This is a genomic window from Neorhizobium sp. JUb45, assembly GCF_004343585.1.
In the GTDB taxonomy this organism is placed as follows: domain Bacteria; phylum Pseudomonadota; class Alphaproteobacteria; order Rhizobiales; family Rhizobiaceae; genus Neorhizobium.
This window is the reverse complement of sequence record NZ_SLYW01000001.1, coordinates 853,174-909,563: the sequence shown is the minus strand read 5'-3', so window position 1 is coordinate 909,563 and position 56,390 is coordinate 853,174. Positions and strand designations below refer to the sequence as shown.

Here is a 56,390-nt window from a genome sequence, read left to right as displayed (position 1 = left end):
AAAAATCAGCAAAGACAGATGGATAACGGCGCCTTCAAGGAACGCTCACGGTAGATCGTGTGGGTTACGCAGATCTGGGAAAGTCGTCGAAGAGGGTACAGAGCTAACGGGCCGCAGGCTGCGGCCCGTTAGCCGGAAAATCAGTTCTGGTCGATCGAAAGCGTCATCGTCACCGAGATCGAATAGGTGTTCTCGCCGGCGGCGACAGCAACGCCATCGGATTCGGCCTTCATCATCGCCATCCGCGGTGCAGGTGATGGCGGCATGAAACGATCGCCCCCCTCGCTGATATCGACCACCTTGCCAACCTTCACGCCGGCGGCTTCGGCAAGCGTACGGGCTTTCTCCATCGCCTCGGCCACAGCCTTTTTGCGTGCCTCGGTGCGAGCAGCCGACGGGTCATCATTGGTAAAAGTGATCTGGCCGCCCTGATTGACGCCAAGCTTTACCGACTGATCGATAATGCCGCCGAGCGCCTTCAGGTCGCGAATCTTGACGGTGACACCGTTCTGCACCTCGTAACCGATGATTTTTGGCGGATCGACGCGGCCGTTTTTCGGTTCGTTCTGCTGGTATTGCGGATAGATGGAAAAATTGCTGGTCTGCAGATCCTTGTCGGCGATACCCGCCGTTTTCAGCGCCGCCAGAACCTGATTCATGGCGCTGTTATTGTCGGCGAGTGCCTTTTCAGCGGTCTCGGCATTGCGCGCCACGGTGAGGTTGATGATCGCCATATCCGGAGCGATCGAAGCCTCGCCGGTGCCGGAAACACGGATGACCGGCTCGCGCGCTGGCCGCTCCTGCGCAGAAACGGAACTGGTGGCGAACGGCACGACAAACAATGTCGCGGCGGCGAACGCGAGGGAGAGACGGCGGCCTGTCGTTGAGGACATCGGGGCATCAGAAGGGTTGGCAAGTGCGCGCATAAAAACGGTCCTTTCCGGATAAGAAGTCATTGCCTGCAACTCAGTGACGATCGATTGTGAACCTATTGCGGCGATGGCTTGTGACGTGTGCGGAATTAAGTTAGAGCGATTGCCGCGGAAGGCGAACCATTGCGCCACCGCGAGCCGTCCTGACGGCTGGGCCTGTAGCTCAATGGTTAGAGCCGGCGGCTCATAACCGCTTGGTTGGGGGTTCGAGTCCCTCCGGGCCTACCAATTTCCAAAAAAATGCCGCTCTTCGCCAGTCAGGGAGACGGAAACGAAGAGCGGCTGCATTCCATCAACGGGCGACGGAGATGGAATTCTTGAAGACCATCCGGCCGATTGTTATCGGCGCACGACCGGGCAGCCACGCTCATTGGCGAAGACGATCCGGTCACGGCCGCCGCGGTCAAATCCCTCGACCACAACGACACGGCGTGAGGTATCGACAACCCGGGCGCGGCGCAGGCCCATGCGGCTTGCCTTTTCCTCGGCCAGCCACGAATCACAACGATCACGACGCGGAGGCGGGCCACCACGCCAGTCGCGCGGCGGAGGACCATCGCGCCAGTCACGCGGCGGCGGGCCGCGGTCGCGATCATGATACTGAACATAGACACCGTAATCCGGGCCTGCGGCGGCGGCACCCGTCAAGGTCGCGCCAAGCGAAGTCAAGGCGACCATGGCTGCAAGACCAGCCTTCACAAGAACATGGGTCACGTTTCTCTCCAAAAATTGAAAGGATCCGGTTATCCGGAGACGGTCTCAGATTATGAGCCGGGACCTGAACAGGTTCCGAAGGCAACGTTCATCTGGTGTTCAGGATAAAACTTAGGTCATGCCGACAGATGCAGCACCACATCGCGGCGATGCGGACGCTCGCGGTGTTCAAACAGATAAATGCCCTGCCATGTGCCAAGCGCAAGCCGGCCGCCAGAGACCGGGATACCGATCGATATCACCGTCAATGCCGCCTTGATATGGGCCGGCATATCATCCGCTCCCTCTGCCGTGTGGCGCATCCAGCGCATGGTGGGATCGCTGGACGGCGGCGCTATCCGATGGAAAAATTCCTTGAGGTCGTGCTGAACATCGGGATCGGCATTTTCCTGGATGAGCAGCGAGCAGGATGTGTGGCGAACGAAGACCGTCAACAGGCCAACGTCCACTCCACTGCTTGCGACAAAAGCTTCAACGTCACGGGTGAATTCGTAAAGCCCCTGCCCGCGTGTGGAAATGCTGATCGTCGTCTGTGGCATCCGTGCTCGTCTCCTGTTGTGGCTCCCAAATAGGCGAGCGCTGCCATCCGGGAAAGGATGAACGATGATTTGCTGTCGCCAATGTTACACGCTGGAGGAATCGCACAAAACCCGGCCGCAGAAACCTGCCGGCAGATGGCATTTCCAGAAGCGTCGGTGTATGTCGGGTGCCTTAATCTCCGGTTGCTGAACATGATCCTGTCGCCCCTGCGCTTTGCCTCCCTATTCACCCTCGGCCTGCTGACATCGGCGAGCCTTGTTGTCGGCGACGATGGCACAGTTTCGCATACACCGGCAAAACCGCTGCAGATTGCGGTCGCCAAGCCTGCGATTGCCCCGCAAGCGTCTTCGGCACCGCTCAAAGGCCCTTCGCTCGTCGAACCTCAATTGCATGTTGCCCGTTCCGGCGATCCCAAACGGCCGCGCATCGCACTGACTTTTGATGCCTGCATGGGAAAAACGGACGACCGCATCCTATCTGTTCTGGTGTCCGAACGGATACCGGCGACCATGTTCGTCACCGCCCGCTGGCTCAAGACAAACCCTCAGGCGCTGGCGATACTGAAACAACATCCCGACCTGTTCGAGATCGAAAACCACGGTCAGAATCATGTTCCGGCCGTCGATATGCCAGCCTCGATTTACGGCATTGCGGCAGCCGGTTCGAGTGATGCGGTGGATCAGGAAATCGCCGGCGGCGCCGATGCCATACGAGCGGCCGGCCTAACGCAACCACAATGGTTTCGAGGCGCCACCGCCAAATACGACATATCCGCCATCCGTCAGATACGCGGCATGGGCTACAGGATCGCCGGCTACTCGCTGAATGGCGACGGCGGCTCGCTGCTGGGCGCCGCCATGGCTGAGAAGAAGATCGCTGCGGCCAGGGATGGCGATGTGGTGATCGCTCATATCAACCAGCCGACACACGCCGCCGGTGAAGGCGTGGCGCGGGCAATCCTCACCTTGAAGACGCGCGGTGTCGAGTTCGTGCGCCTGCAGGATGTCGATACCAGCGGCGATCATCAATCGACGCGATAGCAGCGCGGCTCAAAACGGTGACGGAAGGCGACGCTTTTTCCATTCGTTTTTTGGAATGGCCGCCCCGACATCATAGGCAAACGAAACAACCTTCATCGCATCCTTGTCGACCTCGCAGCGAAAGCTCACGTCGTACCATTGCGAGCGCGTGCTGAAAGCCGTTTGCACGTCGATAACATTGCCCGTCCTGAGGTGCGGTTTCGGCAAACGGCTTGCGAGATAACGCGGAGCACCGTGTGCCAGCTGCGCACCCAGTTCCGAGTTACAAAGCTCTCCAGCGCGTTCGCCGCGTGACATGGTTCCCAAAGCGATCGTTGCCATCGGATTGTCGGTGACGCTTGTTGAAAAAAGCTTTTTCGCCTTCCGCAATTGAGGCTTGGCGTCGCTGACAGCAGCCTCGGCACCTCCCGAAACCCCACCACCTGCCTTGTCCGTGTCGTTGGGCTTGGCTGGCGCCATATCGGCCTTCACAGCGTCATCAACCACGCTCGCCAGCTTGGGCATTCCCTCCGTCTCGGATGCGGGAAGACCAAGGCCCACATCGGGCAATGCGATATCCTCCGGCACCGGCGGACCGGCAGTTTTTTCCGTCGCCTCTACGTCCGCCTTCTGCTCCGTATCAGGCGGCGACGGAGATGGCTTTTGCTCGGCGAGATCAGGCACACCGCCACTTTTCGTGTCGGACGCGACATCCGCCTCGGCCTGCTCCGATGTCGTATCCTCCGTTGCGGCCTCTTCCTTCGCAGCGGAGCCTTCGACTGATTGTTTCGGCCCTGAATCCTTTTCGCCGAATTGAAAGACCGGTCGAAAATTATCCAGCGGCGGACTGGCTTCCGGCGCCTGTGATGTATCGGCGGCTTCCTGCGGCGGCGCGGGTTGCTCTTCGGCTTTCTGCTGCGGCTCTTCGGCCGCTGGCGGCGGCGGTGGTGGTGGTGGTGGTGGCTCTCCCTGCTCCGCTGGCTTTTCGGGCGGAGGCGCTGCCGCCTTTTCCTGCTCCGGTGCCGGCGGCGTTTCGGCGGGCTTGGGCGCTTCCGCCTCTTGCTCTTCCGGCGGCGGTACGATCTCGACGCTTACCGTCTCCTCGGCTTCCGGTCTGGGCAGATCGAGCGGCAGGCCGACCAGTATGACAAAGGCGATTGCGGCGTGGACGAGGAAGGAGGCGAATATGCCCCAGCCCCACATGCCTTGCCGCTTCTGCTGATTTTCCGTCATGTCACCGATGTAGGATGGAAACCTGGCCCGATCGAGTCCCGGTCTGATCAAAAGCCGATGAGTGTGGCAGTTTTCCAGCAAAGAACGAAAAACGGACGAAGCCGCAATAACTTATACGGATAGGATTTCCAGCAGACACGCGGCAGCTTGATAACAAACCGACCATACGGTATGTTTTCAGAATGTCAAAAGCTCACAGACGCGAAAAACAGCCGGATGCGGTACGCCGCTCCCTTCTCGATCAGGCGGCCCGCCATGCCGCCGAAGACGGTCTCGCCGCGATCACGCTGCAATCCGTCGCCGATGCCGCGCACGTCACCAAGGGTGGCCTGCTGCATCATTTCCCCAACAAGCAGGCTCTGATCGAGGCCGTTTTCGAAGATCTGCTCGGCACGCTCGATGAGGAGATCGATCGCTTGATGGCAGCCGATCCCATCTCCCATGGAAGCTTCACCCGCGCCTATATCGATGCGTTTTTCCAGGTGGCGCGTCAGGGCGACAATGGCCCATGGGCGGCACTTTCCATTTCCTGCATGACCGATACGAAACTGCGCACTCTCTGGTCGAAATGGATGCGGGAACGGCTGGTACGTCATGCGGCAACCGATGACGATCAGAAGCTTGCTCTCGCACGTTACGCCGCCGACGGCATCTGGCTGGCCAATCTGACGGAAATATCCGGTCTCCCGTCGGGCGAGCTCGACAAATTGCATTTTCAACTCAAGACGATGACGGTATCGCCGTGAACCCCGCCCTTCTGACCTACGGATCGCTCGCAGTCGCCATAGCACTGGAGGTGGTTGGCACGACATTGCTGCAGCAAAGCCAGCAATTTACCCGCCTTTTGCCGACGCTCGGCATGGCGCTGTGCTACGGCGCCGCCTTCTATCTCCTGTCGATCGCGCTGCGGACAATTCCAGTCGGCATTGCCTATGGCATCTGGAGCGGGCTTGGCATCGTGCTGGTATCTGCCGTCGGTGTTTTTCTGTTCAAACAGACGCTGGATCTTGCAGCCATCATCGGCCTCGGCCTGATCATCGGCGGCGTCGTGGTCGTCAATGTGTTTTCAAACAGCGTTTCGCATTGATTGCGGGAAATCCCGGCTGGGCGTATGATCCGTTGCATGTGAACCCGGAGGGCCCAATGGCAGCCGTCTCTCTTGCAGAAGCCCAGGAAAAACTGGGAGAGTTGATCGACCGCGTCAGCAATGGCGAAACCGTCGAGATCTTGCGCGATGGCGAAACCGTTGCAAGATTGAGCCCGCCTGAGCGCGTAGTTGAACCGGCGCGCAAAAAGGAACCGATAGATTTCGAGCGGCTTGAAGCGCTTTGGAAAGACATGCCGAAGCAAACCGAAGATGCAGGCACCTTCGTGCGCCGAATGCGCGACGAAGATCGCTATTGACGCCCTATCTGGACACCTCCGTCATCGTAGCGCTGCTCACCGGCGAAACATCGGCGGCGAGGATAAGATTGTGGATGACCAACCGCACCTCCTCGACCATCATGATCAGCGATTGGTCGCTGACAGAAGTATCATCCGCCTTGTCACTGAAACAGCGCACAGGACAGATAACGGCGCAGGCAAGCGATGCTGCACGCAAACAGTTTCAAATATTCCTTGAAAGCTCATTCGAGATTCTGCCGGTTTCAGGGCAACACTTTTACAAAGCAGCTCGATATTGCGATCGACATGATCTCGGCCTGCGCGCCGGCGACGCCCTGCATCTGGCAATCGCCGTCGAAGCACATGCTGAACTGATCACTCTCGACAAACGCTTCGCCGCCGCCGCCCAGACATTTGGCGCCCGCTACACACTTCTCTGACCACCCCACGATTAGCCAAAGAAAAACCCGGCAACCTTTCGGCAGCCGGGTCTTTTGATGTTTTCGTTTAGTCAGCAGATCAGCTGTCGAGGAACGAGCGCAGCTTGCGCGAGCGGCTCGGGTGCTTCAGCTTGCGCAGCGCCTTGGCCTCGATCTGACGGATACGTTCGCGGGTAACCGAGAACTGCTGGCCGACTTCTTCGAGCGTATGGTCGGTGTTCATGCCGATGCCGAAACGCATGCGCAGAACGCGTTCTTCGCGCGGTGTCAGCGATGCCAGAACGCGGGTCGTCGTTTCGCGCAGGTTCGCCTGAATGGCGGCGTCGATCGGCAGAAGCGCGTTCTTGTCCTCGATGAAGTCACCCAGATGGCTATCCTCTTCGTCACCCACGGGGGTTTCGAGCGAGATCGGCTCCTTGGCGATCTTCAGGACCTTGCGGACCTTTTCGAGCGGCATGGCCAGCTTTTCGGCCAGCTCTTCCGGGGTCGGTTCGCGGCCGATCTCGTGCAGCATCTGGCGCGAGGTACGAACGATCTTGTTGATCGTTTCGATCATGTGCACCGGAATACGGATCGTGCGGGCCTGGTCGGCGATCGAACGGGTGATCGCCTGACGGATCCACCATGTCGCATAGGTCGAGAACTTGTAACCACGACGGTATTCGAACTTGTCGACCGCCTTCATCAGGCCGATATTGCCTTCCTGAATGAGGTCGAGGAACTGCAGGCCGCGGTTCGTGTACTTCTTGGCGATGGAGATGACGAGACGAAGGTTCGCTTCGACCATTTCCTTCTTGGCGATACGCGCTTCGCGCTCGCCCTTCTGCACCATCGACACGATGCGGCGGAATTCCGAGATCGAGATACCGGTTTCCGTCGCGAGATTCTGGATCTCCTGACGGATGTCACGGATCGTGTTGTTCTCAGCCTTCGCGAATTCCTTCCAGCCACGTGCCACAAGGTTGGCGATCGACTTCATCCAGTGCGGATCAAGCTCGGCACCCTGATACTGTTCCAGGAACGAGTCGCGCTTGACGCCGTAGGATTCGGCCAGACGCAGAAGACGACCTTCGTTCTGCATCAGGCGCTTCGAAATGTCGTAGAGCTGCTCGACAAGGCTGTCGACGCGGTTCTGGTTCAGCGACAGCGACTTGACGGCCGTGATCAGCTGATCCTTGAGTTCCTTGTAACGACGCTCCTGACCGCTCGAAAGCGTACCGGTGCAGGAAAGGCGTGCCTCAACCTGCTGGTCCTGCAGCTTGCGCAGCTTCTTGTAGGTGTCAGCGATGACGTCGAGGGTTTCCATGACCTGCGGGCGCAGTTCGGCTTCCATGGCGGCAAGGGACAGGCTCGACTCGTCGTCGTCCTCTTCCTCTTCTTCGCCCGGCATGTCGCCGCCGACATTGGTCACGTCGTCGTCATTGGCCGGATAACGCGCTTTGCGGGTCTTTTCCTTCTCTTCGGCAGCCTTGCGGTCGGCCTCGATCTTTTCCGGGCTCTGGAACTGCGGAGCAGCCTTGGCTTCGGGACCGGAATAGGTCGTTTCGAGGTCGATGATCTCGCGCAGCAGCGTCGTGCCTTCGTTGAGTTCATCGCGCCAGATGATCAGCGCCTGGAACGTCAACGGGCTCTCACAGAGACCGGAAATCATCGTCTCGCGGCCGGCTTCGATCCGCTTTGCGATGGCGATTTCGCCTTCGCGCGACAGAAGCTCTACCGAACCCATTTCGCGCAAATACATGCGCACCGGATCGTCCGTACGGTCGGTCGGCTCTTTTTTCTTCGCGGTCGCAACGGCAGTGCCGGCGGACGGAGCCAGTTCGCCGCCTTCGCTTTCGGCTTCATCGTCACCGTCGTCGTCCGCTTCCGCCTTCTCTTCGGCTTCCTCGTCCTCGACAACGTTGATGCCCATATCCGAGAGCATCGCCATGACGTCTTCGATCTGCTCGGACGTCACCTCCTCGGAGGGAAGCACCGAGTTGAGTTCGTCCATGGTCACATAGCCCCGCTTTTTCGCGGCCTTGATCATTTTCTTGACCGCGTCATCGGAAAGATCGAGAAGCGGACCATCCGTAGCGCCTTCGCGTTCGGTTTCTGCTTCTTCGTTTTCTTTGACTTTAGTTGCCATTTAATTCGTCGCTTTCCCTGGACGCCATTCCGTCGCGGTTTACGGGTAATGCCTGTTACGGGTGATTTGCCACCCGCCACCGCGAATCGCAATCACTCACCTAACCGACTGACCTTTAATTCGTGCTTAACCACGCCGTCGGCGTTCGCCAAAAAGGATCGAGCTGCCATCGGAGCCCCGCTTATGGTTCCTTGGCCTGTCCGATCCATCAACCTAATTCTGCCTGAGACGGTGATTCCCACAAATTTCCTTCCCGTCAAGCTCTTACAGGTAAATACCCACTGAAATCGGGCCTAAACCATAAAAAGTTGAGAGCGTTGGGTACGCGGGCTCAAGTCCCCCATCACTACGTCCGGCTGATATGTAGGCAGGCGATCATTAAAGACAAGCCTCCCCACCACACAAAACAACCAGCGCTTTTATTCACCCGTGGCCGACAGCCGCACCTTTGATACGACCTGACATGACACCAAAACCGTCGATGATGGCTTCCTGGTTCTCAAGGCGCAGAATTTCGTTGTGAACTTCCGACAATGCCCGCAGGAGCGCGTCACCACGTTCCGGCTCGTCACCGGGGGTTTCCGCAATCTCGCGCTCCAGCTCGATCTTCTGCCAGCGCAACTCCTTGTTGCGCAGATAAAGGGCCAGCGTCTGCATATAGGCCTGCAGTGCATCCTGCATGTCGGCCTCTTCAGTCGCCGTCCACAGGCGCGCATTGCGCACCTGCACGGTCATCGATTTCAGAAGATCGGCAAAACCGTTCTCTTCCAGCTGTTCACGCACATGCGCCGGCGTCGCCCGCGTACCGGCCTTGGTGATGATAGCAAGCACACAGGCCCAGAAACGCTGCAGGTCGCGGTTTTCGAACTCGACCGTCGAAACATCATCATACTGATCCAGCAAAAGCAGCGGATGATTGACGACGGTCAGCGCCAGAACAACTTCCCGCAAGGCCGGCAATTCCAGATGGCCGCGCACCATACCCGATTTTGCCAGCCGGTCGGAAACAGCCATGCTGCCACGAAACTCGCCGCGCCCCTGCTGCTGGCCGCCGCGAAAATTCTGGCGACCACCACCATTACCGCCCCTGCCCGGCTCGAAACCGCCACGACGTTCCGATCCACGAAACAGGGCGTTCAACTGCTCGCGCATGTGCTGCTGATAATAACGACGCACGTTTTCATCGGCGATCACAGACACGATCTGCTTCAGCTTCGCCTCCAATTCCGCCCGCCGCTCCGGCGTATCGAAAGTGGCGCCCACCGATTCGCGCTGCCAGATCATGGTGGCGAGCGGTTTTGCATCGGCCAGCACGCGGTCGAACGGCGCGCGTCCATCCTGCTTCACCAGATCGTCCGGATCCTTGCCATCCGGCAGCATGGCAAACCGCACCGAGCGGCCCGGTTTGATATGCGGCAGCGCCAGATCGGCGGCGCGGTTGGCGGCACGAATACCGGCCCCGTCACCATCGAAGCAGAGGATCGGCTGCGGCGTCATCCGCCACATCAATTCGAGCTGGCTTTCGGTCAGTGCCGTGCCCAGCGGCGCCACAGCATTTTCGACGCCGACCTGATGCAGCGCGATGACGTCCATATAGCCTTCGACGGCAATCACATCGCCTGGCTCGCCACGTCCCGCCTGACGGCCGGCCATCTGCGCAGACTGGCGCGCACGGGCCTGATTATAAAGCACATTGCCCTTGTGAAAGAGCTCGGTCTCCGGCGAGTTCATGTATTTTGCCGGCGCATCCGGCGCCATGGCGCGGCCACCGAAGGCAATCACCTTTTCCCGCACAGACAGGATCGGGAACATGATGCGATCGCGGAAATAATCGTAGGAAACCGAAATGCCTTCACCGTGGCGCACAAGGCCGCAGGCCTCGATCTGGTCTTTCGGCACGCCCTTGTTGGCGAGATGCTCCTTCAGGGCATTGCGGCTATCGGCGGCAAACCCCAAACGAAACGTCTCGATCGTTTTCGCCGTCAGGCCACGGTCGCGCAGATAGGCACGCGCTTTCGCACCGATCGGCGCATGCAGCTGCTCCTGAAAGAACAGCGTCGCCATTTCCATGACGTCCTGCAGACTGGTGCGCTGCTGTTCGCGCTTCTGCGCCTGCGGGTCCGGTGCCGGCATGGAAATGCCGGCCATGTCGGCCACCTGCTGCACGGCCTCGGGAAAGTTGAGACCTTCAAGCTCGGTCATGAAGCGGAAATGATCGCCGGAAACGCCGCAACCGAAGCAGTGATAACGGCCCTTGCGGTCCTCGCAGTGAAAGCTCGGGCTTTTTTCGCCATGAAACGGGCAGCAGGCCCAATAGTCGCCGCGCGACACATTGGTCTTCTTGCGATCCCACGTCACACGTCGTCCGATCACCGAAGAGATCGGCACGCGGTCACGGATTTCATCGAGAAAGGTATCGGAAAAGCGCATTGTCACCTCGGAGCCAGCTTCCATATAAGCGGCAGCACGGCGGAACGCTATTCTATAGCATGAGTCTGGGCAGACAGTGCCCGCTATTCACAGGCCCGATCTTTATTCCGATAGCCGAAGATCAGGCAAATTTGCGGCAACACCCGCCCGACGAAAATTATCTTTTTGTAATTTGAAAAACATCTCGCACGAGATCAATCTCCATTTCAGGTCAGGAAGCATCAGTGGCTCCGCAAAGCGCTGACGATGCACCGCGCAACCGGGTGCAAACTTCCTTCGCTCTTCGGGTGGACACGTTGTTATCAAGACGACGTTGCCGCCTACCTCGTCGGCGGCCAGTCCGCAGCCGGCCGGCGGGACGCATGAAGAGCAAAAAGGCCGGGATCCATGATCGGATCCCGGCCTTTTTCTTTATTATTCGAAGGCGTCGTCTCGTTTAGCCGAGCTGTGCCTTGATCGTGCCCGACGCCTTGCCGAAATCGATCTGGCCGGCATAACCCTCGCGCAAAGCCGCCATCACCTTGCCCATGTCCTTGATGCCGGCAGCACCGATTTCGGCGATGATGCCGGCGATGATTTCCGAAACCTTCTCGTCGGACAGCTGTTCCGGCATGAAGGTCTTGATGACGGCGATTTCCTCGCGCTCCTGCGTGGCAAGTTCGCCGCGGCCGGCATCGTCGTAGATCTTGGCGGATTCTTCGCGCTGCTTGACCAGCTTCTGCAGGATCTGCAGGATTTCGTCCTCGCTCGTCTCGTCCTTGCCCACGCCGCGATTGGCGATGTCACGATCCTTGATGGCGGCCTGGATCAGACGCACCGTCGAAAGACGACGCGTGTCCTTGGCCTTCATCGCTTCCTTCATGGCAGTGGAAAGCGTTTCGCGGATCATGATCTCACTCCTTAACGGCCGTTTTCGGCCTATTATAATAATGTAACGCGTACATAGACGACACGAACCGCCCATTCAATGAAATGATACAGGAATAAATGGCGGATCGGGCACTGCGGTCAGTTGACCGCAAGGCGCGGCTTCGATATTTTCCCGCACCTAGCACATAATTGAACGAAGGTTTTCGCGCGACCCATTCGCGTGCCTTCTCCTGCGACCACATTGATGGCCCTGCACTCTGCTAGAAAACTCTGGCGGACACGGGCGGAGACGAACCGAATGACCGCGACAGCCCCCTCTACCGCGCCCTGGACGACCAGCAAACCCACCGCTCTCCTCGTGCTTGCCGACGGCACCGTGATCGAGGGCACCGGCATCGGCGCCACCGGCAAGGTAACGGCGGAAGTCTGCTTCAACACGGCGCTGACCGGTTACGAGGAAATCCTCACCGACCCGTCCTATCTCGGCCAGATCGTCACCTTCACCTTCCCGCATATCGGCAATGTCGGCACCAATGAGGAAGACATCGAAGATCTGACGCCGGCAGCACGTCGCGGCGCCGTCGGCACCATCTTCAAGGCCGACATCACCGAGCCGTCGAACTACCGCGCCGCCAAACATCTCGACGCATGGCTGAAGGCTCGCGGCGTCATCGGCCTGTCGGGCATCGACACCCGCGCGCTCACCGCCTGGATCCGCGAGAACGGCGCACCCAATGCCGTCATCGCCCATGACCCGAACGGCGTCTTCGACATCGAAGCACTGAAGGCCGAAGCCAAGGCCTGGGGCGGCCTCGTCGGTCTCGACCTTGCCAAGGAAGCAACCTCGGGCCAGTCGTCGCAATGGACGCAGAAGCCCTGGGTTTGGAACGAAGAGTTCTCCGATCTCGACCCGGCAGACGCCAAGTACCACGTCGTCTGCGTCGATTACGGCGTCAAGCGCAACATCCTGCGCCTGTTTGCCGGCCTCGATTGCAAGGTCACGGTCGTTCCGGCCGACACGTCGAGCGAAACCATTCTGGGCCTCAACCCGGATGGCGTCTTCCTGTCCAACGGCCCGGGCGACCCGGCTGCGACAGGTGAATACGCCGTTCCGGTCATTCAGGACATCGTCAAGTCCGGCCTGCCGACCTTTGGCATCTGCCTCGGCCACCAGATGCTGGGCCTCGCGCTCGGCGCCACCACCGAAAAGATGCACCAGGGTCATCACGGCGGCAACCATCCGGTCAAGGATCACACCACCGGCAAGGTCGAGATCGTTTCGATGAACCACGGCTTTGCCGTTTCGTCGAAGTCTCTGCCGGAAGGCGTTGAAGAGACTCATATTTCCCTGTTCGACGGCTCGAACTGCGGCCTGCGTCTGGCCGGTAAGCCGGTCTTCTCCGTGCAGCACCATCCGGAAGCCTCGCCCGGCCCGCAGGACAGCCACTACCTCTTCCGCCGCTTCATCAACATGGTGCGCGAGAACAAGGGCGAAGCGGCACTCGCCGAGCGCTGAGGCAAGCCGACGGCATCCGAAAAATACGCTTGACCTCAACCATTGTTGAGGTTGCACAAATACCCCTGCTCAACAAAAGCGGGGGTATTTTCGTATGGACGAGATTGAAAAGCGGGTTATCCGCGTCAACAGGTTTTCGGTTCCAACAGACAGCCGCGACGCCTTCATGGCGTTCCTGAAGCGAACGCACGACATCATTCGTGCCCAGCCGGGCGTGATCGAAGAGATGATCATCGAGCGTCAGGTGACGGTCGATCATTTCAGCATGCTGGCGATCATCCAGTTCGAGAATGAAAACGTGCTGCAGCCGATCATCGCCGCCATTGCCGAGGCGGACCGCAATGACGGCATAGACCGGCAGGACGTGTCCCGCCGGCTCGGCATCGAAGCCGATACCGGCTTCTACCGTTACGCCCAGCCGGCGTGACGGTTCCACCATAGAGTCATACAGCAACCGTCGGCTTGTTGCGCACCAGCAGCCAGAAACGGCCGCACAGGAAGGCGGCAGCGGCAGCAAGCCCGAGCACGAAACCCAACCAGACGCCTTCCCCGCGCAGACCGAGCGGGAAAGCAAACACCCAGGCGCAGACAAAGCCGATCGGCCAATAGGCAACCAGCGCAAGGATCATCGGGATCGTCGTATCCTTGAGACCACGCAGAATGCCAGCGCCGACCGCCTGCAGGCCATCAACGAGCTGAAAGACGCCGGCGAGCATGATCAGCGGCGCTGCCAGACCCAGCACGGCTTCGGCATCCGGTTGCTTGATGTCGAGAAACAGTCCCCCGAAGAAACGCGGCAACCCCATGAAGAGGATGCTGCCGATGGCGGTGAACACCACACCGATGACCAGAGCCGCCACGGCTGCGCGGCGTACACCGATCGTATCGCGGCGACCATGCGCCAGCCCGACCCGGACAGTCGCGACCTGCGCCAGCCCAAGCGGGATCATGAAGGCGATCGAAGCCAGCTGAAGCGCGATGCCGTGGGCTGCCAGTTCCAGCTTGCCGATCATCCCCATCAACAGGGCCGCTGCCCCAAACAGGCTGGTTTCGGCCAGAATGGTGAAGCTGATCGGCAGGCCGAGCACGAAAACTTCCCTGATCATGCCCCAGTCAGGCCGCCAGAAACGCACGAAAATCTCGTAGGCGCGGGTATCGGGCAGGAATTGTATATAGGCGACGATGATGACGAAGCCGGTCAGGTTGGCACAAACGGCGGCAATCGCTGCGCCATGCAGACCAAGCTGCGGCGCCCCGAAATGACCAAAGATCAGCAGATAGGCTGCGATCAGGTTGATCGCGAACATGCCGAGCGTGACAAACAGAACCATCCCGCCCTTTTCGAGACCGGTCACGAAAGAGCGAAGCGCGAAGAAGCCGAGCGCCGGAAAGATGCCCCACATCGCGATGCGCAGATAACTCTGGGCCGTGGCGGCAACGTCAGGCTCCTGCCCCAGCTTCAGCAACAGCGGCTCGGAAAACCAGAGGATGGGGGAGACAAGCACGCAATAGGCCAGAACGACCCAGAGCCCCATGCGCACCGAACGGCGCACCCCGGTCGTGTCGCCATGGCCGAGGGCCTGCGCCACCATCGGCACGATGGCGCTGGTAAAACCGCTGCCGAAGATGAAGGTGATGAAATAGAGCTGCGTGGCAATGACCACGGAGGCAAGCTCCGTCGTCCCGAGCCAGCCAACCAGGATCACGTCGGTCGTATGGATCGCAACCTGCGCCAACTGCGCGCCGACCAGCGGCACACCGAGCACCAGCGTGGCGCGCATATGCGTGAGCCAGGAATTGTCGACCCCTTTTTCAAGGACCGTTTCAGGGCGCGCCACTGCGACTGACATTTTTGAACCTCCCAAAGGAAAAACGCCGCCTCCAAGTCTGGAGAGCGGCGATGTGCACCCGCCATAGACCAGCGGGCGCAGCACGGCAACCCTGAGCTACAATCGAGCAGGTTTTTTGAAGCGTGCTTCAATTATGGTGATCAATCGCGCGGCAGCGGCGCAACACACCTCGACAAGCGCCCAAGTTTCGTTTCACAAAACGCGAAACAGAACGGGGTGGGGAAAATGCTGGAACTGATTATCAAGGGCGCAGTGATCGGTTTTGGCGCCACCGCATTGATGGATATCTGGGCTTTTGCCCTGCACCTGCTTTTTGCCGAAGCAAAACCCAACTGGGCACCCGGTGGCCGCTGGTTTTACCATCTTGGAAGCGGCAGGATTTTTCACGAGGATATCGGCAAAGCTCAGCCATACGCGCATGAAAAAGCGCTTGGATGGACAGGTCACTACGCCGTCGGCATTCTCTACGGCATCATTCTGGCAGGCCTTGCCGGCCCACAATGGCTTGCCACCCCGACCTTCATTCCCGCCTGGATACTCGGCATCGTCACGATCGGCGCCGGCTGGTTCCTGATGCAACCCGGCATGGGTCTTGGATGGGCCGCATCGAAAACGGCCAATCCGAGAAAGTCCGGCTGATGAATTTTGCCGCCAACACAGTGTTTGCAATCGGGCTTTACGGCACCGCGCTTCTGCTGGCCTGAAACTCAGACCTCGCCGGAAAACGTATCGCAGCTTTTGATATTGCCGCTGTCAAAACCCTGGCGAAACCATTTCATCCGCTGCGCCGACGTTCCATGATTAAAGCTGTCGGGAACGACATAACCCTGACTGCGCTTCTGCAGCGTATCGTCGCCGATCTGCTGGGCCGCATTCAGAGCCTCTTCCAGATCGCCGCGTTCCAGAACACCCTGCTGCTCGGTATATTTGCCCCACACACCGGCAAAACAATCGGCCTGCAACTCAACCCGCACCGACATGCGATTGGCTTCGACTTCGCTCATGCGCTGACGCGCCTGGTTGAATTTCGGAAGCACGCCAAGCAGGTTCTGCACATGGTGGCCAACTTCATGTGCCACGACATAAGCCTCGGCAAAATCACCGGACGCGCCGAAACGCTGGCCGAGTTCACGGAAAAAGTCGGTATCAAGATAAACCTTGCGGTCGCTCGGGCAATAGAACGGCCCGGTCGCGGATGAGGCAGTGCCACATGCGGAACTCGTTCCGCCACTGAACATCACCAGTGTCGGCGGTTGATAACGCTGCCCGGCCTGCTGGAAAATCTGCGTCCAGGTATCCTCCGTATCGGCAAGAACGGTGCGGACGAACTGGCTCATCTCGTCATCGGCCGGCGTGCGACGCTGGGCGCTCTGCTCATAACCGCCGCCACCTTCGCCGAGAATATCTCCGCCGGAAAGCAGCGTCAGCGGATTGATGCCGGTCAGCCAGCAAATGCCCAGAATAAGCACGAGGCCGCCGATGCCGATACCACCGCCCCCACGACCGCCACCGCCGATCGGGATACGGAAACCGCCGCCACCCGAAGATCCACCACCACGACGATCCTCGACATTATCCGACTGTCGCCGACCTCTCCACTGCATGACATGCTCTCCAACGCAACAGTTTCAGCGAAGCAATATAGGTCAGGTGGAAGGGAAATCCACGACTTCATTGAGAGCGTCCCGCGAAGACGGCTTCGCAACCAAAAATAACATTCAAAAATGCGATACACCGACAAACAAAAGACAACCATAACGACAAAATTTACGTACCTACACAACAAAAACGACTAACAACCATGAATAACTCAAATATACACACCTAGTCATATTTTAAATGATCTACCGATTCACGAAGTAATAACCATGAGAGGATATCTATTCCGCACGACGCATTACTGTTTCAAAAGGGAATATTCCAATGTCGTTTTTCGGTGGCAGACAAAGCGCAAACACCAGACAGATCGAAGAGCGCTTGGCTGCGGTAAGCGAACGCTCTGAACTGCTTGATGAAGCCTGTGGCATCGGCCTGTGGGAAGCCGTTCTTGTTGATGGCGATGCCATGCATCCGCAAAGCCGCTGGACATGGTCGGCGGAATTTCGCCGCATGGTCGGTTATGAGAACACCACGGATTTTCCGAATGTCGTGCAGTCATGGTCCGACAAGCTGCACCCTGACGATGTTCAGCCGACTTTTGCAGCCTTCGCAGGGCATCTGACCGACAAGACTGGCCGCGCTCGCTATCGCGTCAACTATCGCCTCAAGATGCGCGACGGCTCCTATCGCTGGTTCCGCGCCACAGGCGGCTGCCGCCATCAGCCGGACGGCAAGACGATCCGCGCCTGCGGATCCTTGACGGACGTCCACGATCAGATCCTGCTGGAGCAGAAGACGGCACGCGAGGCGGCCGAGGACAAGCTGGCAATCGACAACCTGCTGAAAGGACTGTCGGCGCTCGCCAATGGTGACCTGACCTATCGCGTCACCGCCGAGCTTTCGGAAAAGACCCGCCTGTTGAAAGACGATTACAACCGTGCCGTCCGTACGGTGCAGACCATGGTCGCTTCGGTCGCTCACGCCACGCAGAACATGCAGAACACCGCATCCGAAATCAGCCACGCCTCCGACGATCTCGCCTCGCGCACCGAACGTCAGGCCGCAGCACTCGAGGAAACCGCTTCCGCGATCGACCAGATCACCTCGACCGTCAGCAAGACGGCATCGGGCTCGAAACAGGCCGCATCGCTGACCCTTTCGGCGCGTCAGGTTGCGGAAAAATCCGCATCGGTCGTCGAAAGCACCGTCAATGCAATGTCTCAGATCGAGCAGTCCTCGCAGCAGGTCGGCAAGATCATCGGCGTCATTGACGAAATCGCCTTCCAGACCAACCTGCTGGCCCTCAATGCCGGCGTCGAGGCTGCCCGCGCCGGCGAAGCCGGACGTGGTTTTGCCGTCGTCGCCCAGGAAGTGCGGGAACTGGCACAGCGCTCCGCCAACGCGGCGAAGGAGATCAAGACACTGATCGACACGTCTTCAAGGCAGGTGACGGAGGGCGTCTCGCTCGTCGACCAGACCGGTGAAGTGCTGCGCAACATCTCCACCCAGATCAACGACATCAACACCGTCGTCAGCGACATCGCCTATTCCACCCAGGAACAGTCTACCGGCCTGCAGCAGATCAACACCGCCATCAACCAGATGGACCAGATGACCCAGCAGAACGCCGCGATGGTGGAAGAAACGACGGCAGCAAGCCACGGCCTTGTCAACGAGGCACAGGAACTGTCGCAGATGATCGCAAAATTCAACTTTGCAGACGAAGCGGTCGCCGCCTCGCATCGACCGACGCATCGCCGCGCTGCCTAACGCAAACAATAGAATCTCAACGATACCGGAAGCCCGCCGACAGGTGGGCTTCCGTCATTTTACCGCATGAGATGCCGACAAATGCCTCAGGCTACCCGAAGCGAGGCCTTGCCGGGCAGGAAAATCGTCAGCAGGCCAAGCGCCGGCAAGAAGGCGCAGATGGCATAAACAAAGGCAATACCATGGGCGTCGGCCAGAAGGCCAAGCACCGCCGCAGCAATACCGCCCATGCCGAAAGCAAAACCGAAAAACACACCGGCGATCATGCCGACACGTCCCGGCACCAGTTCCTGCGCCATGACGATGATGGCCGGGAAGGACGAGGCCATGATGAAGCCGACCATCGCCGACAAAAAGATCGTCAGCGGCAGATTGGCGAACGGCATGGCAAGCGTGAACGGCAGCACGCCGAGGATGGAGAACCAGATCACCACCTTGGAGCCGAACTTGTCACCGATCGGCCCGCCGACCACCGTCCCCAGCGCACTGGCACCGAGAAACACGAACAGCATCAGCTGCGACTGCTGCACCGTCACACCGAAACGCTCGATGACGAAGAACGTGTAATAGCTGCCGATGCTGGCCATGTAGATGTTTTTGGAAAACGTCAAAAGCGCCAGAATGACGAGCGCGACGACCACCGTGTTGCGTGGCAGCGAATGCGCATGCACGACTTTCTTCTTGCCGGCATTGGCGGCCATATGAGCCTTGTACCAGGACGCGACGCGGCTCAGCACAATGATGCCGATGATCGCCGCGATGCAGAACCAGGCGACGCTGCCCTGCCCGCGCGGCACGATGATGAAGGCGGCAAGCAATGGACCGATCGCTGTGCCGAGATTGCCGCCAACCTGAAACACCGATTGCGCAAAACCATATCGGCCGCCCGAGGCAAGTCGCGCCACGCGCGAGGATTCCGGATGGAAGATGGCAGAACCGATCCCGACCAGCGACGCTGCCAGAACCAGCATGTTGTAATCATGCGCGGTGGCCAGCAGAACAAGACCCAGCAGGGTCGAAGCCATGCCGACCGGCAGCGAATAGGGATAGGGTTTCTTGTCTGTAACGATGCCGACGAGCGGCTGCAGGAGCGACGCGGTGCACTGGAAGGCGAGCGTGAGAATACCGATCTGCCAGAAATCCAGCTGATAATCCGTCTTCAGCATCGGGTAGATGGCGGCGATCATCGATTGCATGATGTCGTTCAGCATATGACTGAAGCTGACGGCAAAAATGATCGGCAGCACGGTCGCCTCGGCAGCGATTGCCGCCACAGGCTTTGAAGTCGCATCGGCCATTCTGTTTCCTCCGCGCAAGCGGTCGTCGTCTTGGATGGCCGTTGCATTCATTATCGTTGATTTAGCAATTAATGGATTGAGATCAATTTTGTCCATGCCAGCCGCACGTCGATCGGTACGGTTCGCTGTTTTTTTGTCAGCAGTCGCATGACGAGAGCAGTGCACTTTGCAAGCTGTGAGGCCAAAGCTGCTTAGCGATGTGAAAATCCGGCTGCATCACCGCCATCCCGTGACGCGCCATACATTTCCTGTCGATATGCCCATTTATGGGGTTCTCATACCCGCCGCTTTTGCCTATAAGCCGCGTCTAGCCAGAAAAATCATGCGCACGCCACCCGACCGGAGCTATTCATGCCCCGAGCCGGCTTTTTGCGCAGAAAAAAGCGGATAGAGACCATGCCAAAGCGCCAAGATATCAAATCGATCCTCATCATCGGCGCGGGTCCGATCGTCATCGGCCAGGCATGCGAGTTCGACTATTCCGGCACCCAGGCTTGCAAGGCGCTGCGCGAAGAGGGTTACCGGGTCATTCTGGTCAACTCCAATCCGGCAACGATCATGACAGATCCAGGCCTTGCCGACGCCACCTACGTCGAGCCGATCACGCCTGAAGTCGTCGCAAAAATCATCGCCAAGGAACGCCCGGACGCACTTCTGCCGACCATGGGCGGCCAGACCGCCCTCAACACCGCGCTATCGCTGAAGCGCATGGGCGTGCTCGACCGCTACAATGTCGAGATGATCGGCGCCAAGCCCGCTGCGATCGACATGGCCGAAGACCGCGCGCTGTTCCGCGAAGCCATGTCGCGCATCGGCCTCGAAACCCCGAAGTCGATGCTGGCCAACGCCACCGACATCAAGGATGCCGATCGCAAGACGCACGAAGCCGAGCGCAACAAGCTCAAGGAAACGCTTTCGGGCGCCGACCTCGACAAGGCGCTCGACGCGCTGGAAAACACCTGGAACCTCGGCGAGACCGACCGCAAGCAGCGTTACATCAGCCACGCCATGGCGATTGCCGCACAGGCGATCGACGTTGTCGGCCTGCCCGCCATCATCCGCCCGTCCTTCACCATGGGCGGCACCGGCGGCGGCATCGCCTATAACCGCTCGGAGTTTTTTGAAATCATCGGCGGCGGCCTCGATGCCTCGCCGACCACCGAAGTGCTGATCGAAGAATCGGTGCTCGGCTGGAAGGAATACGAGATGGAAGTGGTCCGCGACACCGCGGACAACTGCATCATCATCTGCTCGATCGAAAACATCGACCCGATGGGCGTCCACACCGGCGACTCAATCACGGTTGCCCCTGCCCTGACGCTGACCGACAAAGAATACCAGATGATGCGCAACGCCTCGATCGCGGTCCTGCGCGAAATCGGCGTTGAGACCGGCGGCTCGAACGTTCAGTTCGCCGTCAACCCGAAGGACGGCCGCCTCGTCGTCATCGAAATGAACCCGCGCGTCTCGCGCTCCTCGGCTCTGGCGTCGAAGGCCACCGGCTTCCCGATCGCCAAGGTCGCCGCCAAGCTTGCCGTCGGTTACACACTCGACGAACTCGACAACGACATCACCGGCGGCGCGACGCCGGCCTCGTTCGAACCGTCGATCGACTATGTCGTCACCAAGATCCCGCGTTTCGCCTTTGAAAAATTCCCGGGCGCCTCACCGGTCCTGACCACCGCCATGAAGTCGGTCGGTGAAGTCATGGCGATCGGCCGCACCTTCGCCGAATCGCTGCAGAAGGCGCTGCGCGGTCTCGAAACCGGCCTGACCGGTCTCGACGAGATCGAAATCCCCGGCATGGAAGAGGGCGAAGGCTCCAAGAACGCCATCCGCGCCGCCATCGGCACGCCGACGCCGGACCGCCTGCGCCAGGTTGCCCAGGCGCTGCGTTTCGGCCTCACCGAAGAGGAAGTCCACGAAGCCTGCAAGATCGATCCATGGTTCATCGCCCAGTTCAAGGCGATCATCGACATGGAAGAGCGTGTTCGCGAGCACGGCCTGCCGACCGATGCCGAAAACCTGCGCAAGCTGAAGTCCATGGGCTTCTCCGACGCACGCCTTGCCAGCCTGTCGAAAAAGCGCCCGAAGGAAGTTGCCGAACTGCGCAACGCACTCAACGTGTGCCCCGTCTTCAAGCGCATCGATACCTGCGCTGCGGAATTCGCCTCGCCGACCGCATACATGTACTCGACCTATGAGACGCCTTTCGTTGGCGCGCTGCGCTCGGAAGCGGAAATCTCCGATCGCAAGAAGGTCGTCATTCTCGGCGGCGGCCCGAACCGTATCGGTCAGGGCATCGAGTTCGATTATTGCTGCTGCCACGCCGCCTTCGCACTGAAGGATGCCGGCTATGAAGCGATCATGATCAACTGCAACCCGGAAACGGTTTCCACCGACTACGACACCTCCGACCGCCTCTATTTTGAGCCGCTGACGGCTGAAGACGTCATCGAAATTCTCCGCGCGGAACAGGAAAAGGGCGAAGTCGTCGGCGTCATCGTGCAGTTCGGCGGCCAGACGCCGCTGAAGCTTGCCGAAGCCTTGGAGAAGAACGGCATCCCGATCCTTGGCACAGCGCCCGACATGATCGACCTTGCCGAAGACCGCGACCGCTTCCAGAAGCTTCTTATGAAGCTCGACCTGACGCAGCCGAACAACGGCATCGCCTACTCGGTCGAACAGGCACGCCTCGTCGCCTCCGAAATCGGCTTCCCGCTGGTCGTTCGCCCGTCCTACGTTCTCGGCGGCCGTGCCATGCAGATCCTGCATTCGGAAGGCCAGTTGCAGACCTATCTGCTCGACACCGTTCCGGAACTGGTTCCGGAAGACATCAAGCAGCGTTACCCGAACGACAAGACCGGCCAGATCAACACCCTGCTCGGCAAGAACCCGCTCCTGTTCGACAGCTACCTGTCCAACGCGATCGAAGTCGACGTCGACTGCCTCTGCGACGGCACCGACGTTTATGTCGCCGGCATCATGGAACATATCGAGGAAGCCGGCATTCACTCCGGCGACAGTGCCTGCTCGCTGCCGCCGCGCACGCTTTCGAACGAGATGATCGACGAACTGGAGCGTCAGGCCAAATCGATGGCCAAAGCCCTCAACGTCGTCGGCCTGATGAACGTGCAGTTCGCCATCAAGGACGGCACCGTCTACGTGCTGGAAGTCAACCCGCGCGCTTCGCGTACCGTTCCTTTCGTCGCAAAGACGATCGGCGCACCGATCGCCAAGATCGCTGCCCGCGCCATGGCCGGCGAAAAGCTGGACGCAACGTTTGCCGCCTATGGCTCCAAACCGGATCCGCGCAACCTGAAGCACATCGCCGTCAAGGAAGCCGTATTCCCGTTCGCCCGCTTCCCCGGCGTCGACACCCTGCTTGGCCCGGAAATGCGCTCGACCGGTGAAGTCATCGGCCTCGACACCGATTTTGCGCTCGCCTTTGCCAAGAGCCAGCTCGGCGCCAGCGTCGAACTGCCGCGTGACGGCTCGGTCTTTGTATCTGTCCGCGACAGCGACAAGGAACGCGTCCTGCCGGCGATCCGCCTTCTGGTCGAGATCGGCTTCAAGGTTATCGCCACCGGCGGCACCGCCCGTTTCCTTGCCGAACACGGCATCGAAGCCACCAAGATCAACAAGGTTTTGGAAGGCCGTCCGCATATCGAGGATGCCATCCGCAACCGTCAGGTCCAGCTGGTCATCAACACGACGGACTCGAACAAGGCGATCTCGGATTCGAAGTCGCTGCGCCGCGCCACGCTGATGCAGAAGGTGCCTTACTACACGACGATGGCCGGCGCCGAAGCCGCCGCCATGGCCATCAAGGCCCTCAAGGCCGGCAATCTCGAAGTACGCCCGCTGCAGAGCTATTTCTGAGCTGTCTGAGATCAAATCATGCGACGCGCCGTGCACCCATATGGGCACGGCGCGTTTTTTCTTTTCCGCTTATACGGTATCCCGTCTCAGACGATCCGCGCTTCCATGAATTTCGCGGTTTCCTTGATACCCCATTGATCCTGGAAGGCAGGCCTCGGCCGATCGACAAGCACCAGCTTGCCATCCTGCTTGATACGCGTCGGCAGTGACTGACGGTCGATCGCGCCTTCCAAAGTCATAGCCAGATCGCGTGCGAACACCCGGTTACCGATATACCAGGAATGGGTCCATGAGACCCCTCCGAAGGCAGGATCGGGGGGAAGTTTCTCGAAATACGGCCCACAATCGACATCAACCGCCTTGCGAGGCGCGTCGTCCGGCAACCCCACACGGCCGGCACGCGGAGCAACCCCCAGACGTTTTGCATTGGAGACGGCCAATGCTGCATCGAAGGGATTGGAATAGTTGGTCAGTCGCATGATGCGATCAAACATGGGCCTGCACCAGTCACTGCTGCTGGAAAGGCTTGCAGCCGAAACATCCCCGGCGATGAAGGCAACCTGACCGACACGCCAGGGGCTATTGCGCAAGGGGCCGTCCTTTTCCGCCTGCACGAACGCTTCCATCGTCACATAGGCGCCTGCCGAGTGGGCCAGCAGATGGACATTGGTCAAACAGCCTTTTTTCTGCCCTTCGCTCAACAGGCGGATTGCCTTGGTCACCAGATCGATAGCGACCTGTGCTCCATCCCGGCGATCCTCAAGATAGTTCAGGGTCTGGTTGGCGCTTGGCCAATCGAAGGCAACGATCTGACCACGCCAGCCCTCCGCCCGTAAATCCAAAGTCAGTTGCCGTGTACGGCGCAACACGTCTGCCATTGCATTGTTATAGCCATGAACAAAGACCAGAACATCGCCCACCGGGCCAATGGAGTTCGGGTTCTCATCGCCGTCGGCAAGGCCCTGAACTTCTGCAGCCCATTCTTTCGGGCTTCCAACGATATGACTTGCGTCATAGGCGACATCAGCGCCCGGTACCTTGAGATATCGAATTGGTCCGGGTTCTGCCGTGAATTCGTTTCCCACACGCCGGCGGGCACACATGATGTATGTATCAGTCATATCGTCCCCCACTCTTCTTCATTCAAAACATGATTTAGTATTGGTATTTTTACAACAAATATTGCGCATGTCTCGATGAATACTGACGGAGATCGTGCATCAGACAGCCCATCGGCCGAGCTGGCGTATCTCCTCCCTGAACCGTGCCAACTCCTCAGCCCGCCTGCCTTCATCCGGAATGCGCAGCAGATAGGACGGATGCACAGTCACAAATAACGTCCGCTCGTTATCCATCACGATCGGGCGTCCGCGAACATCCTCCAGCCGATCCTTGGCGTCAGTCAGTGAAAACAATGCCGTAGCCCCCATGGCGACAATCAGCTTCGGCTTCACCAGATCGATCTCCCGCGTCAGCCACCAGCGGCATTGCTGGACCTCGCCCATATTGGGACGCTGATGGATACGGCGTTTTCCACGCGGCTCATATTTAAAATGTTTGACGGCATTGGTGACATAGAGCCGCTGGCGATCGATACCGGCGAGCATCAGCGCCTCGTCGAACACCCTGCCGGCAGGCCCCACAAACGGACGTCCGGCAAGATCCTCCTGATCGCCCGGCTGTTCGCCAACGATCATGATACGGGCATCAACCGCACCCTCGCCAAAAACCGTCTGCGTGGCACGACAATGCAGGTCACAACGGCTGCAATGACGAGCCTCCTGTCGCAACGCTTCGATCGTGCCGACTTCGGCGGCAGGCGCGTCCGGCGGCAAATGAGCGGCGGCCTCCTGAAGACGGTGGTGAAACGGCAGCGGCTCGCTTGCCTGCCGTCGCCCCATATCCAGCACCCTGGCTTCCGCGCCGGCGATAAGGCCGGGGATGAGATCCGCTTCGGGAAGGTTTTTCCAGTATTTCTTCGGCATCTCCGTCATCATCATCTTCACCTTCAGCCGCGCCGGATTGAAGATGGAAGCGTAATAGGTGCGCCAGAGTTCGTCGGTCTCATCGCGGATATCAGGCTTGTCAGCCGGCTCCGTCGTCGTGCGCAATGTCTCGCCGTCCCACGAGGCCGAACCGCGTGGTGTTGCGATGATCCAGTCCATGTCGTTGAAACGGCGCTGGAAAAATGGCGCCACACGAGCGACGATAAAATGATCTGGCTCGAACCACGCAATAAACCGCCGCCTGCCGGCAACACCTTGCGGCAACGGCATTTCCTTGAAACGGACGAAGGCAGTCATCTTGTGATAGTCGCGCCCGACCGACTTGTGCATGCGGTGTGCCGCCACGACATCCGCGTCGGATTTCACCTCCAGCAGATGCCGTTCCTCCCTCAGCCGAAAGAGAAGGCGGTAAAGAAGCGCAAAACGTCCAGGGTCGGCATGGCAGACAACAGCTTCGGCAAGGTGCAGGAAAGCAGGCGGAACACTGATCGGGCGTGCCACCTGCTCGTTTTCACCATGCCCACGCGGAGAATCGCCGGCATCCACACCGCGTGCACCGAACAGCCCCTGCTCCTCGTCACACAAGCGCCAATCTATTTCCCCCGGCTTCACGCCCGCTAGCAGAAAACGTCGCGCAGCATCCCGCCACTCCCCGACGTCCCCGCGCCCTTCAAGGAAACATGTCTGCGTCATAACAGTTGCAGCTGCTCGGGCTTCGGCATGAACATCGATCGCAGATCGGCGCGATCCACCAGCCGGTGCGGCGTCCACCCCTCGGCCGTGATGAAGGTCTGCACCTTCTTGAGCGATACACCGAGGCGACCGACATCCTCCAGCCGCAGCCGGCGAAAACGACGGGCAGACAGAATGGATTTCACAGTCTTCGTGCCGAAACCGGGCACCCGCAAAAGCGCCTCCTTGTCAGCACGGTTCACGTCAACGGGAAACCGATCGCGGTGTCCAAGCGCCCAGGCGAGTTTGGGATCAAGGTCGAGATCGAGCATGCCGTCGGCACGCGATGAAGTGATCTCACCGATATCGAAACCATAAAAGCGATAAAGCCAGTCGGCCTGATAAAGCCGGTGCTCGCGCATCAGCGGAGGCTTTATCAGCGGCAGGTTCTTGGATGAATCGGGGATCGGGCTGAACGCCGAATAATAAACGCGCTTCAGACCGTAGCTGCCGTAAAGCCGCGCGCTGGTGCCAAGAATGGTCGCGTCATCGGCGGCATCGGCCCCCACGATCATCTGCGTGCTCTGCCCCGCCGGCGCAAATTTCCGGCGACGTTTGGTCTGCAGGGTCGGCTCCGCCATCTCTTCGATTTTCAGGCGCAGATTGCCCATCGAACTACGGATATTGTCGGGCCGTTTTTCCGGCGCGAATTTGCCGATGCCCGCATCCGTCGGCAGCTCGATATTGATCGACAAACGGTCGGCGTAAAGCCCTGCTTCCTCGATCAGCGCGGCTGACGCTTCGGGAATGGATTTCAGATGGATATAGCCGCGAAAATTATGGGTGGTGCGAAGCTCGCGGGCAATGCGCACCATTTCTTCCATCGTATGATCGGAGGACCGAATGATGCCCGAGGACAGAAACAGCCCCTCGATATAATTGCGCCGATAAAATTCCAGCGTCAGCCAGATCACCTCCTCCACCGAAAACCGCGCCCGCTCGACGTTGCTGGAGGAGCGATTGATGCAATAGGCGCAGTCATAGATGCAGAAATTCGTCATCAGAATCTTGAGAAGCGAAATGCATCGCCCGTCCGGCGCATAGGCATGGCAGATGCCGGAACCTTCCGTCGAACCCAATCCGCCGGAGGCTGACGAATCTCGTTTCACCGTACCGCTCGATGCGCAGGACGCATCATATTTGGCGGCATCGGAAAGGATGGCGAGGCGTTCTTTGAGCGACTTCTTCATTAGCGCGTTCACTATATGTTCTGCGCCGTAATGTCAAGAAACCTTGCAAAACCAATTCCCCCCCTGTGAAATCGCCCGCACCTGCACTATCTCTGTTTTTATTGGAATTTGCTGTCAGAATTCTGTTATACTGGCGCAAATAGTGATTTTCGGACGGTTCCGGAGTTTATGCTCCGGGACCTGTTTCTTTTTGTGTCCGGACATGCCGGGCACGGGGTCGAGGACTTAGGAAATGGTTGAAAAGGTACCGATGACGCCAGGCGGTTTCACGAAGCTTCAGGAAGAGCTTCGCTGGCGTCAGCAGGAAGAGCGTCCGCGCATCATCGAGGCGATCGCTGAAGCACGCGCCCATGGTGACTTGTCCGAAAACGCCGAATATCATGCTGCCAAGGAAGCCCAGAGCCACAATGAAGGCCGGGTATCCGAGCTTGAAGATCTGACGGCTCGCGCCGAGATCATCGACCTGTCGAAAATGTCGGGTTCGACGATCAAGTTTGGCGCCACCGTCAAGCTGGTCGATGAGGACACCGAGGAAGAGAAGATCTACCAGATCGTTGGCGACCAGGAAGCCGACGTGAAGCAGGGCCGGATCTCGATTTCGTCGCCGATCGCACGTGCGCTGATCGGCAAGGAAGCCGGCGATTCCATCGAAGTCGTCGCGCCGGGCGGTTCGAAAGCCTACGAAATCCTCGCCGTTACCTGGGGCTGATCAGCCCCGAATATCCCGCCGGAGACAGACGTGCCGCTTGCAGACATTCGCAAGGTTCAGGTGATCGCGCCGAACTTCAAGCGGCGCCTTTCCGGCGTGACGTCGACCATCATCCAGCTCCTGCCGGTTCAGAGCCGGCAGGGCCAGCACATAGCCTCGCTCGGCCCCGGCCTGCCAGGCACCCTGCCCTTCATCCGTTTTCGTGATCTTGTGCATCTCTGGTCGGCGCCCGCCGCATGGCCGGTGCGCGTCTGGCATGCCCGCCGCAACATCGAGATGCTGCCGGCGATCTTCATGCGCGATGTGCTGCGGATGAAAATCCGCATCGTCTTCACCTCCGCCTCGCAGCGAAAACATTCCAGCTGGACCAGGTGGCTGGTGTCGAAAATGGATGCGGTCATCGCAACCAGCGCCAAAACCTCCGCCTATCTGGAAGTGCCGAACACGGTCGTGCTGCACGGCATCGACACCCAGCGTTTTTCCCCGCCTGAGGAAAAAACCGCGGCGAAGCGCGCTTGCGGGCTGGATGATACGAAAAAGATCGTCGGCTGCTTCGGTCGCGTGCGCCATCAGAAAGGCACCGACCTTTTCGTCGACGCCATGATCCGGCTATTGCCATCGCGCCCTGACTGGGTCGCGATCATCGCCGGTCGCGCCACGGCACAACACGTTGCATTCGAAAACGAGCTGAAAGCGCGGGTAGCTGCTGCCGGCCTCGTCGATCGCATCCTGTTCGTCGGCGAGCACACCAATATCAACGATTGGTATCGCGCACTCGATCTTTTCGTCGCACCGCAGCGCTGGGAAGGTTTTGGCCTCACCCCGCTCGAAGCCATGGCGACGGCTGTGCCAGTGGTGGCGACAGATGTCGGTGCATTCCCGGAACTGGTGGTGACAGGAGAACATGAAACGGGCGAAATCATCGCCCGTGATGATCTCGATGCCATGGTATCGGCCACAGCCCGTTTCATGGACGATGAACCGCGACGTCTTGCTGCCGCAAAGCGCGCGCTCGCTCACGCCGGGCAGAATTTCAATATCGAGGGCGAAGCGGAAACTCTGGGCCGCATCTATGCGGCCACCGCTTCATAAACGGCTTACCGCTCGATACGATCCTCGATCGGATGTTTTTTCAGTGCATTGCGCTGGTAGATCTTGGCCTGCGTCAGGAACGAATAGGACGCCCCCGTCATCGCCTGAATGAGGCCCGGCACACCACAGCGCCACAAACCGTTGAAGAAATACAGCCGAAGAAAATAGACGGTTGGCGAAAATAGTAATTTCTTCAGCTTCGACTTCTTGCCTTCAGCCAACTTTTGATCGGCTTTCAGGGTGGAGTACTTGTTTTCCTTGAGAATCTGCTCGTCGAGAAGAAGCGGCCTGAAATGCAGAAGGCTGCCGGTTGGCGTGTCCTTCACCCGCCCTTCAGGCGTGATCCCCTCGTGAACCTTCTGGCTGAGGTCGTATTGCCCCTTGCCGCTGCGGATCATGCGCAGGTTCTGGCGTTCACGCACGTTTTCGGGCGTGTAACCATAACCGATCAGATAGGGACGGCGCGCAATCCGCCATCCGACCACATCCGCGGGCGCTTCCACCAGTTTGGGCAGCAGCCCAAGAAACTGATCGTCCAGCCGTTCGTCCGCATCGATATTGAAGCACCATGGCTGGCTGCACTGCTCAAGCGCAAACTGCTTCTGGCCCGCATAACCGCGCCATGGCTCATACATGAACCGGATCGGCCAGCCCTTGTCGATGTAGGATTGAACGAGTTCTGAGGTCTTGTCGGTTGAGCCAGAATCGACGATGACAATCTCGGCAAAACCTTTGAGACTTTCGATACAGCGCCCTAGATAGTTCTCTTCATTGAGGCAGATGATGAAGCCCGATATAGGCAGAAGGCCGGTCATGTCTCGTATCCGTCGACAACAATGTCTCAGGCGCGGAAGACGACTGAGTTTCGGCAGCATCTATACGAGCGACGAGAGGAAAGGTAGCGGGTCATGAAGATTTTCGTCATCAATCTGGCGCGTAATCCCGAACGCCTGGAGCGCATGGAGAGACTTCTTGGTGCGCAAGGGCTGGAATTCGAGCGGCTTGACGCCGTCGATGGCAAGAAGCTGAGTGACGAAGACGTTGCTCGCTGGTCGCAAAGAAAGCCGGATGGCAGCCTCTGTCTGTCTCCAAGCGAGGTCGGCTGCATGCTCAGCCACCGGCACGCCTGGGAAAAGATCGCGGCGATGCCAAGCGGTCACGCGGTTATTCTGGAAGACGACATTCATTTTTCGGCAGAAGCTTCGACATTTCTCAAGTCGGGCGACTGGGTTCCGGCCGACGCCGAAATCGTAAAGATCGAGACGGTGAGGAAATGGAAGACAGCGGTCTCGAAAACACGCGTTCCGCTGGAGCACGGGCACAGCCTGGCAAAACTGCTCGGCCAGCATTTTGGCATGGCCGGCTATATTTTGACGCCGAATAGCGCAAGCAGGTTGCTGAACGAAATGGGTAGCGTGCATATGGCCATCGACCAGATTCTGTTCGATCCCGCGTCTTCTCTGTTCAGCCGCATGTCGATCTATCAAATGATGCCTGCACTCTGCATACAAGACCAGTTCATAGGGGAAACGGCAGAGGCATTGTCCAGCGACATTACACGGGCTTGGGAGGTCAACCGCAAACGCAAGACGCTTGGCCAGAAAGTTGCGCGTGAGGCCCGCCGATTTTGGGGCCAATTCAACAGGGCCGTATCGGGAAGCAGGCTTAATCCGTTTTCCTGTCAGGTGAATGTTCGCGTCGATTTTACAAGGCAATCCGACAGACACCGATGACACCGGAACGGCGGAAGTGATTTCTCGGAGCTTTGAATGAAAACTCTTATCTACCAATTCTGGAAAGGGCCGGTTCCGGCCTATGCCGGCTTAAGCGCACGACTATTCAAAGCCTATGCGCAGCGCCATGGCGCAGACTATCGCTTCGATGAAAATCCTGACTTTTTCAAAGGCAAATATTCTGAATATTATCATGCGCTCCGCCCGATCTATGACGACAGCTTTCTGGCATATGACAGGGTCATCTACATCGACGCGGATGTTTATCCGAAGCAGGCGGCGCCTGCCGATATCCTGACCTGCGACGTCGATCATATCGGCATGGTCGAGGAACTGGCAGCCGAAATTCGCGAGGATCGTCCCCGCTGGCTGAACGATCGGAATGACAATCGTTGGGCGATGGTTTGCGGTGGCGTTTTCAGGGCCAGCCCTCCACGCCTGCCAGACGGAAAGACACGCGCCTTCAATTCCGGCGTCATTGTCTACAGCCGCGAGGGGCTTGTCGCAGCGCGCCGGAACTTTCCCAATATCACGGCCTATTCTGCCGCAATGCGTCTGGCATTTCTGCCGCGCTTCTATCGCCTGGACCAGAACTACCTTGGCATGGCGTGCTTCAGACAGGGGATGCAGTTCACCATACTGGAACAGCGTTGGAACCATATTGTAAAGGCTGCGGCACTGGACGAGAACCGTCTCGTTAAAGCGGCACCGGGCGACACGGCATTCGTGCATTGGCAGGTGCGAAACCGAAAAGATTATTCCGAACAGGAAATCATGGATCTGGTCGAGAGCGCATAACAAAGCGGAAGCGCTTTGCCTGCGCGCCCCTCACACCTCCACCAGCCCCGTCTTCTTCACCTGCCGGATCGTCAGCATGGTCCTCACCGTGTCGACATGTTCGTTGGCTGTCAGCACCTCGATGACAAAGTCCTGAAAGCGCGTCAGGTTTTCCGACACACAGTGCAGTAGAAAATCGCTGTCGCCCGACACCATCCAGGCCTGACGCACCATCGGCCATTTTTCGGTCGCGGCGGCGAAGGCTTTGAGGTTGGCTTCGGACTGGTGCTTCAAGCCAACCACGCAGAAGGCGACAAGGTCGAAGCCGAGTTTCGGGCCGCTCAGCATCGCATGATAGCCCTCGATAATGCCGCTTTCTTCAAGCTTGCGCACACGCCGAAGACAGGGCGGCGCCGATATGCCGACTCGCTCCGCCAGTTCGACATTGGTCATACGGCCGTCCGCCTGCAGTTCCCGCAGAATTTTCAGATCGATACTGTCGAGTTCTACGCGGATCACGGCACGGCCTTTCTGTCGGTTTCACGCAAGCATCCTCTATCGAAATCGGCAGATTCCGCAACAAAGTTCCGTCATCGCGACGGATTGTTGCACAGAAGGCTCAAGACCTGTTGGAAACGCATGGCTGCCCTTGAATATCCGCATGGAACAATCATAAATGAACGTTCGCCGGCGGTGGAATGCGGTTTGATACCCATATAGGTATGCGGTTTCCAATCATCACAGGCTTTCCGCCGCGGCACTGAATAAGGATCGTCCCATGTCTGCCCGTCACACTCAGGTTCTCATCATCGGCTCCGGCCCGGCCGGTTACACCGCCGCCATCTATGCGGCGCGCGCAATGCTGAAACCGGTCCTGATCGCTGGCATGGAACAGGGCGGCCAGCTGATGATCACCACCGATGTCGAAAACTATCCGGGTTTTGCCGATCCGATCCAGGGCCCTTGGCTGATGGAACAGATGCTGGGTCAGGCAAAACATGTCGGCGCCGAGATCGTCAATGACCTCGTGACCGAAGTCGACACCAGCAGCCGCCCCTTCACCGTCAGGACGGATAGCGGACAGGTCTGGACCGCGGACACGCTGATCATCGCCACCGGCGCCAAGGCCAAATGGCTCGGCATCGAGAGCGAACAGGTGTTTCAGGGGTTTGGCGTTTCTGCCTGCGCCACCTGCGACGGCTTCTTCTATCGCAACAAGGACGTTATCGTCGTTGGCGGCGGAAATTCCGCCGTCGAGGAAGCGCTCTATCTCTCCAACATCGCCAGGACGGTCACCGTCGTGCATCGCCGCGACAGCTTCCGTTCGGAAAAGATTCTGCAGGAACGCCTGTTCCAGCGCGAGAACGTCAAGATCCTTTGGAACACCGAGATCGCCGAAATTACTGGCACACCGGCAAAGCCGCCGATGCCGCCGTCGGTTTCCGGCGTGCGCCTGCGCGACACCCGCACAGGTGTCGTCAGCGACAGCACGATCGATGGCGTGTTCGTAGCAATCGGCCATGCACCGGCTGTCGAACTGTTCAAGGACAAGCTGAAACTTAAATCCAACGGTTATCTGTGGACGGCTCCGGATTCGACCGCGACCAATGTGCCCGGCATCTTTGCTGCCGGCGATGTTACCGACGACACATTCCGTCAGGCAATTACCGCTGCTGGCATGGGCTGCATGGCAGCCCTTGAAGCAGAACGCTTTATCGCCGGCATCCTGCCGGTCGCAGAAGCTGCCGAATAACAACGAAGAGGACTAAGGCATGGTGGTGCCTCTCGATTGGGACAAACTGCGCATCTTTCACGCTGCGGCGGAGGCTGGGTCCTTCACCCATGCGGCAGACAAGCTGCATCTGTCCCAGTCGGCGATCAGCCGTCAGGTCAGCGCGCTCGAGCAGGATGTCGGCGTAAAACTGTTTCACCGCCATGCCCGTGGCCTCATCCTCACCGAACAGGGCGAGTTGCTGTACCGCACTGCCCATGACGTGCTTCTGAAGCTCGAAACGGTGAAGATGCAGCTGACGGAGACGACCGACAAACCGTCCGGCAAGCTGCGCGTCACCACCACGGTCGGCCTTGGCCAGGGCTGGCTCACCGACAAGGTGCAGGAATTCCTGCAGCTCTATCCGGAAATGTCGATCCAGCTGATCCTCGACAACGAGGAAGTCGACGTCAACATGCGTCACGCCGATTGCGCCATCCGCCTTCGCCAGCCGCAGCAGTCCGACCTCATTCAGCGCAAGCTGTTTACCGTGCACATGCACGTCTATGCGGCGCCCTCCTACATCAACCGGTTCGGCGAGCCGCAGACGGTCGAGGATCTCGACAACCACAGAATCATCAGCTTTGGCCAGCCGGCCCCCAACTATCTGCTGGACGTGAACTGGCTGGAAGACGCCGGTCGATCGTCGGACAACCCGCGCACCCCTCACCTGCAGATTAACAGCCAGACGTCGATCAAGCGCGCCTGCCTGTTGGGAATCGGTATTGCCGTGCTGCCGGATTATATCGTCGGCCGCGATCCGGGCCTGATCCAGCTGGCCATAAATGCCGACATCCCCTCTTTCGACACCTATTTCTGCTATCCCGATGAAATCAAGAACGCGGCAAAGCTCAAAGTTTTCCGTGACTTCATCGTCGCCAAGGCGCGCAACTGGAACTTCTGACCCGGATGACACGAGATGGAGCATTTTCATGCTCCATCCGTCGCGTTTTGCGCAACCTTTGCAAATATGACAGCCACGCGACGGAAGCCTTGCACTCAAGGCATAGCTGGATTGCACAATAAAGCGTTGTGACCTGCACAAAAAACGCCCATATCGCACTCAGTTGATGCACACGGTGGCTTTCCTCCCAGTTCCACCGCATCAGCTGTTCCCCTCTGGAGGTTTTTTGACCTTCATACCTAAAGGGCCCTGGAGCAATCCGGTGGCCCTCTTTTTTTGCCTGGATCCAAGTGGTGAAGGGCAGCGGAACAGATTTTCTGCCGCCTCAACAAAAATGTTTTTTAGCGGCAAACAGCCCTTGCCATCCCGGTTCCGACACCCCATCTCATTGCTTAGCCGGCCCCGTTGGCGACACCCCTCGTCGTCATTGCCGGCTGTTCCCCTCTGGAGGTTTTGAAACCTTCATACCTACGGGCCGCGGTTCTTCCGTCGGCCCATTTTTTTGCCCGCGATTCAGAAAAATCCGGCACCGCCCCTTAAAATCGTATTTTACCGATTTATATATCGGCAATGACCGATATGAACAAAACGCAGATTGAGCCGACGGAAAAGGCAGAGATCCTCAAGGCTCTCTCCCATCCGAAGCGCGTCGAGTTCCTCGAATGGATGCGCGAGCCGGAAAATCATTTCTGCAGCCAGGCGCATCCGGTCGAAATGGGCATTTGCGCCGGCCAGTTCGAAAAGTGCTGCGGCCTGTCGCAGTCTACCGTTTCCCAACATCTTTCCGTGCTGGAAAAGGCAGGCCTGATCACGCTCAAGCGCGTCGGCCAGTGGTCGTTCTACCAGCGCAACGAGGACCGTATCGCAGCCTTCATCGAGGAGCTGCGCAACACTCTCTGATACCCGAAATTCCAAAGGCAGCTAAAAGGAGCCCTCATGGCCAGCCTGTTCGATCCTATCACCGTCGGCTATATCGCCCTTGAAAACCGCGTCGCCATGGCGCCCCTGACCCGCAACCGCTCGCCGCAGGCGATCCCCAACAATCTCAACGCCGTTTATTACGAACAGCGCGCCACCGCAGGCCTGATCATCACAGAAGGCACGCCGGTCACCCAGCAGGGCCAGGGTTACGCCGACGTTCCCGGTCTCTACCTGCCGCAGGCCATCGAGGGCTGGAAGAAGGTGACGGATGCCGTGCACCAGCGCGGCGGCAAGATCGTCACGCAGATGTGGCATGTCGGCCGCATCTCGCACACCTCACTGCAGCCGAATGGCGGCGCGCCGGTTGCGCCGTCTGCCCTGCCGGCCAATGGCAAGACCTATATCGTCAACCCGGATGGCAGCGGCGCCTTCGTCGAAACCTCCGACCCGCGTGCACTCGACCTGTCCGAGATCGCCGGCATCGTCGATGATTTCCGCAAAGGCGCACGCGCAGCCATCGACGCCGGCTTTGATGGTGTCGAAATCCACGGCGCCAACGGCTACCTGATCGACCAGTTCCTGAAGACCGGCGCCAACCAGCGCACCGATGACTATGGTGGCTCGATCGAAAACCGCGCCCGCTTCCTCATTGAAGTCGTCGAAGCCGTGTCTGCCGAAATCGGCGGCGGCCGCACCGGCCTGCGCCTGTCGCCGGTCACGCCTGCCAATAACATCACCGAGGAAGATCCGCAGACCCTGTTCGACTATGTCGCCAAGGAACTCGGCAAGCGCGATCTCGCCTTCATCCATGTCATCGAAGGCGCAACGGGTGGCCCGCGTGATTTCACGCAAGGTGGCAAGCCGTTCGACTACCACGCCCTGAAGGCCGCCTATCGTGATGCCGGTGGCAAGGGCGCCTGGATGGTCAACAACGGTTATGACGGCGAAAGCGCCAAGGCCGCCATCGAAAGCGGTTACGCCGATGTCGTCGCCTTCGGTCGCGCCTTCATCGCCAACCCGGATCTGGTCGAGCGCCTGAAGACCGGTGCGCCGCTCAACGCCCCGGAAGTGGCCACCTTCTACGGTGGCGGTGCCAAGGGCTACACCGACTATCCGTCGCTGGAAGCCGTTGCGGCCGAATAAGGCACGCTACGAACTGATTGGGGGCTCGCCATTGGCGGGCCCTTTTTCCTTAAGACCTGCAGAAACCTGCCTACGCTCGACGCGCCTCGTCATCATCCACGACCTCGGCCTCCGGGCGGTCGCCGCCATCGCTGTATTCGGTGTGCCAGACGCCTTTGGAATCCTGCCAGCTGATCTCTTCCGGTTCGCCGCCGACCTGCTGTTCGGCCGCCACGATGCGGGCTGCAGCGAGCGCATCCTCATGTGTCGGAAAGGCTTCGGAATAGGCTCCATCCAGGCGATACGCCCAGCCGCCATCATGCCTGACGACCTGATAGACAACCTTGGTCATGCTTTCCCTCCTTGCTTTTGGCCTGTCTTTTGGCGCGCAGCCAGCATCAGCCAATAAAAATCCAGCCGGCATTCGCGTGCAGGAGAGAAGCGTCGAGAAGGCCCGAAGTTCCCACCCGTCTGACGTTACTATGGCACCAATACCGCCAAGGCGCAAAATGCGCCCTTGATGGCTGCCATGTCGGCATTAGATCCCAAGGCTTTGACACATGTCTTTGATGGGAATCATGGCGAATATCGCGGCACTACCGAAACAGGAAAAATCGCTCGTTCTGGCAGCAATCGTCGCCATCGCCTGCATCTTTGTGGAACATAGCCTGATCGGCGCCGGCAAAACGGTGTCGCTGATTGCCGCCGCCGTGCTGATCGGTGTGATCGTGCTCGCCTCCACCCGCGTTGCCCACCATGCCGAACTGCTGGCCCACAAGGTCGGCGATCCCTATGGCACGATGATCCTGACGCTGTCAGCCGTGGCCGTCGAGGTGATGATCCTTGCGATCATGCTCGGCAGCAGCACCTCGCCGACCCTGGTGCGCGACACGATCTATTCGGCCGTCATGCTCGACATCAACGGCATTCTGGGCCTCGCCGCGCTGCTCGGCGGCCTGCGTCATGGCGAACAGCCCTATAACGACAATTCGGGCAAAACCTATGGCGTGATGATCCTCACCGCCATGGGCATTTCGATGATCGTGCCGGAATTCGTGCCCGACGATCGCTGGCATTATTATTCCGGCTTCACCATCATTGCGATGATCGCGCTTTACGCCCTGTTCCTGAAAATGCAGGTCGGGCCGCACAGCTATTTCTTCAGCTACAGCTATACGAAAGCACGACCGGCGACTGCGGCCGCGAGCGTCGGCGGCTCGCAACCCTTGTCGCCACAGCCGGCCACCACACCGGCACCGACCAGCGCCCCGGAAGAAGAGACCAGCGCCGCCGTCTCCATCGGCGTCATCCTTTTCGGTGTCGTCGTCATCGGTTTTCTCGCAGAGTTCATGGCCGCCTTCCTCGACACAGGTCTTGAGAGCACATCCGCCCCGCCTGCCCTGATGGCCGTCATCGTCGCGTCGATCTCAGCCGCACCGGAAATCCTCACGGCCCTGCGCGCTGCCCTTCGCAACCGCATGCAATCGGTCATCAACATCGCCATGGGTGCCTCGCTGTCCACCGTCATCCTCACCGTGCCGGTGATGGAGGCGATCGCGCTTTACACCGGCCAGCCTTTTGTCATGGCGATGACACCGGTGCAGACGGTGATGGTTGTCATCACTCTCATCGTCGCCGCCATCAACCTCAATGACGGGGAAACAAACGCCATCGAAGGCATGACGCATTTCGTGCTGTTTGCCACTTTCATCATGCTGACCGTGCTGGGTTTGTGATTGCTAATAAGCCGCCACAAACACGCACTTGCGGCGACAAGCGGATTCAACATCGCAAGTGATTGAATCTGTTTGTCAGCGCGCCGGAACGGGCGCCGAAATCCGATAAAGTTATGTTGAACACTGCGTGTGCGGTTCTGGCGGCATGACGCCCTAGATAGGAGACGTCCACGCACCAGAGACGATCACGATGAAAGGGAGTTCACCATGACGCGCCTCGCCCGTCTTCTCACCGGCACCATGCTGGCCACCGCTGTTCTTGCAGGCCCGGTCCTTGCGCAAACGGCAGGCAAGCCGGCCGAAACCAAGGCCGCCAACGCCCCGGACCAGAAGCCCGCCTTCGCCAACCAGACCCGTGCGCCGCAGCCCGCCCAGATGCCCAAAATCGCCACCGAGACCGTGGCGGAAAACCTGCCGCATCTCTGGTCGATGGAATTCCTTCCCGATGGCCGCATGCTGGTCACCGCCAAGGAAGGCGCAATGCATATCATTTCCGAGGAAGGCGAAGCCGGCCCCGAAATCAAGGGCGTGCCGAAAGTCCTATCCGGCGGACAGGGCGGCCTGCTCGACGTGGCGCTAGCACCCGACTACGAAACCTCCGGCAAGATTTACTTCTCATTTTCCGAACAGCGTGAAGACGGCAACGGCACCTCGGTCGCTTCGGCCAAGCTGGTGCCAGACGATGCCGGCGGCGGTACGCTCGAAGACGTGAAGGTCGTTTTCCAGCAGATGCCGAGCTATGACGGCAACAAGCATTTTGGCTCCCGCCTCGTGTTTGGCCCGCAGGGCGAGCTTTACGTAACGGTAGGCGAGCGCTCGGATGCGGAACCACGCGTGCAGGCGCAGGAGCTTTCGAGCGGCCTCGGCAAGGTTTTCCGGATCGATGCCGAGGGCAAGGCCCTGCCCGATAACCCGTTCGTTTCCACCGAAAACGCAAGGCCGGAAATCTGGAGCCTCGGCCACCGCAACCTGCAGGCCGCCACTCTCGACGGCCAGGGCCGTCTCTGGACGGTGGAACACGGCCCCAAGGGCGGCGACGAACTGAACCGCCCGGAAGCCGGCAAGAATTACGGTTGGCCGGAAGTCACCTATGGCGTCGAATATAGCGGTAAGGCGGTCGGCGACGGCATTACCGCAAAGGCCGAAACCGAACAGCCGGTCTATTACTGGGACCCGGTGATCGCCCCTTCCGGCATGGCCTATTATGATGGCGATGCCATTCCCGAATGGAAAGGCGTCTTCCTCGTCGGCGGTCTCGGATCGCAGGGCGTCGTCGTGCTGCACATGGATGGTGACAAGGTAGCTCATGAAGAACGCGTGCCGCTCGATGCGCGCATCCGCGACGTCAAGGTCGGCCCCGATGGCGCCGTCTATGCCGTTACCGAAAGCCGCGGCGGCAGCTCCACCATCGTCAAGCTGACCAAGGCCTGATACGGCTCTGATAGCAGGCGGCCACCGACAGCCGCCGCCGCCTGCTGACCCGCTCTCCAAAAGAGGGCATCAATAAACATGATGATAAAAATCATATTTGTTGCATTGCCTGTCCATGGCGTCTAAGAGACCGGTGATCCACCGCCACCTCCGGGACTGCCATGACCGCGCATTTCGGCGCCTCCTCCTCCGGCGACTTCACGTCGACCACCAGCCACACAGCCCTGCTGGATAGCGCGTTGCTGGCGCATTACGAGGAACTGTGCACAAGCGTGCGCCGCCGCGGCCATAGCCCTGCAAATTCCCAGGAAATCGTCCACGACGTTTATGTTCGCCTGCGGCAGAAGCAGACGGCGCTGGAAGGCAAGACGTCGCTGAGGGCGTTTCTGATCCGCGCCTGCGTCAATCTCGGCATCGACCGTTTCCGGCGCCAGCGTTTCGAAGCCTGCCTGTTTTCCGGCAGCGAGCAGGAAGCACTGCTGGTCAGCGCACCGATCGCCTCGCCCGATCAGGGACTGGATCTCGAATACCGCATCGCCATTCTCAAGACGGCCATCATGGACATGTCGCTGCAGAGACGCCGCGTCTTCATCGCCAGCCGCGTCGGCAACCTGTCGTCCGATGAAATCGCGCTGCGCATGAAAATCAGCCGCAACATGGTCGACCGTCATCTGCGCAAGGCTTACCTGCATTGCCTCGACAGGCTGGAAGAGACACTCTGACCCCGATGACCAGCAGAGCGGAAAAAGCCGGATCCATGTCAGACGACAAGGCAAACGACCGAAAACTGCGCGAACAGGCGGTCGACTGGCTGCTGCGTCTGCAGGACGAGCCGGATGACCCGATGCTGCAGGCGCAGTTCCAGACCTGGCTTGCCAAGGACCCTGCCCGCGCCGTGGTGTACGAACGCGCCCGCCGCGCCATGGGCGATGCCAGCCATCTCCTGAAAAGCGACCTCGACTTTGCCCAGAAAGCCGCCCACAAGCCGCTGCTGCGCGCCCGCAACGTGGTGGCGGCACTGCTGGTCATCATGGCAGGCTCCGGCGCATTCATGGCCGCTGACGGCCCCATGCGCCTGCGTGCCGACATCATCACCGGCACCGGCCAGCCGCAACACCTGACGCTGGCCGATGGCTCCAGGGTCGAACTCAATGCCGAAACCGCCATCGCGATCCATATGGAGCGCAACGAACGCCGGATTAAACTGCTGCGCGGCCAGGCCTATTTCGAGGTGGCTGCCGACCCTGCCCGGCCTTTCGTGGTCGAGGCCGGCCATGGATCGACGACGGCACTCGGCACAGCCTTCGACATCAACCTCACCGCCGACGCAACGCATGTGACCGTGACCGAACACGCCGTCATGGTGACCTCGCTCTCCGGTGACGGCCGGCAGCGCCTGCCGGAAGGCAACCAGCTCTCCTATGACGACGACGGCCAACTGGGTGCGGTCGAACCGGCCGATATCGGCATGGCGACCGCGTGGCGGCAGGGCCGCATCGTTTTCGAAAACCGTCCGCTTGCGGCGGTCGTCGACGAAATCGCCCGTTATCTTCCGGGCCGTATCGTCATCGCCCAATCCGATCTGGCGACGCGAAAAATCTCCGGAAGCCTCGACCTCACCGATCCGCAGACCGCGCTCGACGGTTTTTCCGAAGCGATCGGCATCAAGGTGACACGCCTCGGCCCCTACCTGACGATCCTGCGCCAATAATTTTTTTCAAAAGACCTGTCCCAAACCCGGCCGCCCATCCGTCCACCCGGCAGAGACATAGCTTGAGAGGACGGGTCCGGGGACCATGACAGTTTCGACCAACACACATTCGACATCCCGCAGCCAGCGACGGCTACAGCATCTTGCCGCCGCACTTCTGGCCGGCTCCGCCATTTTCGCGACAGTTGATGCGCCTCTTGCCCAGCAGGCAACCGCCATCAGCATCAACGTGCCCGGCGGCAATCTTTCCACCGCGCTCAACGCACTGGCCGCACAGGCAAAGCTGCAGATCGTTTATGACGCGGCGATCACGCAAGGTGTGCGCACCTCGGGCGTCTCCGGCAACCTGCCGGTCGATGCGGCACTGTCGCAAATGCTGTCCGGCACCGGCATCAGCTACCGTTACAGCGGCCGGACAGTGACGCTGTCGAAGGCAGCAACAGCGGATGCTGCTGCGGCGACGGATGGTGATGCGACCAATCTGGATACACTTCAGGTCAAGACCAGCCGCTATTATGCTTCCGGCAACCCCAGCTCAGCAGCGATTGATGAAGAACTCATCGCGCGTGTGCAGGCCTCCAGTCTTCCCGAACTGGTAAGGCAGACACCAGGCGTCTCGATGGGTGGCGGTGTTCGACTGCAGGGGCAGAGTATCTCGATCCGAGGTTTCGCAAGACAGTCCGACACCCGAATCCTGCTCGACGGCGCCCCGAAAAACTTCGAGAAGTACGATCAAGGTAATATTTTCGTCGAGCCGGAATTGCTGAAGCGGGTAGAAATCGAAAAAGGTGCAACCTCGGTTCGTTACGGTAACGGCGGGTTTGGCGGCACGGTTCGTATGGAAAGCAAGGACGCGGCAGATATGCTAAGACCCGGCGAAAGCTGGGGGGCATGGGGAAAGACTGCCTATCAGACCGCCAACAAGGAATTTCTGGAAACAGGTGCGCTCTATGGCCGGTCGGATTTCGGCACGCCAATCACCTATGATGGCCTGCTTTCACTGACATGGAGAAAGGGCGGCGATATGCGTGTCGGCGGCGGCGAACATTACGCCTTTTCTGACTCCAAGCTTGCCACCGGCATGGCAAAATTCGGCGCTGAGTTTGACGGGCATGAAATCAATACGTCGGTCATCTACGGCGAAAGCAATAACTGGGGTCCGGTTGCAGCCATTCGCGGACAGCTGGATATCTCGCTCTCCGACATCGCCAGATACGGTTACAAGGAAGCCGCACGTCGGCGCCTTGCGTGGCGCGAACTACAGGATCTCACGACAACATTCGAATACAAATACAAGGGCGACAGCGAGCTTTGGAACCCACGTTTCATGGCCAGCTATTCCTCGACAGGTCAGCTCGCTACCCGCCCGGGCAATCTCAGCCCCGCCGCATCGGTCGGAGGGCTCGAGAACGAAGCAACCTATTCCGACCTGCGGCTGGAGCTGGAGAACACCTCGGAATTCACGCTTGGTGGACTGGATCATAGCCTGAATTACGGCCTCCAATATAACGCCCACAAGCGCGACGTCTGGATGTACGATGTCGCCAACAAGAACTCGGCACAGCACAATTACGGGTATTACGCACCGTGGTTCATGCCCGAAGGCACGCAGGATACCGCCTCCGCCTTCGTTCGTGACACGATAAGCGTAACCGACGACCTGAAAATTACACCCGGCATGCGTTTCGATTTCATTCGATCGGAAGGCGTGCCCAGTAACGCACCGCGCTACAACAATCCGGCGGCCGGTCATGACTTTTCCGCCGTTGATCACACAGGCTTCACACCGGCTATCAGCGTGATCTGGGATGCCACACGAAACCTGCGCCTCTTCGCTGACTGGTCCTACGCGATGCGCGCACCCAATATCGATGAGATCTATTCGAACCAAAGTGCGGCAACGACGGCGGCCAGCACGAGCAGGGGTCTCGAAGCCGAACGCAACAACACCATCAACCTCGGCGCCGAGGTCAATTTCGACGACGTGCTGACATCCGGCGACATGTTCGCTGCAAAGGTTGCCGTCTATAACAACCATGTCACCAATCCCGTGACGCGACGGTTCGGAACGGCCAACCTGTCGGGCATGGGCGTCGTCGGCCCGGTGCCGTTTTACTGGAATACCCCGTCCTATTCCACAAGCGGCCTGGAAATTCAGGCGCACTATGAGAACGAACGGATGTTTGCCGATCTTGGCCTTTCATGGATGACCGGCACCCGACAGGGCGCCATCAACAATGTCTTTGGGCCCCGCACCTATACCAATGACCTGGCACCCTTCACGGCCCAGACGACACTCGGTGTGAAATTCCCCGATCAGGACCTGACCTTTGGATGGTCTGGCACGTTTGTCGATGCTCAGGACAAGACACCCTACAATCAGGATGGCAAGACTTATGCACGTCCGCCAAGTGCGGGTTACGCCGTGCATGGCCTCTTCATGAGCTGGACGCCCAAGGACGGCATCATGAAGGACACCGAACTTCACGCAGCCGTCGAAAACATCTTCGATAAAAACTACGAGCCCTATCTCGCTGACGGTATTACCGCCATGCCGGGCCGCAATTTCAAAGTCTCGCTCAGCCGCAAGTTCTAAAGCCAAAAACACCCCACAAAAACCAGAAGGCCCGCCGTTTCCGGCGGGCCTTCTTCGTTTCAATGTCGGTTCGAACCGTTTAGCGGCAGGCGGCGCAGAAACGCTGGATGCGCTTGCAGGCTTCTTCCAGCAGTTCTTCCGAAGTCGCATAGGAAATGCGGAAGTTCGGGCCGAGGCCGAAGGCCGAGCCGTGCACGACGGCAACGCCTTCGGTTTCCAGAAGCTCGGTAACAAAATCCTCGTCGGTCTCGATGACCTTGCCCGACGGCGCGGTCTTGCCGATCAGGCCGGCGCAGGACGGGTAGACGTAGAACGCACCTTCCGGCTTCGGGCACACAAGGCCCGACGCCTGGTTGAGCATCGACACGACGAGATCACGACGGCCTTCGAAGATCGCCTTGTTCTTGGCAACGAAGTCCTGCGGGCCGTTCAGCGCTTCCACGGCCGCCCACTGGGCGATCGAGGAGGCACCCGAGGTCTGCTGGCCCTGGATCATGTCCATGGCCTTGATCAGCTCGAGCGGGCCGGCAGCGTAGCCGATACGCCAGCCGGTCATCGCATAGGCCTTGGAGACGCCGTTCATGGTCAGCGTGCGGTCGTAAAGTTTTGGCTCGACTTCCACCGGCGTCACGAACTTGAAGTCACCAAAGGTCAGGTGCTCGTACATGTCGTCGGTCAGGACCCACACATGCGGATGCTTGAGCAGAACGTCGGTCAGCGCCTTCAGTTCATCGTGGCTGTAGGCTGCACCGGTCGGGTTGGACGGCGAGTTGAACAGGAACCATTTTGTCTTCGGCGTGATCGCGCTTTCGAGCTCTTCAGCCGTCAGCTTGAAATTGTTTTCCTGCTTGGTCGAGATCGATACCGGCGTACCGCCGCAGATCGCCACCATTTCCGGATAGGAAACCCAGTAAGGCGCCGGGATGATGACCTCATCGCCCGGGTTCATCGTCGCCATGAAGGCGTTGAACAGGATCTGCTTTCCGCCGGTGCCGACGATCGTCTGGGCAGCCGTGTAATCGAGACCGTTCTCGCGCTTGAACTTCTTGGCGATCGCCTCGCGCAGCTGCGGAATACCCGAAACCGGCGTGTACTTCGTCTCGCCGCGATTGATCGCGTCGATAGCAGCCTGCTTGACGTTGTCCGGCGTATCGAAATCCGGTTCGCCGGCGCCGAGACCGATCACATCGCGGCCTTTGGCTTTGAGATCGCGCGCTTTCTGCGAAACGGCGATGGTGGCGGAGGGCTTTACGCGGGAGAGGGCATCGGCAAGAAAGGCCATGATGAAGTCATCCTGAGGGTTTGAGTAGGCGGACAAGACTGTATTTCCGCCGTCAGGTTCTATGTCGAATGTGACAGGCTTATTCAAGCACAAACCGGCCTCAAACGGTTCTTTCGCCAACAAAATCGAGCCTGTCTGACAGCTAGACTTGTTTCGCTGCGGCGACAAATTGGAGCCGACGCCAGTCGGTTTGACGGGTGCTTCTGCACGTGTTGGTGCCACCCGCAAACGACCGTTAACCGCTGCCTTGTTTTGGCCACATCAAAGCCGCGTGAGGCCGCAAATCAGTCTTTATCGGGTCGTTTTCCAAGGCGATCGTCCGCTTGTTCGCAGCACGACGGACGCGCCCGAGAAAGACAAGACGATGGACAACGAAAACACCCCTGCCCCGAAACTGCCTGCCCGAACCGTTTCGGCTTACAGCGGCCGCATCTCGCTCGCCATCGTCACCCTCACCGCCGCGCTGGGCACCACGCTTCTGATGTCCGGCCTCGCTCACGCGGAACCGATGATATCGGCCGCCGGATCGTTGACCCATGGCAGCAGCCTGCAGCAGTCCGGCTTTGCGGATGAACGCTTTTTATTCGGAACGCTGACATTCGGGTTTTCACTTCTGGCAGCCGGCGTCTGGCACCGCAGCTTTCGCGCTGCGGCAAGGCCAAACACCGCAGCAGGCACTAAGCCAAACCGATAGCCTCTCTCGAAGGCATGTTCATGCTCGCAAAAATTGCACGCAAAGCGCCATTCATAAGCCTTGCCTAAAATGCAAGATTAAGCAGGAAAATGCTCGTTAAGCGGGATTTTGTGCCAAAATCGCGCGGCAATTTAGATATTCTTATCGCTAGCGATGGAAATTGGGTAGGGTTTTGCCAGCACATGCCGCAAAGCCTTGCCACCAAAGGCTTTTGCTGCCTTTGGCCACCTCCGAATTTCAACGACTGTTAGAAAACTTTTTCTTGCCAATTTACGATAAACGCAGCAATCTGTGTTCGTTCGGGCAATTTGCGAGCATGGGAAGACCTAATAATCAATGCGATCCGGGGGCGCAAACAACCCCGGGCGGACGACTGGGGGACTGATTTTTGGTGATCTTTCTGCCGGCCTGCCGCGGTAATACGGGGCCCCTTTCCTCAATTTTCGAACTGCCTGCCGCTGCCCTTCGGGGTAAACATCGTAATGCTGTCCGCCCGCTGAACACGGACAGAGGAAAAAGGACCTGATGCATGGCCGAAACTGGCACTGTAAAATTCTTCAACACCGACAAAGGCTTCGGCTTTATCAAGCCAGATAATGGCGGCGCCGATATCTTCGTACACATCTCTGCCGTCCAGGCTTCTGGCCTGTCCGGTCTTTCTGAAAACCAGAAAGTAAGCTTCGACACGGAACCGGATCGTCGTGGCAAAGGCCCCAAGGCTGTCAATCTGCAGATTGCTGGCTAAAGCCCAAACGGCTCTCTATTCGAGTTGAAGCCCGGCAGCGATGCCGGGTTTTTTTATGCCTGTTTCACTGTGGCGCAGTCAAAGCCCTGTCAGGTATGGGTTGGAGCGCCGCTCATCACCGATGCGCCCACCGGGTCCATGGCCACAGAGAAACCCGACCTCGTCTCCCAACGGCAATACCTTGTCGCGGATCGAGGCCAGAAGCTGGGCATGATCGCCGCCGGGCAGATCGGTGCGGCCGATCGAGCCGTTGAACAGCACGTCTCCCAGATGCGCAAAACCTTCCGCGCGGTTGAAGAAGATCACATGGCCGGGCGCGTGGCCGGGGCAATGAAAGATCTCGAACACATGGCTGCCGAAGGAAACGCTGTCGCCCTCCGCCAGGTAGCGATCTGGCACCAGATTGCGCAGCGGCATGGCGACACCGAATTTCTGGCCCTGCACCTCGAGATTTTCGAGAAGCGGCTTGTCATCGATATGCGGGCCGATGACGGGCACACCCAGCCGCTCGCGCAGTTCGTCTGCACCGCCGGCATGGTCGAGATGGCCATGGGTGATCCAGATTTCCTTCACCGTGATCCCGTTCTGCGCGATGGTTTCAACGATCGTGTCGACGTCTCCGCCGGGATCGACCACCACGCCTTCCTTGCTATCGGCATCGAAGAAAATGGTGCAGTTCTGCTGGAAAGGAGTGACCGGAATAATGCCGGCCTGAAGCTTGCCCATATCGTTGCCGCCTGATTTCAAGAGAGTGTCCGGGCCGGGTATAACGACAAAACGTGCCGGCGGTCAGCCCCAAAAATCAGTTGGCCGCAGCCAATTGTGCATCGCCGGCAAGATAACGGCTTTCGGCAGACAGCGGCGGCGAAAGCGATACGGAAAGCAGCAGAAAGGCGGCGACTGCCAGCTTCAGCGACAGCACGGTCAACAGGACCGGTCGCAACGAATTGGCCGGGGCATCGGTGAGATCTGCGGACAGTGTCTGGGCGGCGATGGCGGTCGGCATGGATGGCTCCTTGTATCTGGCGGTGAGAACGGGTGACCATCGTGAAGGTTCCGAAACGAAGTCTTACAGTTTGTAACAATCGTGGCGCGTTTCACGGATTGAGAATGACGGGTCATCAAGAGTGACGAAACAACGCCGCCATACGATTATGCAATTGACCTAAAGCCTTGACAGGACAGCCGTGGGCGATATCCAGAAGCTTTAGGGCGAGGCAGTGATGTCCGGAAACACGCCCGGCGAAATGGAGGCCGCGTGATACGCGCAACGACCGGAAAAGCGGTGGCGAAAGTACGACCGCAAATGCCAGCCGTAGATGAGGCAGAGATCGACTTCGAGTGCATCGAGTTGTTCTTCTTCGCTTACCGTGATTTCATTTCCGATCCGGATGCTATCCTCGACAAGCTGGGCATGGGTCGCGCCCATCACCGTGTCGTCTATTTCGTCTGCCGCCAGCCCGGCATGATGGTCGGCGACCTCCTCGATATTCTCAGGATTACCAAGCAGTCGCTGGCGCGCGTCCTCAAGCAGCTGATCGACGAAGGTTATATCCGCCAGATGGCCGGCGCCAAGGATCGTCGCGAACGCCGGCTCTATCCGACGCTGGCCGGCCGCGAACTGGCGCTTGCCCTTTCGCAGCCGCAATCGCAACGTATCGCCCACGCCATGGAGCCGCTTTCACCGGAAGCGCGCGCAGGCGTCATGCAATTCCTTCAGCGCATGCGTCAGCCGATAGCGGCCGACAGTCAAAAGGCGAGTAAGACGACATGAGCAAGGTTCCTCTTTCGGACGATGCCGCCCACCTTCTGGTCGTCGATGACGATACCCGCATTCGCGACCTGTTGAGCCGATATCTCACCGACCAGGGTTTTCGTATAACGGTCGCGGCTGACGCGGCGGAAGCACGCCGCAAGCTGGAAGGGTTAAATTTCGACCTGATCATCCTTGACGTGATGATGCCGGGCGAAAGCGGCCTGTCGCTGACGGAAGCCATGCGTGAAAAACGTGCCATTCCGATCATCCTGCTGACGGCGCGGGCCGAGGCGGAATCGCGCATCGCCGGCCTTGAGGCTGGTGCCGACGATTATCTTCCAAAACCCTTCGATCCGCGTGAACTGGTTTTGCGCGTCAACAACATCCTGCGTCGCAGCACGTCTGCCGACACTCCGAAGATCGACCAGATCATGTTCGGTCCGTTCACGTTCTCGATTGCCCGGCGCGAATTGCGCCGTGCGGCCGAAAACATCCGCCTGACGGATCGCGAGCAGGAAATCATGCTGCTGTTTGCGCTGCGCGCCGGCGACACCATTCCGCGTCACGAACTGATCGGCGATGATGCCGATGTCGGCGAGCGCACGATCGACGTGCAGATCAACCGCCTGCGCCGCAAGATCGAGGACGACCCGGCAAACCCGATCTATCTTCAAACCGTTCGTGGCATCGGTTACCGTCTCAGCATCGATTGAGGTCTTGTGCGGCCGGGTCAGAGACCCTCCACATGAAAACCGGAAGGCAGCATGGCGATATTGGAAAGCTTCAGGCGCACGACCGGACGGCTGCAACCGCCCGGCTGGCGCCTGTTCGGGCGCTGGCTGAAACGGCGCATGCCGACCGGCCTCTACACCCGCACCATGCTGATCGTCATCATCCCGATGCTGCTTCTGCAGACCGTGGTTGCCGCGGTGTTCATGGAGCGCCACTGGCGCATGGTGACGGATCGCCTGTCGCAAGCCGTCACCCGTGATATCGCTGCCATCATCGATGTCATCCGTACCTATCCGCAGGATGGCAATTACAGCGAAATCACCCGCATCGCCGATCAGCAGCTCGATCTGAGCATCCTGATCGAACCGAATGCGCAATTGCCGCCGCCGCGTCCAAAACCGTTCTTCTCGCTGCTGGACGATGTTCTCGCCAGCCAGATCCAAACCAATGTCGGCCTGCCCTTCTGGATCGACACGATCGGTGACAGCGGCCTCGTCGAGATCCGCATCAAGATCGATGATCGCGTGCTGCGTGTCTTTGCCCGCCGCAGCCAGGCCTATGCCTCCAACACCCACATCTTCCTGGTCTGGATGTTCGGCACCTCGCTGGTGCTTCTCGGCATTTCGGTGCTTTTCCTGCGCGGCCAGATCCGGCCTATCCTCGCGCTTGCCGATGCAGCCGAGACGTTCGGCAAGGGCCAGCGCAGCGACGAACCGTTCCAGCCACGCGGCGCCGACGAAATCCGCCGCGCCGGCCTTGCCTTCGTGCTGATGCGCGAACGCATCGAGCGCCAGATGGACCAGCGCACCACCATGCTGAGCGGCATCAGCCATGACTTGCGCACCATCCTCACCCGCTTCAAGCTGCAATTGGCGCTGGCAGGCGACCTTCCCGAACTGCAGGGCATGAGCGCGGATGCAGACGACATGCAGACCATGCTGGAAGGTTATCTGGCTTTTGCCCGCAACGAATCGGAAGAGGATATCGGCGTCCTCAAGCTCAGCGACCTGATGGAAAAGATGCGCGCCGACTTTGCCCTGCACGGCAAGACCATGACCTATTCGATCGACGGCGAAGATGAACTGTCAGTGCGGCCGAACGCTTTCCTGCGGCTTGTCGACAACCTTGCCTCCAACGCCCAGCGTTACGCAAACTCGCTGCATGTGGAAGCGCGCCACAGCGCCAAATGGCTGATGCTGGTATTCGACGACGACGGTCCCGGCATTCCGGAAAATGCCCGCGAGGAAGTGTTCAAGCCCTTCTACCGGCTGGACGAAGCCCGCAATCTCAACGCATCCGGCACCGGCCTTGGCCTTGCCATCGCCCGCGATGTCGCCCGCGCCCATGGCGGCAATGTCACGTTGGGAGAAAGCCCCAAAGGAGGTCTGCGAGCGATCGTCAGAGTGCCTGCCTGATCGGTCAATTCGGGCTGACAAATAGTTCAGTCGCCTGAAGATGACAGCCAGTCGAATATGTGCAATAGCAACAGTTGATAGAGAAACGAGATACAGCCCGCATGACATCAAACGTCCGTGACAATTTCGGTAATCTTCTCAGCCAGGCCGGCCGCAATTGGCGCCGCGCCCTCGACTTGCGCCTTCGGCCGTTTGGCCTGACGGATGCCACATGGCTGCCGCTACTGCAGCTGTCGCGCGCCGAAACACCGATGCGCCAGAAAGATCTCGCCGAAGCGCTTTTTCTGGACAGCTCGTCTGTCGTGCGCCTTCTCGATGCCCTGCAGACCAGCGGCTTCATCGAACGTCGGGAGCACCCTGAAGATCGTCGCGTCAAGACCATCGTGCTGACGGAGGCCGCTCAAGGCGTTCTGGCTCAGGTCAATCAGGTTGCGGCCGAAGTGCGCAAGCAGGTTCTTTCCGGTCTTTCGGACGAAGAGCTGGAAGTCGCATCACGTGTCATGCGCAGTATCAGCGCCTCCATCGACCTGCCCGAGACGGAAGAGACAGCTTAAGCCAGCCCAGCGCATCGGAAAATGGCACGCTGCGCCGGAGATTACATGATCTTCCGGCCGTTCGGTACAGTGCGTTCCGGCGAACCGAGCACGATGGCGCCGGCTTCATCCTCGAAACCCAGCGTCAGCACTTCCGAACGTACCGGGCCGATCTGGCGCGGCGGAAAATTGACGACCGCCATCACCTGTCGGCCGATCAGCGTTTCGGGTGTATAATGCACGGTGATCTGTGCTGACGAACGTTTTATGCCGATCTCCGGGCCAAAATCGATGCGCAGCTTGTAGGCGGGCTTGCGGGCTTCCGGAAATGCTTCCACCTCGATGATCGTGCCGACGCGGATGTCGACCTTCTCGAAGTCGGCATAGGTGATTTCGTCGCTCATGCTCAGCTACCAAGCTCCTGTGCGCGTGTTCTTGCTGCTTCAAGCGCCGTATCGAACAGCGGCTGCATGCCGTCCTCTGCCATCAGCACGGAGAGAGCGGCCGCCGTCGTGCCGCCGGGCGACGTGACGTTCCTGCGCAGCTGCGCGGCTTCATCGGGGGATCGCCGCATCAGCTCGCCCGCCCCCGACACGGTTTCCCGCGCAAGCCGCATGGCAAGGTCCGCCGGCAGGCCGAGCTTGCGCCCCGCTTCCGCCATGCACTCAACGAGATAAAACACGTAGGCCGGGCCGCTGCCGGACACGGCGGTGACGGCATCGATATCGGCTTCGCTCGAAACCCACTCGACGGGACCGCTGACGGCCAGAAGTTCGGTCACTCGGCTGCGCTGCTCATCCGTGACGCGGGCATTGCCGTAAGCGCCGGTAATGCCGCGGCCGATCATGGCAGGCGTGTTCGGCATGGCCCGCACCATGGCGGCTTCACCGAGATGTTTTGAAAGAGAGGAGAGCGTGGTGCCCGCCGCAACCGACACGACGACCGTCTGTGGCCCGACGACGCGTTTCACCAGTGGCAGCACGGTTTCCATCATCTGCGGCTTGACCGCAAGAAACAGGATGCCGGCAATCAGGCCTTCCGGCGCAGCGGGATAAGAGGAAGCCCCCTTCTCCGACAGCTTCGCTCTGATCGCCTCGGATGGCGACGGATCGAGAACAACGATGGAGGCGCCATCCGTGCCGGCATCGAGCCAGCCCGAGAGCATCGCGCCGCCCATATTGCCGGCACCAACGAGAACGATCGGCCCCGCCACCGCTGCAGTCATCAGGCCTCTCCGACGGTTTCGAACAGAACGCATTCCATGGCGGACTTGGCATCCATGCCCGACCACACGACGAACTGGAATGCCTGATAATAGTTTTCGCAGGCATCGAGCGCACTGGAGAGCAGAACCTCCACCTGCTGGTTGGTCGGCTCGGCACCGCCTGCCAGAAGCAGGGACTGACGGAAGATCACCACATCTTCCTGACGCCACAGGTCGAAGTGACCCATCAGCGTCTGGCCGTTGACATGCGACAGCAGGCGGAAAATCTCGTTGACGCGCACTTCCGGCACCTTCAGGTCGAAGGCGCAGGCCAGATGCAGCGCCTCGAACTCTTCCATCCAGGAGAAGGACACGTGGTAATCCGTCCAGTGACCGGCGACCGTCATGGCGATTTCGTCCTCGCCAGAACGCTCGAACGTCCAGTCATTGGAGGCAGCCACAAACTCGATCATATCGACCGGGTTAGACTGTCGTTCAATTTCCATTCCCATGACGTTCATGCGGCACCTTTTAGACCGGGGTTGGATCTTGCGAAATTCACGTGCGAACACACCAAAACGCGACACAACGAACCGGAGACAAAATCTGGAATGATCGCCGACGAACTTGAGCCTAGGCTTCGCAACATGTGCGGAGCTTGCCGGTGTTCATCTCGAATCATCTTGTAAAATCAGTGTATAGGCACAGAGTCCCAACTCCAGCCCCCGGCTTTAGATTTTGCGGGGACGACTCACAAACCATGCTCGGATTTGGATTGAGCGGGAACGATAACTGACTCTGGCAATTGGCTTTTTCGGCAGTGTCCACAGGGTGCGGATTTTTTAACGTACCGTTTACCAATAGGCGGGCGATGCACAACAAAACGGGGCTGCCAAGCCCCTGATTGCCAACGGAATGTCCGTCAGCGGCATTATCAAGAGAAAATTGTGGCTGGAACAAGACCAGCCACAAGCGCTTGTGAATCAGGCCTTGTCGGCGAGCTTGGCTTCAAGAGCTTCGATGCGGGCCTTCAAAGCGTCATTTTCGTCACGCGCCTTGATGGCCATTTCGCGCACGACTTCAAACTCTTCGCGCTTGACCACTTCCATGCTGTTGAGGAAACGCTCGGCCTGCGCCTGGAATGCGGTTTCCACTTCCTTGCGCAGCCCCTGTGCGGTGCCTGCAGCATCCGTCATCAGCCGTGCGAATTCGTCGAAGATGCGGTTCGTTCCGGTTGACATTGTGGTCTCCGTATAAAGGGGCCGCAAAAGGGCCATTGATCTGTGGAAATCAGGTAGGGTCTGGCGTCGCCGCTTGCAAGAAGATTTGGCGTCACACCCGCCGATTCCAAAGATGCCTGAGGATGACGCGAGGTGACACGGAGATTCGTCTTGACCGCGATTTTCCCAAGCCCCATGGTCCGCAAACGCCTGTTTTAGGCCTCTTTTAAGTATGTATCCCGCCGGGAGAGCGTAGAATTTTGGTAACAGCGTCCAGTCTCCTTGCCATAATGCCATTTCCGAACATCGATCCGATCGCTTTTTCCATCGGGCCGCTTTCGGTACATTGGTATGGTCTGGCTTATGTTGCAGGCATTCTTCTCGGCTGGCTTTATGCCCGCAGACTTATCGCCACATCAAAACTATGGCCCAACGACACCCCGCCGATGACGGCGCAGCAACTCGACGATTTCCTCGTCTGGGTCGCAGCCGGCGTCGTGCTTGGTGGCCGTATCGGCTATATCCTGTTCTATGACTTCGCAGCCGTCGCAGCCGATCCGATCCGCGCATTGCAGATCTGGAACGGCGGCATGTCCTTCCATGGCGGCCTCACCGGCACCACGATTGCGATGATCCTGTTTGCCCGCCGGCATTCCATCCCGGTATGGAGCATGTTCGATATCGTTGCCGCCGTCGTGCCGCTGGGCCTGCTGTTCGGCCGGATCGCCAATTTCATCAATGGTGAACTCTGGGGTCGCATCAGCGACGCGCCGTGGGCTGTGGTTTTCCCGACCGGCGGCCCCTTCTCCCGCCATCCGAGCCAGCTCTACGAGGCAGGCCTGGAAGGCATCGTGCTGCTGATCCTGCTCGCCATCACCGTCTACGCCTTCAGAGCGCTGAAGACACCCGGCACCGTCACCGGCCTGTTCGTGATCGGCTACGCCGTGTCGCGCATCTTGGTGGAATTTTTCCGCGAACCGGACGCGCAGCTCGGTTACCTCGCCTTCGGCTGGCTGACCATGGGCATGGTCCTGTCGCTGCCGATGGTGGCGCTCGGCATCTGGTCAATCGTCCGTGCCCGCCTCGCGGCCGGCAAGGCCGCGTAGGACGACGAGGACGCCCATGACCACGCCCCTCGCCGACAAGATCAAGACGATCATCCGCCACAACGGCCCGCTCAGCGTCACCGATTATTTTGCCATATGCCTCGCTGACCCGCAGCACGGCTATTACATGACGCGCGAGCCGTTCGGCCGCACCGGCGATTTCATCACCGCGCCGGAGATCAGTCAGCTTTTCGGCGAAATGCTCGGCATTTTCATGGTACATGCCTGGCAGCAACACGGCAGCCCGACGGAGAATATCCGCCTCGTGGAGATCGGCCCCGGTCGCGGCACGCTGATGCTCGACATGCTGCGGGTCATCTCGAAACTCGCACCGACACTGTTCGAAGCAGCCCACGTGCATCTCGTCGAAACCAGCGAACGCCTGCGCGGCGTGCAACGCATCACGCTCGAATCCTATTCGGCCAAGGTCAGCTGGTTCGGCGATTTTGAGGAGGTGCCGGAAGGTTTTACACTTCTGGTCGCCAACGAACTGTTCGACGCCATCCCGATCCGCCAGTTCGTCAGGACGCCGACCGGATTTCGCGAACGCCTTGTGACGCTGGATGCCAATGACGAACTCGCTTTCGGCGTCGGTATCGCCACGATCGATCCGCAGCTTTTGCCGGTCCCGCATGGCAACGAGCCGGAAGGCACCATCTTTGAACTGGCACCTGCCCGTCAGGCGGTGATGCAGACCCTGTCCGAACGCCTGCGGCATCAGGGCGGCACGGCAGCGATCATCGATTACGGCACCATGGTCACCAGCTATGGCGACACCCTTCAGGCGGTTCTGCGCCACCAGTTCGATGACCCGCTGGCGCATCCAGGCGAGGCCGATCTCACCAGTCACGTCGATTTCGAGGATCTGGCCAAGGTGGCGCGTTCTGCCGGTGTGCAGATCAACGGCTGCCTGCGTCAGGGTGATTTTCTCTACGGCCTCGGCATTGCCGAACGCGCCTCCAAACTGGCCAATGACAAACCATTCGAGCAGCAGAAGCTGATTGCCGCCGCCGTCGATCGCCTCGCTGGCGAAGGTGCGGGCAAGATGGGCGAACTGTTCAAGGTCCTCGCCGTCTCCAGCCCCGATGTGCGCCTTGCACCGTTCCGCAAGATCGACTGATCGCAGCCCACGGAGCGTCGCAAACCGTTCCGTGATCTGCATCGCGATTGACAGACGGCGTTCGGCTGGGCCAACATCCGGCCCAACGAAGCAGCGAACCGGGAAACACCGCACCATCCGCCTGCAACATTGATCCGGTGCCGAGACCTTCATCCATCCATCCCATATCAGAACGAGAAACAGTCCAGCCGATGCAGGAAAACTTGCCGACGCCGATTGAAAGCCCGCTGCTCGCCCAAAACGCCGGCAGCCGCATTCGCCATGGTTTTTTCACGCGCCAGGGCGGCGTTTCGCAAGGCATCTATGCCGGTCTCAATGTCGGCCTCGGTTCGGATGATGTCCGCGAAAATGTCGTCGAGAATCGCCGCCGTGTCGCCGCCTGGTTCGGAGAGCAGGCAGAAAATCTCGCCACCGTGCATCAGGTTCATTCGCCCGATGTCGTTGTCGTCAGCAGCGACAATGCCGGCGAACGCCCACAGGCCGACGCCATGGTCACCCGCGTGCCCGGACTTGTTCTGGGCGTGCTGGCGGCCGATTGCGGGCCG

The 56,390-nt window shown here is 59.3% G+C and carries 54 protein-coding genes, 1 tRNA gene and 1 pseudogene (1 of these 56 running past the window's edge); 33 read left to right on the top strand and 23 right to left on the bottom strand.

What is annotated here, in order from left to right; all coding sequences use genetic code 11:
* Window positions 1–140 precede the first annotated feature (140 nt).
* The gene (locus tag EDF70_RS04395; protein ID WP_165931933.1) at window positions 141–893 is read right to left on the bottom strand and encodes an SIMPL domain-containing protein; all 753 of its coding nucleotides are present in this window, start codon (window positions 891–893) and stop codon (window positions 141–143) included.
* Window positions 894–1,084: 191 nt separating this feature from the next.
* Here EDF70_RS04395 and EDF70_RS04390 point away from each other — a divergent pair.
* A tRNA-Ile gene (locus EDF70_RS04390) sits at window positions 1,085–1,160 on the top strand.
* Between the two features lie 111 nt (window positions 1,161–1,271).
* Here EDF70_RS04390 and EDF70_RS04385 read toward each other — a convergent pair.
* Window positions 1,272–1,610 (bottom strand): hypothetical protein, encoded by a 339-nt coding sequence (locus tag EDF70_RS04385; protein WP_132272564.1) that lies wholly within the window; start codon window positions 1,608–1,610, stop codon window positions 1,272–1,274.
* A gap of 152 nt (window positions 1,611–1,762) precedes the next feature.
* Complete coding sequence (locus EDF70_RS04380; RefSeq protein WP_132272090.1) at window positions 1,763–2,185, bottom strand: secondary thiamine-phosphate synthase enzyme YjbQ; 423 nt, start codon at window positions 2,183–2,185, stop codon at window positions 1,763–1,765.
* Window positions 2,186–2,377: 192 nt separating this feature from the next.
* Between EDF70_RS04380 and EDF70_RS04375 the strand changes: the two genes are divergently transcribed.
* A complete protein-coding gene (locus EDF70_RS04375) occupies window positions 2,378–3,226 on the top strand; it encodes a polysaccharide deacetylase family protein (protein WP_132272089.1) in 849 nt (282 codons plus the stop codon).
* Between the two features lie 9 nt (window positions 3,227–3,235).
* Here the strand turns inward: EDF70_RS04375 and EDF70_RS04370 are convergent, their stop codons facing one another.
* Window positions 3,236–4,438: a DUF930 domain-containing protein gene (locus tag EDF70_RS04370; protein WP_132272088.1), complete on the bottom strand. Its 1,203-nt coding sequence runs from the start codon at window positions 4,436–4,438 to the stop codon at window positions 3,236–3,238.
* Between the two features lie 182 nt (window positions 4,439–4,620).
* Between EDF70_RS04370 and EDF70_RS04365 the strand changes: the two genes are divergently transcribed.
* The 4 genes from EDF70_RS04365 to EDF70_RS04350 are packed head-to-tail and all read left to right on the top strand — an operon-like array spanning window position 4,621 to window position 6,264.
* Window positions 4,621–5,184, top strand: coding sequence for a TetR/AcrR family transcriptional regulator (locus tag EDF70_RS04365; protein ID WP_132272087.1), 564 nt, complete (start codon window positions 4,621–4,623; stop codon window positions 5,182–5,184).
* The gene (locus EDF70_RS04360) at window positions 5,181–5,525 is read left to right on the top strand and encodes a multidrug efflux SMR transporter (RefSeq protein ID WP_132272086.1); all 345 of its coding nucleotides are present in this window, start codon (window positions 5,181–5,183) and stop codon (window positions 5,523–5,525) included. The genes EDF70_RS04365 and EDF70_RS04360 overlap by 4 nt, the downstream gene beginning before the upstream one ends.
* Window positions 5,526–5,581: 56 nt before the next feature.
* Window positions 5,582–5,842: a type II toxin-antitoxin system prevent-host-death family antitoxin gene (locus EDF70_RS04355; RefSeq protein ID WP_132272563.1), complete on the top strand. Its 261-nt coding sequence runs from the start codon at window positions 5,582–5,584 to the stop codon at window positions 5,840–5,842.
* Window positions 5,839–6,264, top strand: coding sequence for a type II toxin-antitoxin system VapC family toxin (locus tag EDF70_RS04350; protein WP_132272085.1), 426 nt, complete (start codon window positions 5,839–5,841; stop codon window positions 6,262–6,264). The genes EDF70_RS04355 and EDF70_RS04350 overlap by 4 nt, the downstream gene beginning before the upstream one ends.
* 79 nt (window positions 6,265–6,343) lie before the next feature.
* Here the strand turns inward: EDF70_RS04350 and rpoD are convergent, their stop codons facing one another.
* From rpoD to EDF70_RS04335, 3 genes are all read right to left on the bottom strand, one after another.
* Window positions 6,344–8,392 carry an RNA polymerase sigma factor RpoD gene (gene rpoD / locus EDF70_RS04345; RefSeq protein ID WP_132272084.1) on the bottom strand — a complete coding sequence of 683 codons (2,049 nt, stop codon included), beginning with the start codon at window positions 8,390–8,392 and terminating at the stop codon, window positions 6,344–6,346.
* A gap of 423 nt (window positions 8,393–8,815) precedes the next feature.
* A complete protein-coding gene (gene dnaG / locus EDF70_RS04340; protein WP_132272083.1) occupies window positions 8,816–10,822 on the bottom strand; it encodes a DNA primase in 2,007 nt (668 codons plus the stop codon).
* Window positions 10,823–11,258: 436 nt separating this feature from the next.
* Window positions 11,259–11,711 (bottom strand): GatB/YqeY domain-containing protein, encoded by a 453-nt coding sequence (locus EDF70_RS04335; protein WP_132272082.1) that lies wholly within the window; start codon window positions 11,709–11,711, stop codon window positions 11,259–11,261.
* A gap of 279 nt (window positions 11,712–11,990) precedes the next feature.
* Between EDF70_RS04335 and carA the strand changes: the two genes are divergently transcribed.
* Both carA and EDF70_RS04325 read left to right on the top strand, forming a co-directional pair.
* The gene (gene carA, locus EDF70_RS04330; protein WP_132272081.1) at window positions 11,991–13,208 is read left to right on the top strand and encodes a glutamine-hydrolyzing carbamoyl-phosphate synthase small subunit; all 1,218 of its coding nucleotides are present in this window, start codon (window positions 11,991–11,993) and stop codon (window positions 13,206–13,208) included.
* Window positions 13,209–13,302: 94 nt separating this feature from the next.
* Window positions 13,303–13,635 (top strand): hypothetical protein, encoded by a 333-nt coding sequence (locus EDF70_RS04325; RefSeq protein ID WP_132272080.1) that lies wholly within the window; start codon window positions 13,303–13,305, stop codon window positions 13,633–13,635.
* A 16-nt stretch (window positions 13,636–13,651) separates the two neighbouring features.
* On the opposite strand, the gene EDF70_RS04320 is transcribed toward EDF70_RS04325, so the two are convergent.
* Window positions 13,652–15,058 (bottom strand): MATE family efflux transporter, encoded by a 1,407-nt coding sequence (locus EDF70_RS04320; RefSeq protein WP_132272079.1) that lies wholly within the window; start codon window positions 15,056–15,058, stop codon window positions 13,652–13,654.
* A gap of 225 nt (window positions 15,059–15,283) precedes the next feature.
* Between EDF70_RS04320 and EDF70_RS04315 the strand changes: the two are divergent.
* A pseudogene (locus EDF70_RS04315) lies at window positions 15,284–15,762 on the top strand (DUF2938 domain-containing protein).
* A gap of 3 nt (window positions 15,763–15,765) precedes the next feature.
* On the opposite strand, the gene EDF70_RS04310 reads toward EDF70_RS04315, so the two are convergent.
* Window positions 15,766–16,662, bottom strand: coding sequence for a neutral zinc metallopeptidase (locus EDF70_RS04310; protein ID WP_132272078.1), 897 nt, complete (start codon window positions 16,660–16,662; stop codon window positions 15,766–15,768).
* Window positions 16,663–16,981: 319 nt separating this feature from the next.
* On the opposite strand from EDF70_RS04310, the gene EDF70_RS04305 reads away from it, so the two are divergent.
* Entirely contained in the window at window positions 16,982–18,427 is a 1,446-nt protein-coding gene (locus EDF70_RS04305) for a PAS domain-containing methyl-accepting chemotaxis protein (protein WP_207908214.1), read from the top strand.
* Window positions 18,428–18,513: 86 nt separating this feature from the next.
* Here EDF70_RS04305 and EDF70_RS04300 read toward each other — a convergent pair whose 3' ends face one another.
* Window positions 18,514–19,725, bottom strand: a complete 1,212-nt coding sequence (locus tag EDF70_RS04300; protein WP_132272077.1) for an MFS transporter — start codon at window positions 19,723–19,725, stop codon at window positions 18,514–18,516.
* Between the two features lie 396 nt (window positions 19,726–20,121).
* Between EDF70_RS04300 and carB the strand changes: the two genes are divergently transcribed.
* Window positions 20,122–23,607, top strand: coding sequence for a carbamoyl-phosphate synthase large subunit (gene carB / locus EDF70_RS04295; RefSeq protein ID WP_132272076.1), 3,486 nt, complete (start codon window positions 20,122–20,124; stop codon window positions 23,605–23,607).
* An 86-nt stretch (window positions 23,608–23,693) separates the two neighbouring features.
* Here carB and EDF70_RS04290 read toward each other — a convergent pair whose 3' ends face one another.
* From EDF70_RS04290 to EDF70_RS04280, 3 genes are all read right to left on the bottom strand, one after another.
* The gene (locus EDF70_RS04290; protein WP_132272075.1) at window positions 23,694–24,728 is read right to left on the bottom strand and encodes an alpha/beta fold hydrolase; all 1,035 of its coding nucleotides are present in this window, start codon (window positions 24,726–24,728) and stop codon (window positions 23,694–23,696) included.
* A gap of 99 nt (window positions 24,729–24,827) precedes the next feature.
* Window positions 24,828–26,306 (bottom strand): UdgX family uracil-DNA binding protein, encoded by a 1,479-nt coding sequence (locus tag EDF70_RS04285; protein ID WP_132272074.1) that lies wholly within the window; start codon window positions 26,304–26,306, stop codon window positions 24,828–24,830.
* On the bottom strand, window positions 26,303–27,535 hold the full coding sequence (locus EDF70_RS04280; RefSeq protein ID WP_132272073.1) for a putative DNA modification/repair radical SAM protein: 1,233 nt from the start codon (window positions 27,533–27,535) through the stop codon (window positions 26,303–26,305). Before EDF70_RS04280 ends, EDF70_RS04285 begins: the two co-directional genes overlap by 4 nt.
* Before the next feature lie 232 nt (window positions 27,536–27,767).
* Between EDF70_RS04280 and greA the strand changes: the two genes are divergently transcribed.
* Entirely contained in the window at window positions 27,768–28,244 is a 477-nt protein-coding gene (greA, locus tag EDF70_RS04275; protein WP_132272072.1) for a transcription elongation factor GreA, read from the top strand.
* A 30-nt stretch (window positions 28,245–28,274) separates the two neighbouring features.
* The gene (locus EDF70_RS04270; protein ID WP_132272071.1) at window positions 28,275–29,336 is read left to right on the top strand and encodes a glycosyltransferase family 4 protein; all 1,062 of its coding nucleotides are present in this window, start codon (window positions 28,275–28,277) and stop codon (window positions 29,334–29,336) included.
* Window positions 29,337–29,341: 5 nt separating this feature from the next.
* Here the strand turns inward: EDF70_RS04270 and EDF70_RS04265 are convergent, their stop codons facing one another.
* The gene (locus EDF70_RS04265) at window positions 29,342–30,151 is read right to left on the bottom strand and encodes a glycosyltransferase family 2 protein (protein ID WP_132272070.1); all 810 of its coding nucleotides are present in this window, start codon (window positions 30,149–30,151) and stop codon (window positions 29,342–29,344) included.
* A 93-nt stretch (window positions 30,152–30,244) separates the two neighbouring features.
* Between EDF70_RS04265 and EDF70_RS04260 the strand changes: the two genes are divergently transcribed.
* Entirely contained in the window at window positions 30,245–31,069 is an 825-nt protein-coding gene (locus EDF70_RS04260) for a glycosyltransferase family 25 protein (protein WP_132272069.1), read from the top strand.
* A 36-nt stretch (window positions 31,070–31,105) separates the two neighbouring features.
* Window positions 31,106–31,867, top strand: a complete 762-nt coding sequence (locus tag EDF70_RS04255; RefSeq protein WP_132272068.1) for a glycosyltransferase — start codon at window positions 31,106–31,108, stop codon at window positions 31,865–31,867.
* Window positions 31,868–31,897: 30 nt separating this feature from the next.
* Here EDF70_RS04255 and EDF70_RS04250 read toward each other — a convergent pair whose 3' ends face one another.
* Complete coding sequence (locus EDF70_RS04250; RefSeq protein WP_132272067.1) at window positions 31,898–32,365, bottom strand: Lrp/AsnC family transcriptional regulator; 468 nt, start codon at window positions 32,363–32,365, stop codon at window positions 31,898–31,900.
* A 259-nt stretch (window positions 32,366–32,624) separates the two neighbouring features.
* On the opposite strand from EDF70_RS04250, the gene trxB reads away from it, so the two are divergent.
* The 4 genes from trxB (at window position 32,625) to EDF70_RS04230 (ending at window position 36,585) form a co-directional block, all read left to right on the top strand.
* The gene (gene trxB, locus EDF70_RS04245; protein WP_132272066.1) at window positions 32,625–33,599 is read left to right on the top strand and encodes a thioredoxin-disulfide reductase; all 975 of its coding nucleotides are present in this window, start codon (window positions 32,625–32,627) and stop codon (window positions 33,597–33,599) included.
* Between the two features lie 25 nt (window positions 33,600–33,624).
* On the top strand, window positions 33,625–34,521 hold the full coding sequence (locus tag EDF70_RS04240; protein WP_165931952.1) for a LysR family transcriptional regulator VtlR: 897 nt from the start codon (window positions 33,625–33,627) through the stop codon (window positions 34,519–34,521).
* 579 nt (window positions 34,522–35,100) lie between these two features.
* Complete coding sequence (locus EDF70_RS04235; protein WP_132272064.1) at window positions 35,101–35,421, top strand: metalloregulator ArsR/SmtB family transcription factor; 321 nt, start codon at window positions 35,101–35,103, stop codon at window positions 35,419–35,421.
* A 36-nt stretch (window positions 35,422–35,457) separates the two neighbouring features.
* On the top strand, window positions 35,458–36,585 hold the full coding sequence (locus EDF70_RS04230) for an alkene reductase (RefSeq protein WP_132272063.1): 1,128 nt from the start codon (window positions 35,458–35,460) through the stop codon (window positions 36,583–36,585).
* Window positions 36,586–36,655: 70 nt separating this feature from the next.
* Here EDF70_RS04230 and EDF70_RS04225 read toward each other — a convergent pair whose 3' ends face one another.
* Complete coding sequence (locus EDF70_RS04225) at window positions 36,656–36,916, bottom strand: DUF2188 domain-containing protein (protein ID WP_132272062.1); 261 nt, start codon at window positions 36,914–36,916, stop codon at window positions 36,656–36,658.
* 226 nt (window positions 36,917–37,142) lie between these two features.
* Between EDF70_RS04225 and EDF70_RS04220 the strand changes: the two genes are divergently transcribed.
* The 5 genes from EDF70_RS04220 (at window position 37,143) to EDF70_RS04200 (ending at window position 44,038) form a co-directional block, all read left to right on the top strand.
* Window positions 37,143–38,300: a calcium:proton antiporter gene (locus tag EDF70_RS04220; RefSeq protein ID WP_132272061.1), complete on the top strand. Its 1,158-nt coding sequence runs from the start codon at window positions 37,143–37,145 to the stop codon at window positions 38,298–38,300.
* Between the two features lie 207 nt (window positions 38,301–38,507).
* Window positions 38,508–39,731, top strand: coding sequence for a PQQ-dependent sugar dehydrogenase (locus EDF70_RS04215; RefSeq protein ID WP_132272060.1), 1,224 nt, complete (start codon window positions 38,508–38,510; stop codon window positions 39,729–39,731).
* 161 nt (window positions 39,732–39,892) lie between these two features.
* On the top strand, window positions 39,893–40,453 hold the full coding sequence (locus tag EDF70_RS04210) for an RNA polymerase sigma factor (protein WP_132272059.1): 561 nt from the start codon (window positions 39,893–39,895) through the stop codon (window positions 40,451–40,453).
* A gap of 35 nt (window positions 40,454–40,488) precedes the next feature.
* Window positions 40,489–41,442 (top strand): FecR family protein, encoded by a 954-nt coding sequence (locus EDF70_RS04205; RefSeq protein WP_165931932.1) that lies wholly within the window; start codon window positions 40,489–40,491, stop codon window positions 41,440–41,442.
* Between the two features lie 85 nt (window positions 41,443–41,527).
* Window positions 41,528–44,038, top strand: coding sequence for a TonB-dependent receptor (locus EDF70_RS04200; RefSeq protein ID WP_132272057.1), 2,511 nt, complete (start codon window positions 41,528–41,530; stop codon window positions 44,036–44,038).
* A 79-nt stretch (window positions 44,039–44,117) separates the two neighbouring features.
* Here the strand turns inward: EDF70_RS04200 and EDF70_RS04195 are convergent, their stop codons facing one another.
* Entirely contained in the window at window positions 44,118–45,320 is a 1,203-nt protein-coding gene (locus EDF70_RS04195) for a pyridoxal phosphate-dependent aminotransferase (RefSeq protein ID WP_132272056.1), read from the bottom strand.
* 364 nt (window positions 45,321–45,684) lie between these two features.
* Between EDF70_RS04195 and EDF70_RS04190 the strand changes: the two genes are divergently transcribed.
* The gene (locus tag EDF70_RS04190) at window positions 45,685–46,014 is read left to right on the top strand and encodes a hypothetical protein (protein WP_132272055.1); all 330 of its coding nucleotides are present in this window, start codon (window positions 45,685–45,687) and stop codon (window positions 46,012–46,014) included.
* Window positions 46,015–46,543: 529 nt separating this feature from the next.
* Complete coding sequence (locus EDF70_RS04185; protein ID WP_003494703.1) at window positions 46,544–46,759, top strand: cold-shock protein; 216 nt, start codon at window positions 46,544–46,546, stop codon at window positions 46,757–46,759.
* Window positions 46,760–46,837: 78 nt separating this feature from the next.
* Here EDF70_RS04185 and EDF70_RS04180 read toward each other — a convergent pair whose 3' ends face one another.
* Together EDF70_RS04180 and EDF70_RS04175 are read right to left on the bottom strand one after the other, a co-directional pair.
* The gene (locus EDF70_RS04180) at window positions 46,838–47,485 is read right to left on the bottom strand and encodes an MBL fold metallo-hydrolase (RefSeq protein WP_132272054.1); all 648 of its coding nucleotides are present in this window, start codon (window positions 47,483–47,485) and stop codon (window positions 46,838–46,840) included.
* Window positions 47,486–47,561: 76 nt separating this feature from the next.
* Window positions 47,562–47,765 (bottom strand): hypothetical protein, encoded by a 204-nt coding sequence (locus EDF70_RS04175; RefSeq protein ID WP_132272053.1) that lies wholly within the window; start codon window positions 47,763–47,765, stop codon window positions 47,562–47,564.
* 300 nt (window positions 47,766–48,065) lie between these two features.
* Between EDF70_RS04175 and EDF70_RS04170 the strand changes: the two genes are divergently transcribed.
* The 4 genes from EDF70_RS04170 (at window position 48,066) to EDF70_RS04155 (ending at window position 51,216) form a co-directional block, all read left to right on the top strand.
* Window positions 48,066–48,533, top strand: coding sequence for a MarR family transcriptional regulator (locus tag EDF70_RS04170; RefSeq protein ID WP_132272052.1), 468 nt, complete (start codon window positions 48,066–48,068; stop codon window positions 48,531–48,533).
* On the top strand, window positions 48,530–49,228 hold the full coding sequence (locus EDF70_RS04165; RefSeq protein ID WP_132272051.1) for a response regulator: 699 nt from the start codon (window positions 48,530–48,532) through the stop codon (window positions 49,226–49,228). The genes EDF70_RS04170 and EDF70_RS04165 overlap by 4 nt, the downstream gene beginning before the upstream one ends.
* 138 nt (window positions 49,229–49,366) lie before the next feature.
* Window positions 49,367–50,662, top strand: coding sequence for an ATP-binding protein (locus tag EDF70_RS04160; protein WP_245519072.1), 1,296 nt, complete (start codon window positions 49,367–49,369; stop codon window positions 50,660–50,662).
* A gap of 101 nt (window positions 50,663–50,763) precedes the next feature.
* Complete coding sequence (locus EDF70_RS04155; RefSeq protein ID WP_132272049.1) at window positions 50,764–51,216, top strand: MarR family transcriptional regulator; 453 nt, start codon at window positions 50,764–50,766, stop codon at window positions 51,214–51,216.
* A 41-nt stretch (window positions 51,217–51,257) separates the two neighbouring features.
* Here the strand turns inward: EDF70_RS04155 and EDF70_RS04150 are convergent, their stop codons facing one another.
* From EDF70_RS04150 to EDF70_RS04135, 4 genes are all read right to left on the bottom strand, one after another.
* Window positions 51,258–51,599, bottom strand: coding sequence for a tRNA-binding protein (locus EDF70_RS04150; RefSeq protein WP_132272048.1), 342 nt, complete (start codon window positions 51,597–51,599; stop codon window positions 51,258–51,260).
* 2 nt (window positions 51,600–51,601) lie between these two features.
* Window positions 51,602–52,420 (bottom strand): pyrroline-5-carboxylate reductase, encoded by an 819-nt coding sequence (proC, locus tag EDF70_RS04145; protein WP_132272047.1) that lies wholly within the window; start codon window positions 52,418–52,420, stop codon window positions 51,602–51,604.
* On the bottom strand, window positions 52,420–52,920 hold the full coding sequence (locus EDF70_RS04140; protein ID WP_132272046.1) for a YbjN domain-containing protein: 501 nt from the start codon (window positions 52,918–52,920) through the stop codon (window positions 52,420–52,422). Before EDF70_RS04140 ends, proC begins: the two co-directional genes overlap by 1 nt.
* Before the next feature lie 462 nt (window positions 52,921–53,382).
* On the bottom strand, window positions 53,383–53,640 hold the full coding sequence (locus tag EDF70_RS04135; protein ID WP_132272045.1) for an accessory factor UbiK family protein: 258 nt from the start codon (window positions 53,638–53,640) through the stop codon (window positions 53,383–53,385).
* Window positions 53,641–53,879: 239 nt separating this feature from the next.
* Between EDF70_RS04135 and lgt the strand changes: the two genes are divergently transcribed.
* The 3 genes from lgt to pgeF all read left to right on the top strand — a co-directional run.
* On the top strand, window positions 53,880–54,725 hold the full coding sequence (lgt, locus tag EDF70_RS04130; protein WP_132272044.1) for a prolipoprotein diacylglyceryl transferase: 846 nt from the start codon (window positions 53,880–53,882) through the stop codon (window positions 54,723–54,725).
* A 16-nt stretch (window positions 54,726–54,741) separates the two neighbouring features.
* Window positions 54,742–55,845: a class I SAM-dependent methyltransferase gene (locus tag EDF70_RS04125; protein WP_132272043.1), complete on the top strand. Its 1,104-nt coding sequence runs from the start codon at window positions 54,742–54,744 to the stop codon at window positions 55,843–55,845.
* A 191-nt stretch (window positions 55,846–56,036) separates the two neighbouring features.
* Window positions 56,037–56,390: the start of a peptidoglycan editing factor PgeF gene (gene pgeF, locus EDF70_RS04120; RefSeq protein ID WP_132272042.1), read on the top strand. It continues 444 nt past the right edge of the window; only the first 354 of its 798 coding nucleotides appear in the window; it begins with the start codon at window positions 56,037–56,039; the stop codon falls past the right edge of the window.

What these genes read in the sequence shown, in the direction of transcription:
- EDF70_RS04395 (WP_165931933.1), bottom strand. Translation starts at nt 893, where the DNA reads ATGTCCTCAACGACAGGCCGCCGTCTCTCCCTCGCGTTCGCCGCCGCG.
- EDF70_RS04385 (WP_132272564.1), bottom strand. Translation starts at nt 1,610, where the DNA reads ATGGTCGCCTTGACTTCGCTTGGCGCGACCTTGACGGGTGCCGCCGCC.
- EDF70_RS04380 (WP_132272090.1), bottom strand. Translation starts at nt 2,185, where the DNA reads ATGCCACAGACGACGATCAGCATTTCCACACGCGGGCAGGGGCTTTAC.
- EDF70_RS04375 (WP_132272089.1), top strand. Translation starts at nt 2,378, where the DNA reads ATGATCCTGTCGCCCCTGCGCTTTGCCTCCCTATTCACCCTCGGCCTG.
- EDF70_RS04370 (WP_132272088.1), bottom strand. Translation starts at nt 4,438, where the DNA reads ATGACGGAAAATCAGCAGAAGCGGCAAGGCATGTGGGGCTGGGGCATA.
- EDF70_RS04365 (WP_132272087.1), top strand. Translation starts at nt 4,621, where the DNA reads ATGTCAAAAGCTCACAGACGCGAAAAACAGCCGGATGCGGTACGCCGC.
- EDF70_RS04355 (WP_132272563.1), top strand. Translation starts at nt 5,582, where the DNA reads ATGGCAGCCGTCTCTCTTGCAGAAGCCCAGGAAAAACTGGGAGAGTTG.
- rpoD (WP_132272084.1), bottom strand. Translation starts at nt 8,392, where the DNA reads ATGGCAACTAAAGTCAAAGAAAACGAAGAAGCAGAAACCGAACGCGAA.
- dnaG (WP_132272083.1), bottom strand. Translation starts at nt 10,822, where the DNA reads ATGCGCTTTTCCGATACCTTTCTCGATGAAATCCGTGACCGCGTGCCG.
- EDF70_RS04335 (WP_132272082.1), bottom strand. Translation starts at nt 11,711, where the DNA reads ATGATCCGCGAAACGCTTTCCACTGCCATGAAGGAAGCGATGAAGGCC.
- carA (WP_132272081.1), top strand. Translation starts at nt 11,991, where the DNA reads ATGACCGCGACAGCCCCCTCTACCGCGCCCTGGACGACCAGCAAACCC.
- EDF70_RS04325 (WP_132272080.1), top strand. Translation starts at nt 13,303, where the DNA reads ATGGACGAGATTGAAAAGCGGGTTATCCGCGTCAACAGGTTTTCGGTT.
- EDF70_RS04320 (WP_132272079.1), bottom strand. Translation starts at nt 15,058, where the DNA reads ATGTCAGTCGCAGTGGCGCGCCCTGAAACGGTCCTTGAAAAAGGGGTC.
- EDF70_RS04310 (WP_132272078.1), bottom strand. Translation starts at nt 16,662, where the DNA reads ATGCAGTGGAGAGGTCGGCGACAGTCGGATAATGTCGAGGATCGTCGT.
- EDF70_RS04305 (WP_207908214.1), top strand. Translation starts at nt 16,982, where the DNA reads ATGTCGTTTTTCGGTGGCAGACAAAGCGCAAACACCAGACAGATCGAA.
- EDF70_RS04300 (WP_132272077.1), bottom strand. Translation starts at nt 19,725, where the DNA reads ATGGCCGATGCGACTTCAAAGCCTGTGGCGGCAATCGCTGCCGAGGCG.
- carB (WP_132272076.1), top strand. Translation starts at nt 20,122, where the DNA reads ATGCCAAAGCGCCAAGATATCAAATCGATCCTCATCATCGGCGCGGGT.
- EDF70_RS04290 (WP_132272075.1), bottom strand. Translation starts at nt 24,728, where the DNA reads ATGACTGATACATACATCATGTGTGCCCGCCGGCGTGTGGGAAACGAA.
- EDF70_RS04285 (WP_132272074.1), bottom strand. Translation starts at nt 26,306, where the DNA reads ATGACGCAGACATGTTTCCTTGAAGGGCGCGGGGACGTCGGGGAGTGG.
- EDF70_RS04280 (WP_132272073.1), bottom strand. Translation starts at nt 27,535, where the DNA reads ATGAAGAAGTCGCTCAAAGAACGCCTCGCCATCCTTTCCGATGCCGCC.
- greA (WP_132272072.1), top strand. Translation starts at nt 27,768, where the DNA reads ATGGTTGAAAAGGTACCGATGACGCCAGGCGGTTTCACGAAGCTTCAG.
- EDF70_RS04265 (WP_132272070.1), bottom strand. Translation starts at nt 30,151, where the DNA reads ATGACCGGCCTTCTGCCTATATCGGGCTTCATCATCTGCCTCAATGAA.
- EDF70_RS04260 (WP_132272069.1), top strand. Translation starts at nt 30,245, where the DNA reads ATGAAGATTTTCGTCATCAATCTGGCGCGTAATCCCGAACGCCTGGAG.
- EDF70_RS04255 (WP_132272068.1), top strand. Translation starts at nt 31,106, where the DNA reads ATGAAAACTCTTATCTACCAATTCTGGAAAGGGCCGGTTCCGGCCTAT.
- trxB (WP_132272066.1), top strand. Translation starts at nt 32,625, where the DNA reads ATGTCTGCCCGTCACACTCAGGTTCTCATCATCGGCTCCGGCCCGGCC.
- EDF70_RS04235 (WP_132272064.1), top strand. Translation starts at nt 35,101, where the DNA reads ATGAACAAAACGCAGATTGAGCCGACGGAAAAGGCAGAGATCCTCAAG.
- EDF70_RS04230 (WP_132272063.1), top strand. Translation starts at nt 35,458, where the DNA reads ATGGCCAGCCTGTTCGATCCTATCACCGTCGGCTATATCGCCCTTGAA.
- EDF70_RS04225 (WP_132272062.1), bottom strand. Translation starts at nt 36,916, where the DNA reads ATGACCAAGGTTGTCTATCAGGTCGTCAGGCATGATGGCGGCTGGGCG.
- EDF70_RS04220 (WP_132272061.1), top strand. Translation starts at nt 37,143, where the DNA reads ATGGCGAATATCGCGGCACTACCGAAACAGGAAAAATCGCTCGTTCTG.
- EDF70_RS04215 (WP_132272060.1), top strand. Translation starts at nt 38,508, where the DNA reads ATGACGCGCCTCGCCCGTCTTCTCACCGGCACCATGCTGGCCACCGCT.
- EDF70_RS04210 (WP_132272059.1), top strand. Translation starts at nt 39,893, where the DNA reads ATGACCGCGCATTTCGGCGCCTCCTCCTCCGGCGACTTCACGTCGACC.
- EDF70_RS04205 (WP_165931932.1), top strand. Translation starts at nt 40,489, where the DNA reads ATGTCAGACGACAAGGCAAACGACCGAAAACTGCGCGAACAGGCGGTC.
- EDF70_RS04200 (WP_132272057.1), top strand. Translation starts at nt 41,528, where the DNA reads ATGACAGTTTCGACCAACACACATTCGACATCCCGCAGCCAGCGACGG.
- EDF70_RS04195 (WP_132272056.1), bottom strand. Translation starts at nt 45,320, where the DNA reads ATGGCCTTTCTTGCCGATGCCCTCTCCCGCGTAAAGCCCTCCGCCACC.
- EDF70_RS04190 (WP_132272055.1), top strand. Translation starts at nt 45,685, where the DNA reads ATGGACAACGAAAACACCCCTGCCCCGAAACTGCCTGCCCGAACCGTT.
- EDF70_RS04185 (WP_003494703.1), top strand. Translation starts at nt 46,544, where the DNA reads ATGGCCGAAACTGGCACTGTAAAATTCTTCAACACCGACAAAGGCTTC.
- EDF70_RS04180 (WP_132272054.1), bottom strand. Translation starts at nt 47,485, where the DNA reads ATGGGCAAGCTTCAGGCCGGCATTATTCCGGTCACTCCTTTCCAGCAG.
- EDF70_RS04175 (WP_132272053.1), bottom strand. Translation starts at nt 47,765, where the DNA reads ATGCCGACCGCCATCGCCGCCCAGACACTGTCCGCAGATCTCACCGAT.
- EDF70_RS04170 (WP_132272052.1), top strand. Translation starts at nt 48,066, where the DNA reads ATGCCAGCCGTAGATGAGGCAGAGATCGACTTCGAGTGCATCGAGTTG.
- EDF70_RS04165 (WP_132272051.1), top strand. Translation starts at nt 48,530, where the DNA reads ATGAGCAAGGTTCCTCTTTCGGACGATGCCGCCCACCTTCTGGTCGTC.
- EDF70_RS04160 (WP_245519072.1), top strand. Translation starts at nt 49,367, where the DNA reads ATGCCGACCGGCCTCTACACCCGCACCATGCTGATCGTCATCATCCCG.
- EDF70_RS04155 (WP_132272049.1), top strand. Translation starts at nt 50,764, where the DNA reads ATGACATCAAACGTCCGTGACAATTTCGGTAATCTTCTCAGCCAGGCC.
- EDF70_RS04150 (WP_132272048.1), bottom strand. Translation starts at nt 51,599, where the DNA reads ATGAGCGACGAAATCACCTATGCCGACTTCGAGAAGGTCGACATCCGC.
- proC (WP_132272047.1), bottom strand. Translation starts at nt 52,420, where the DNA reads ATGACTGCAGCGGTGGCGGGGCCGATCGTTCTCGTTGGTGCCGGCAAT.
- EDF70_RS04140 (WP_132272046.1), bottom strand. Translation starts at nt 52,920, where the DNA reads ATGAACGTCATGGGAATGGAAATTGAACGACAGTCTAACCCGGTCGAT.
- EDF70_RS04135 (WP_132272045.1), bottom strand. Translation starts at nt 53,640, where the DNA reads ATGTCAACCGGAACGAACCGCATCTTCGACGAATTCGCACGGCTGATG.
- EDF70_RS04125 (WP_132272043.1), top strand. Translation starts at nt 54,742, where the DNA reads ATGACCACGCCCCTCGCCGACAAGATCAAGACGATCATCCGCCACAAC.